Origin of the sequence: Palaeococcus ferrophilus DSM 13482 (assembly GCF_000966265.1) — an archaeon.
GTDB lineage: Archaea > Methanobacteriota_B > Thermococci > Thermococcales > Thermococcaceae > Palaeococcus > Palaeococcus ferrophilus.
Map to the genome: position 1 here is coordinate 1 of NZ_LANF01000015.1, position 49,866 is coordinate 49,866.

Genomic DNA, 49,866 nt, shown 5'->3' on the forward strand with positions numbered 1-49,866 from the left:
GTCTTGAGCCATAAAAGAAATGAATATTAAAATCACACATACCCTTCGATTTGCAACACAGGGTGGTGATACTCCTGAGGGTGATGGCGTGATGTTTTCGGTCTGAAATTATCACTGGTGGATTCCGGTTAGCTATCCCGCGAATTTGGAATGTGCTTAGAATGCTGAAAACATAATGCTTAGGCCCGCGCCGGGTTAACCTTTAAAAAGCCTTGCTCCAAGTTTAGGCCATGAAGGGAGAAGTCCTGGTGCTAACTGGGATGGTGCTCATATTCACGGGCTTCCTGCTGGTGTTCCTCGGGACACTCATGAGCGCCTCCACCGCCGAGGTCGAGGGAGGAGGCGTGATAATGATAGGCCCAATCCCCATAGTCTTCGGCACGGGGAGGGGCGTGATAATCGCGATGGTACTTGCGGTTCTCCTCATGGTTCTGTGGATAATCGGAGCTCTGCTGGGTAGGGGTGGCTCATGAGCTACATACTCGACCTTTCGCTGCTCCTCGTTTTTGCCAAGAGCCTCGAGTGGCTGTTCGAGAAGAGGGAGATTCACCCGATTATTGCGCACGTTCTCACGGGGGTTATCCTGGGCCCCTTCGTCCTCGGAATAGTGGTTCCGGGCGAGGAGCTCAAGGTTCTCTCGGAGTTCGGGCTAATAATGATGATGCTCTACACGGGATTAACAAGTAATTTCTCCGCCATCTCGATCAACAAGTTCAAGGCCACGGTTGTAGCTTTCCTGGGGGTAGCTTTCTCCTTCATGTTCGGCTACGGTACGGTCACTTTCTTCGGCTACGGCACCGCGACGGCCATCTTCGTGGGAGCTGTCCTTGGGAACACGGCCATAGAGGTTACCAGCGGCGTCATAATGAGGGAGCGCGTTGACAGGAACGTCTCGTCAATACTCATGGGAGCGGCATTCGCCGACGACATCATGGCGGTTTACCTCATAGGCGTGATCACGGCCCTCTCGAGGGGAGCGTTCTCCCCGTTGGACATGCTCTTCCTGACCGTCAGGATAGTGGTTTTCATCGTAGCGGTTCTCGTCTTCTCGGAGCTTGTCTTCAAGCGCTCCAGAAGGATAAACTTCCTCATCAGGGACCTCAACACGTTCTTCACGTTCACGCTCGTGCTCACCTTCCTGCTCGCCCTCCTCGCGGAGGAAGCGGGGCTAAACCGCATAATCGGGGCCTATCTCGCGGGCCTGACCATAAGCCGGCTCCGCGAGAGGAAGGACCCCCTTATAATAAGCCGCATAAAGCTGAACGAACTCATAGGGGAACTCCAGGTGGTTCTCACGGAGTTCTTCATTCCCCTGTTCTTCATCTACGTCGGCCTCGTGTTCAACCCGCCGGTCTCTGAGATAAGCCTCGCCCTCATAGCGGCCCTTTACATGGCGGCGGTCCTTGGAAAGCTCCTCGGCTGCTCGCTGGGAATGAGGCTCTTCCGCTTTGACTGGAATCGTTCGTTGATGGTGGGAATCGGCATGGGCGGAAGGGGAAGCCTCGAGCTGGCCATCCTCAAGTTCGGCCTGGACACCGGTCTAATCAACCAGCTCATATTCGCCTCCATAGTCATAGTCTCCATGTTAACGGCCCTCACGACTCCCCAGTTCTTCAAGCTCTACGTGAGGATGGTCAAACGCAAAGCTTAAACACCCCCCCGCTTAAGGGTTGGCAGGTGAGAAAATGATTCCGGCAGAGGGAATGGACGAGAAGGAAGTTCTGGCGGAGCTTGAGGAACGCCTTAAGGATGACCTCTCATTCGATTCGGGAAAGATTCTCGGTTCTATGTGCACCTATCCCCATCCTTTGGCCCTTAAAATCGTGATGCGCTACATAGACAGGAACCTCGGCGACCCGGGGCTCCACGCGGGGAGCAGAAAAATAGAGGAAGAGGCCGTTAACATGCTCGCCAACCTGCTCTCCCTTGAGAGGGGCTACGGGAACATAGTGAGCGGCGGAACGGAGGCGAACATTCTCGCAGTCAGGGCCTTTAGGAACCTCGCCGGTGTTGAGAATCCCGAGCTCATCCTCCCCGAGAGCGCCCACTTCTCCTTCCTCAAGGCGAGCGATTTGCTGGGAGTCAAACTCGTCTGGGCGGAGCTGAACGATGACTACACCGTCAACGTGAGGGACGTTGAGGCGAAAATCACCGACAACACTATAGGCATCGTTGGAATAGCCGGGACGACGGGCCTCGGTGTGGTGGACGACATCCCTGCCCTGAGCGACCTGGCCATTGACTACGGCCTTCCGCTCCACGTTGATGCCGCCTTTGGCGGTTTCGTCATACCCTTTGCCAGGGCCCTCGGTTATGAGGTTCCGGACTTTGACTTCCGGCTCAGGGGGGTGAAGAGCATCACCATAGACCCCCACAAGATGGGGATGGCCCCGATTCCAGCCGGAGGGATAATCTTCAGGGAGAAGCGCTTCGTTGAGGCCATAAACGTTCTCGCGCCCTACTTAGCCGGCGGTCAGGTGTGGCAGGCCACCATAACTGGCACAAGGCCCGGAGCAAATGCTCTAGCCGTCTGGGCCCTTCTCAAGCACCTCGGCTTCGAGGGCTATAAGGAAATCGTGAGGGAGAAGATGGAGCTGGCGAGGTGGTTTGCTGGGGAGCTAAAGAAGATACCGGGGATTTACCTAATAAGAGAGCCCGTGCTGAACATCGTCTCCTTCGGCTCTGAAAAGCTGGAAGAACTTGAGGAGGCCCTCAAAGCACGGGGCTGGGGAATAAGCGCCCACCGCGGCTACATCAGGATCGTGGTCATGCCGCACGTGAAGAGGGAGCATCTGGAGGAGTTTTTGAGGGATTTGGGGGAGATTGCAAAAAGGCTTTAAAGTTGTCCGACAAATTGACCCATAGGTGAGACAGTGACAACGGGTGTGAAGGTTTCTGTAAGACTGCCCCCGAAGCTTGCCGAGGAGATAGACTCGCTCGTTAAAGAGGGCCTCTTCAGCAACAGGAGCGACCTGATAAAGGAGGCGATAAGGTACTACATCAGGGAGCTCAGGAAGGAGCTCACGGACGAGGAAAGGTGGAGGCTGAAGGCCGTCGAGGACGTCCTCAAGGAGGACTGGGAGAGTGAGGAAGACAGCTTCTGGGACTCCTACTGAGGAGGGCCCTTCAAAAGGGGAGAGGTAATCCTCCTGCCGTTTCCCTTCAACGACCTTTAGAAAGTGAAGACTAGGCCGGCCCTTGTCCTTTCAAGCGAGAGCTTCAACAGGAAGAGCAACTCACTTATAGTTGCCCAGATAACCTCCAACCTGAAAAGCGGTTTTAAAGAACTCAACGTCCTTGTAGTGGACGAAGACCTTGACAGGTATCCCGGAACAAGGCCCATAATACCTAGCATCGTCAAGCCCTACGTGATCTTCTCGGTCAACAAAAGGATGGTCATCAAGAGAATTGGCCTCCTGCGGGAGGGAAAGCTCGCCGAGGTCTATGAAAACCTTATGAATGTGCTCGACCTCACTCAGTAACGCCCTTTATGTCCACGTGGACGAAGGCGGTCTCGACCTCTTCCATCCCTTCAATCCTTCTCTTTACCTCCTCGCTGACGTCGTGGGCCTCTTTAAGCGTCATCTCCGGCGGTATTTCGATGTGCAGCTCCACGTGGAGCCTTGGACCGACGTAGTGCGCTCTCAAATCGTGGACGCCCTGAACTCCTTCAACACCCAGGGCAACCTCCTTTATCCTCTCGCAGACCTCAAAGGGGGGAGAGGTTCCCGTGAGGTAGTTCACGTTGGTGAGGGTTATCTCCACGGCCGCCTTCGCCACCAATAGCGCCACAACCAAACCGGCCAGAGCATCTCCGTAATTGAAGCCCGCCCTCTGGAGAATAAGTCCTACGAGCACCGCCACTGAAGATAAAGCGTCGCTCCGGTGGTGGTGGGCGTCCGCAACCAGTATCTGGTTTCCAAGCCTCTTCCCCACGGAGAGCGAATAACGCGCCATGGCCTCCTTTGAGAGGATTGAAAGGAGCGTCACGGAGAGCATCACCGCGTTTACCTCTATCGAGAGGCCCCTCCCTATGCGCCCTATAGCGTCCCGCGCTATCTCGTAGGCGACGAGAAGGAGGGCGAGGCCTATGAAAAAGGCGAAGAGCGATTCGAAGCGTGAGTGGCCGAAGGGATGCCCCTTATCTGCAGGTTTGGAGGAGATTTTCAGGCCGACGTAGCCTATGACGCTCGTTATCGTATCCGAGAGGGAGTGGACACCGTCAGAAATCAGGGCTATGCTCGAGTAGAGGAGGCCCACCCCTACCTTAACTCCTGCCAGGAGAACGTTTCCAAATATGCTAAGGATGATGGGCCTGTAAACCCCTTCCATGGCAAACCCTCAGTCCGTCACTCCCTCATCACAACTCAGGTAAGGCTGAACTCTTCATCGGGCAGAATGGAGTTGGCGGGGAAGCTTTTAAGGTTATCTTCCGGTTAACACAAAAGTCTTTTATTTGGTCCGTTCCATTTAATCTGAGGTGGTATTATGGCGAACAAGCCGAGGTATTCGATAAGGATTTACATGGGCTCAAAGGACAAGTACATCTCCCTGAGCCTCTGGGACGCTTACGTGAACAACAGGGGGCAGTTCAGACCCGCCAACGTTAGCATGGTTATACACAACGAGGACGTTGAGGCGAAGGCATCAATGAGGACGGAAACGGCGGCGAGGCTCGCGGCGGTGCTCCTCAACATGGTAGCAGAGGCCGAGAAGATAACCATGAAGGAGCGCATGAAGATAAGCATGGAGGAGAGGCTTGAGGAGCAGTTCCTCCTCGATGAGGAAGAGGAGAGCGTCGCGGAGGAAGTTGAGGAGATAGAAGCCAGCGTGGAGAAGTGATTTTCATGCGCTTCATCCCCCTCATCGTTTCGAGGCCGGAGATACAGATGGCCATAGATGAGGCCATAATGCGCGCCCGGATGGAGGGTAAGGTTGAGGACACTGTGAGGCTCTACGTCTTCAAGCCAAGTTCCATAACCATTGGAAGGTTCCAGAGTGTCGAGCACGACGTTGACCTCGAGAGGGCGGAGGAGCTGGGAATTCCAGTGGTGAGGCGCATAACCGGTGGCGGGAGCGTCTTCCACGACGAGTACGGGGAGGTAACGTATTCGGTGGTCGTCGGCGAGGAGCTTCATCCTGAACTTAAGGATATCCATAAGAGCTACCGCCTCCTGGCTTCACCGCTCGTGGAGGCCCTTAGGGAGCTCGGGCTCAAGGCGGAGTTCTCCGGCCTGAACGACATCGTTGCCAACGGCCGGAAGATAAGCGGCTCGGCACAGACGAGGAGGAAGGGTGTAATCCTCCAGCACGGGACGTTCATGTACCGCACGAGGCTTGACATATTATCCTCCGTCCTCAAGGTGTCGAAGGAGAAGCTGAAGGACAAGGGAATCGGGAGCATCTGGGAGAGGGTAACAACGCTCGAGCGCGAGGGGGTAACGATTACGATGATGGAGGCCTACGACCTCCTCAGGAGGAAGTTCTTCGAGGAGTTTCCGCTGGAGGAGGGGGAGCTCACGGACTACGAGCTCTCACTGGTGGAGAAGATACTCGAGGAGAGGTACGCGAGGGACGAGTGGAACCGCATGAAGTGAGCGCTCCCTTTCCCTTTCTCCAACTAGAGGGCCCCCTACGACCCCCAAAGTAACAGGTGATTCAAATGTCTAAAGAAAAGAGAAAGCTCAAAATCTACATTCCGGGCATCAAATTCCCCTCAATCTCGCTCACCGGGAACGCCTGCGCGCTGAACTGCGCCCACTGCGGGAGGCACTACCTCGAGGGCATGAGGAAACCAAGCGGAAGGGAGCTTCTGGACTACTGCCTCAACCTTGAGAGGGAAGGTTACACCGGCTGTCTTTTGAGCGGCGGTATGGATGGGCGATTAAAGGTTCCCCTCGACTTCTACGCGGACGAGATAAGGGAGATAAAGCGGAGGACGGGCTTGAGGCTCAACGCCCACGTCGGTTTCATTGACGAGAACGATTTGGAGTGGGTGAAGTGGGTTGATGCAGTTTCCCTCGACTTCGTTGGCGATGACGACGTGATAAGGCGCGTTTATAAGATAGACAAGACCGTTGATGACTACCTCAGAATCCTCGACCTTCTGACGGAGGCAGGGGTGAGGATTGCACCCCACATCACGATAGGCCTCGACTTTGGGAGGGTTCACTGGGAGTACAGGGCCATAGATGCCCTCGTTCAGTACCCCATAGACGTTCTGGTTCTTGACGTCCTCATACCGACGAAGGGGACGGAGATGGAGGGGATTTCAGCTCCTTCCGTTGAGGAGAGCCTTAAAGTTGTGCGCTACGCGAGGGAGCGCTTCGAAGGGGAGCTCAGCATAGGCTGCATGCGGCCCCTTGGTAGATGGAGGCTTGAATTCGACAGGGGGGCGATTTTAGCCGGTGTTGACAGGATAACCAACCCGCCGAGAAAGGTCATCGAGTGGGCGAAAACCGTCAGGGACGTTGAGATACTCTACGAGTGCTGCGTGATGTGAGCTACTCCCCCCTCAGCTCCTTCAGGCGCTCTATTTTGTACTCCTCCACGACCTTCATGAACTTCTCGAGCTCCCTCTGCCTGTCCTCCTCTTCCCACTCCTTTATCTTCTCCTCTATCGCCCTCTCGAGCTCCTCCCTGTCGGCTATGGCGAAGTCATCAACCCTCTTGACCTCAACATCCACCACGGGAATCTTCGCCTCCCTGAGCGTTTCGTACACGAGGTTGGGGAGTTCCTTGTCGCACACCACCGCTCTTATCCTTCTCTCCACGAGGTGCTCCGCTATGCTCCGTCCGGCGCCGGCGGGGTTGACGACGTACACCACGTCGCCCTTCTTGAGGCCAGCTCCCCTCTCCAGCTCCTCCAGGTCGCGCCACGTGAGGTTTTCGAGAACCTTAAGCGGGACCGCGCTTCCGCGGAGCTCCATGAGGTGCATCCTCTTCGCGAGCACGAGGTCTTTTCCAAGGCGCTCTATTACGGCCTTCGCCTCCCTGAGTTCCCTCTCCAGCTCCGCTATCCTCTTCAGCTTTGCTTCGAGTTCTCTCTCCCTCAGCACGCGCGCCCTTATCTCGTCGTCGTAGTCCACGAGCCGGCGCTCCAGCCTTCCGATTGTCTTTCTCTGTTCGGCTATTATCTTCTTCAGCTCCCTGTTCTCCTGCTCGAGGAGCTCAAGGCTTCTCTCAAGCTCGCGGATGCGTTTGATGAAGGGTTCAACGTCCACCTTTTCCTCGCCGCCGCTCTCGGGCTCTTCGCGGGGCCTCTCCTTTACGGTGACCTTCGTGATGGCCTCACCGAGGTTGTAGCCCTGGAGCACGAGCGCCTTCACCTCGTTCTCCTTCCTCTGCAGCCCGAGTTCCCTGAGTCGGGCATCCACGTGGTCGAGCTTTGGCTTGAAGCGGAGGTATGCTTTGTAGGCGGCCGCCAGTGCGTCCCTTTGGTGGTCGTCGTCAACCTCAACCCCAAGGGATTTTATTATCTCGTTCTTCTCCTCCACGCGCAGGCTCTCCCTTGGAACGAAGAGTATTGCCTTGAATGAGCTCGCTATCTTCTCGACGAGCCCCGGTGCCGGGGAGACGTCCGTGGCCACCACCACGGGGTGCCCAACGTCGCTTATGAACCTGAAGATGTCCCCAACACCCATGTTCCTCTCGCTGTGAACCGCCACAACTTTCCCCCTGAGGTCTATTGCCCCGATCCCCACGGTTATGCCGGGGTCAATGCCCACGATAACGTTCTTCCTCCTCTCCGCGATGACCTCCCCGCTCAGGGGCGCGAAGTCGAACTTCTCCCTCTCAACCGGGAGAACCCTCACCTCAACGTCCCCCCCGCTCATGGGCTTGACTATCCCAGCGAGCTCTTCCCTCCCGGCGTACACCCTGAACTCCCCGCGCTGCAGGCCATAGTCCTTCTCCTCCACCTCGAGGTCGAAGGGAACCCCTGAGCGCCTGAGGGCCTCCTCAATGTTCCTCACCTTCGCCTGCACGAGGTTGTGAACTCTCCTTCTGTAGCGGTCCTGGCTCCATCCGCCCTTTCCCTGGCTCCTTCCGCGCGCAACAACAACCCTCGTTTCCTCTTCAAAGGCTATGACCTCGTGACCAACACCTTTAGAGGCAAGGAGGGCGCATGCCTTTGCCTCTTCGTAGGGGTCGAACCTGTCGGCCACTCTTATGCCGTGCTCCTTCGCCAGGCTAAGCAGGGGGCGCTGTTCGCCGGGTCTCCCGGTAACCTGGACGAGCTTCGTCCCCTCCGGGAGCGAGCGTATGAACCTCCTCACCTCCGCCTCGCTCCCGAGCTCGTATATGTTGTCAAAGGCCACAATATCTGGCCTCTTGGCGCGGATGAAGCGGATTAACCTGTAGGCCGTGAACTCACCTTTTTTCTCCACCCTGCCGTTGAACCACGCCACCACCGCGAAGCGCTTTGGGTTCTCGCTGATTACATCCACGCCAAGGATGAGAATAGGCACCACCTCTCCTGTGGATAGCTTCTCCCGTCCCTTTTAAAAGGTTGTCTTTTGCCGTTTTTGAGGTAATCTATTCCATACCATACCCAAAATTTGAACATTTCAATGTTAATTTTTTGGCCGTTTTCCACAAAATTTATATACTTCCCATCGAAGACTTTAGTAAGGGAAATCGTGAACGCGTTCTACAACGAGAAGGCATACGACGTTGTGATTATAGGAGCCGGCCCGGCTGGTCTTTTCGCGGCCTACGAGCTGGCAGAAAAAGGCGATTTTAGGGTTCTCGTGGTTGACGAGGGGGGCGAGGTAGACAAGCGCGTCTGCCCTATGGAGGAGCTTGGCTACTGCGTCGGCTGCAAGCCGTGCCATATAATGAGCGGCGTTGGAGGAGCAGGCGGCCTAAGCGACGGTACAGTAAACCTTCGTCCGGACATTGGTGGTGATTTGAGCGAACTGACAGGAGATGAGAACTACGCATGGCAGCTCATATGGGAGGTTGATCAGATACTTCTCCGCCACGGTGCTCCAAGGAACGTCTTCAAAGGAAACCCTGACCAGCTCAGGGAGTGGGAACGCAGGGCGGCCCAGGCAGGGGTTAAGTTCATCCCCATCATCCAGCGTCACATAGGGAGTGACCACACGCCGGAAGTTATTGGGAGCATAAAACGCTATCTTGAGGAGAAAGGCGTCGAGTTCCTCCTCTGGACGAGGGTGGAGGAATTCAGGAAGGGGGAGATCATAGCAAGGCGCGGCAATGACACCTTTAAGATAAACGCCCGATACATAATCGTCGCCCCCGGGCGTGGCGGTGCATCATGGTTCCACGATGTGGCGGAAAAGATAGGCCTCAGGGCCAGACACGGCCCCATTGACGTTGGCGTCCGCGTTGAAGTCCCTGCTATAATAATGGAGGAGATAACGAACATAAACCATGATCCCAAGTTCCACATCTACACGGACACCTACGACGACTTCGTGAGGACTTTCTGCACCAACCCGAACGGCTTCGTCGTTGAGGAGAAGTACGAGTCCTACGTTGGGGTTAATGGCCACTCCATGCGCGATAGAAAGAGCAACAACACCAACTTCGCCTTTCTCTCGCGTATAGAGCTGACGGAGCCCGTTGAGGACACCACCGCCTACGGGAGGAGCATAGCACAGCTTGCAACGACCATAGGGGGAGGTAAGCCCATCCTCCAGCGCCTCGGCGATCTCAGGAGGGGGAGGAGGAGCACGTGGAGCAGGATAAAGAAGAGCGATGTGGATCCTACACTCAAGCACGTCACACCTGGGGATATAGCGATGGCTCTCCCGCACCGCGTAGTTACTAACATCATAGAAGGCCTCGAAAAGCTCGACCGTGTTATACCGGGCGTTGCGAGCGATTACACCCTCCTCTACGCGCCGGAGATTAAGTACTACGCCATGAGGGCGGAGGTGGATGAAAACCTCGAAACGAGCATCGAGGGTATTTTCGCGGCTGGAGACGGCGCTGGCTTGAGCAGGGACATAACCAATGCCGCGGCCACTGGAATACTCGCGGCTAGGGGGATACTCATCAAGGAGGGCATCTACTCGGGCTCGGAGTTCCGGAAGAGGGGCAACTGGAGGGCTGAGATAGAGTCGCTGGAGTGACTCGCACATTTGCATTTTTTCCATATCCCTGGGAGTTTCATTACTTAATCTTCAGCCTCTGCCCAATTATGTGGGATACACGGTTCATTTTTGGGGGAATATTGTAAATTTTTTTAATAGTGGATATCACCACGAAACCATAAAATTTATATATGTTTTTTTGGTCTCTTTTATGAGCATCCATATACATGGGTGCTCTCTTTAATGAGGTGATGGATAATGAAAGGCAGGACTGGTGTAATACTCGCACTGCTGCTGGTTGGTTTGATGTTTGGAACGACCCTCGCAGGACCTGAAATGGCCAAGAATAGGGTTGTGACGTACAATACCCTAGAGAAAACCTACGGGAAGGCCAAGCCTCAGCTCTACGCGAAGCTGCAGAGCCTTCCAGACGACGCTGAAATAAGCACCATAGTCGTTCTGAAAGACTACTCATACATGCCGAAGGCGAGAAAAGTTCTCGAAAAGCTCGGTGAAATCAAGTACGAGTACAGGATCATCCCGGGCTTTGCCGTCAAACTCAAGGTCAAGGACGTCAAGAAGCTCGCCGCCCCCGGAAAGCTCGACATGCTCCTCCAGAGCCTTGGATTAGCTCCCAAGATCGAGGGGTTAGCGTACATGGAGGACGACTTTAAGGTTAGGATCGCCCTCGACTACTCCACCGGTCAGGTGAGCGCCACCACAATGTGGAGCCTCGGCTACGACGGAACGGGAATAACTGTCGCCGTTATTGACACGGGAATAGACGGGAACCACCCCGACCTCAAGGGCAAGATTGTGGGGTGGTACGATGTCGTTAACGGGAAAACCTACGCTTACGACGACCAGGGGCACGGAACCCACGTGGCTGGAATAATAGCGGGAACCGGTGCCGCGAGCAACGGCAAGTACAAGGGCGTTGCTCCGGGTGCCAAGCTCGTTGGTGTGAAGGTTCTTGGCGCCGATGGTAGCGGAAGCGTTAGTGACATCATAGCCGGCGTTGACTGGGTCGTCCAGAACAAGGACAAGTACGGAATAAGGGTTATAAACATGAGCCTCGGTGGTGCCGGAAGCTCCGACGGAACGGACTCCCTCAGCCAGGCCGTCAACAACGCCTGGGACGCGGGGATAGTTGTTTGTGTCGCCGCTGGAAACGAGGGGCCCAACACGAAGACCATAGGCTCGCCCGCGGCCGCCTCGAAGGTCATCACCGTTGGTGCCGTTGACGACAGCGACACCATAGCGAGCTTCTCCTCGAGGGGGCCCACAGCCGACGGAAGACTCAAGCCCGAGGTCGTTGCCCCCGGTGTTAACATAGTGGCCGCCCGCGCCAGCGGAACGAGCATGGGAAGTCCCGTAAACGACTACTACACCTCCGCCTCGGGAACGTCAATGGCCACCCCGCACGTCGCCGGTATCGCCGCCCTCCTCCTCCAGGCCCACCCGAGCTGGACGCCCGATACTGTGAAGACGGCCCTCATAGAGACCGCAGATGTCGTCAAGCCGAGCGAGATAGCGGACATAGCCTACGGTGCCGGTAGGGTCAACGCCTACGAGGCCTACAAATACGATTCCCTCCAGAAGCTCACCTTCTCAGGCTACGTTGCCGACAAGGGCTCCCAGGAACACACCTTCACCATAGACAGCGCCTCCTACGTCACGGCCACCCTCTACTGGGACAACAGCGGAAGTGACATAGACCTCTACCTCTACGACCCCAACGGCAACCAGGTGGACTACTCCTACACTGCCTACTACGGCTTTGAAAAGGTGGGCTACTACAACCCGGCCCCCGGAACCTGGAAGGTTAAGGTGGTCAGCTACTCCGGAAGCGCTAACTACAACGTTGACGTCGTAATAGACGGAACCGGCTCAAGCGGCGGCGGAGGAACCCAGCCCACGGTTGATGAGAAGACCTTCACCGGCTACGTCCACGACTACTACGATACCAGTGACAGCTTCACCATGACCGTCAACAGCGGCGCCACCAAGATAACGGGAGACCTTACCTTCGACACGAGCTCACATGACCTCGACCTCTACCTCTACGACCCCAACGGCAACATCGTTGACCGCTCAGAGAGCTACAACAGCAACGAGCACGTTGAATATGCAAACCCTGCCCCAGGAGACTGGACGTTCCTCGTCTACGCCTACAACACCTACGGCTGGGCCAGTTACCAGCTCGATGCGAAGGTCTACTACGGATGAAAAAGCTTTTCTTCTTCCCTCCCTTTTTCCTTTGGGGTGGTTGAAGTGAAGAGGATTGTTATAATCATCCTGCTCATATCCTCTCTTTTCACTCCTGTCCTCTCCGAGGAGGTGCCCTACGTCTTCACGCCCTCCGTGCCGTACACCGCTTTTTCCGCCATATCTCTCTACGAGAGCGGCCACTACGCTGACGCTTTGGGCGCCTGCGAGTGGCTTGACCTGCTGAGGAAGGACGACGGTTCATGGGGCGAAACTGCCTTCTCGGCCCCCTCCGCGAAGTTCACGGCCCTCTCGCTGATGGCGCTGATGAGGTGTGAAAACCTTGCCCGCGGCCTCTATGAGGGGGACATCAACGCGGCCGCGTACTGGCTCCTCTACACCCAGGGCGACGATGGCTCCTTTGGGGACGTAACCGACACGGCCCTTTCCCTCCTGGCCCTGAGGGAGTACGCTGAATCGGGTGAGATAAATGTGGAGCCCGCGCTTGAGAGGGGCGAGAAATGGCTCAGGGGAAAGAGGGGCGAGAACGACGTGGAGGAGCTCTTCCGCCTTCTGGTCCTGGGGGGATAGGGACGGCATAAGGACTCTTAAGCTTGAAGGTGAGGATGAAGCCTACAGATACTTCGCCCTCGCCTACCTCGGAGAGGAGGTGGACGTTAACGGAACCTTCAAAACGCCGGTAGGAAACGCGCTGGCACTCTTCGCCTCCCGTTCGGAGAGATACTACAACGCTCTGAAGTCCAGGGGGGCCTTTGGCTTCTGGGGGGTTAAGAGATACAACACCGTTGAGCTCCTCGATGTGGCCAGCGTGAGGGGGTTTGAGGAGATGAGGCCAATAGCCTGCAGGTACGTGGACAGGATTTCCCCGCGCACGGACGTGGAGAAGGTTGTGTTCGCCCGCTACCTAATGGAGTGCGGTGTCAAACCGGATTTGAACGTCAACGAGAGCACCCTCCTTCCCTGGATGGTGGCGGAGGTTGCGAGGGTTAAGGCCAGCCTCGGGCAGGACTACTCCCATGAGGTTTCACTCCTCAGGGAAAGCGACTGGGGCGACTTTTACAACACGGCCTACGTGGCGTGGGTTTTTCACTCCCTCAACGAGAGCGTCCCGGAGGGGGCTTTGGACTACCTGGCCCGGAACCTCACGGAGGGATACCCCACGTACTACTACGCCTACGCCCTCATGGTCTTCCACGATTTTAATATGGCGGAGTTTAACGAAACGCTGGCGATACTTGAGGATTACCAGCGGCCCAACGGCGGTTTTGGCTACAACAGAGACTCCTCCCCCGGGTTGAGGAGCACCTCCCTCGTTCTCCAGGCGCTCGAATACGCGGGAGTTGAAAACGAAATCTATGAGAAGGGACGTAACTTTTTGAGGAAGACCCTCTACGCGGAGGTTCCCGAAGTTGAGCGTGATGGGGACACGTTGAGGCTCCAGAACGCGACCTTCCTGCTGATAAGGGACTCCAGCTTCGTGGGCAAAGTTGAGAACGCCACTTCCACGGAGGGCTTCGATGGTGTCCTGCTGGTTTACCCCTCGGAGAATCCGTTGATGGTGGAGGCAATACCGATGAAGGGCTTTTCACCGGCGGAGGGAGCTCTCAATGTGGAACACGTCGCGCTCCCGGTCCTACTCGCCCTCGCACTCATCCTCCTCGTGGTTGGAAGGCGCCGATAGAAAGGGTTTTATGCCTTTATTCCCATAATTCCGGCGGTGGGTGCATGAAGGGTCGTACGTTTACAATCACCCTAGCGGTTTTGCTCTTCTCCGCGGCCTATCTCCTGAACTCCGGGATGGCCCTACCCGACCCTTCCACCCTCCCCGTGGATTCCGAACACTTCTTAAGCTACGCTCTTCTTTTTACGGCCACTCTCCTCCTATTCCTAGGCCTCATCGGCGATAGCTCATACGCGCGGGCCCTTTATATCCTCACGACGCTCCTTCTGGTCATGTGGTTCCTCAACGGGTGGGATGCCCTCTCGGTTTCTCCCTCCTTCGTGAATGGCCCCGTCTCCGAGGCCCTCCGCATTCAATCGGGCGTTTACCCACGCGAGCCCCTCGCCTACATCCTTTACCCGTGGGTCGCTTTCTTCGGGTTTGATGACGTTTCCCTGCTCTTCCTGCACTCCTATATCATATTCCTCGTCGCTTCCCTGATGTTCTTTCTCGTCCCGAAACCTTCCAGGGAGATGGGTTTTGTCCTCTTCGGCATGTTCTTCTCTGTGCCCTACGTAAGGGCCTCCATTTCAACGCTTTCCAGCTCGCTCTTCCTCCTCCTTCTCTTCAAACTCCTCCTGGCCGTTGGATTGAACTTCACCTTCGTGAAGAACAGGGGCGTGGCGGTTTTTGAGGTGGTTGTTTTCGCGGCACTTACCGCGGCCACAGCTCTCCTATCCCCCGCGGCCCTTCTAGTTCCGGTGGCGTTCATAATAACCTATCCCAAGGGCTACAGGCGCAACTACCTCTATCTGCTCCTCACTACCGCATTCCTCCTTATTGAAAACCACTTCTTCGGCCTGCCCCTTCCGATGTGGAGAACCGCCGTCCCGGAAGTTCCGCTAAAAGAGTGTGCCGTTCCCCTCTCCCTCCTCATCTATGGATTGGGGGAGGCCCATAGGATGGGCATAGGAAGAAGGGGAGGAGTTGGCCAGACATGGTTCCTTGGATGGGCCACGCTCCTATTCGGCCTATTATACCTCATCCTCGAGCTTCCGTTCCTCCCTCTGGCCCTTGTGCTCTCTACCTTCGCCCTGAGGCTCGTGCTCCTCCCTAGTCGAACTTCACGGCCCCAATGACCGCTGGCTTCAGGTAGGGGCCTATGGCCTTGATGATGCCCGGTGCCTGCGTGTCCTTCTTGAGTATGAGGAGAGTCTCCATGAGGCCGAGCTCCTCCATCCTTACCACGTCCCTTGAGTGGCCCGTTTTGAGCAGGGCTTCCTCCACGCGCTCGCTGATGGTTCCCGCGATGAAGAGCTTGTCGTGGCCGTCGGTTATCCAGCGCCTTATCCTCTTGAGCTGCCTGTCGGAGAAGTGAACCTCAACTTCCCTCGCCCCGAACTCTACCTTCTCGACCCTCACTTCCACGGGGAGGTTGTCCACCCACCCGAAGTCCCTTATCATCTTCCTGACCGCTTTGTCCCCAAAGGTCTCTTTCAGGTAGTAGAGGGGCATGAGGGCGTCCTTCGGGCGCGGGGAGAAAATTCCAATATCAACGTAAACGCCGTAGCCGACCTTTCCAAGGTCCGTGAAGCGTCCCCGGTAGGTCTCTCCTTCCTCAATCGCCCTGAGCCTGTAGGGAACCTCTCCAAACTCCTGCCTCACGAGGTTCGCGCTCACCTCCTCGTCCTCGCCGCTGAGTGAGACCTTCACCCACTGCTTCTCCGTGATGGAGAGCTTCCAATCAACCTCAAGGTCGCCGATAAGGGCGCTGAGCTTTTTGTCAAGCTTCCTAAAACCGCTCCTGTCTCCGTAAACCTTCTCAAGAATAACAACTTCCATGGTCGCACACCCCTTCCATTCGATGGGTTGGGGTGGAGAAGAGGCCTTATAAAGCTGTTGGTTTAAGATTCCAGAAGAGTTTCAAAGCCCGAGCTCTTTCTCAAGCTCGGCTATTCTTCTCTTGAGCTCTTCCACGATCTCTCGATTGTCGTATTCCGTGAGCATGGCCCCGCATATCGGGCACTGGAACTCGTACTCCATGGCCTCGTCGAAGGTCAGCTTCGGGTGCCCCGGTGTCCCGCAGGTGTAGTATATCTCCCCTGTCTCCTCCTCGAGCATGCGCTTGAGGGTTTTGAGCTCCTCCATCTTCTTGGCCCTGAGGACTTCGGGGAGACGCTTCATCTCGAGACGCCAGTAGTAGTAATACCATCCGGTCTCCTTGTCCCTCAGCCTCTTGAAGTCGGCGAGCTTCTGGTCGTAGAGCATGTAGAGGACTTTCCTCACGGTGTTTACCCGAATCCCGGTGGCCTCCGCAAGCTCCTCATCGGTGGCCTCCTTTTTCTTTTCGAGAGCCTTGACTACCTCAACTGCCTCATCGCCACCCATGCCCTGCACGAGCTCAATGAACGCCTTTCGCATTTTCCTTTTTGCCATGGTGAAACCTCCACACTCCCTATTGTACCCTTAGAAGATTATTATCGCGCGACTCTGCCAGTAGAGTGCGTTTCAATTAGTATCTATGACCAACCAGATATATATAGGTTTTTGTTGCAAAAAGTGGTGTAATGTACAAAAAAGAACATCAATCGGTGAAGTACTCCTCGACGAGCTCCTTGGCGGAGGGCTTGTAGAGCTCAAGAATCTCGAGCTTCTCTATAACGTTGCCCTCCTTAACGCTGAGCTTAACTTTTCCACCGTAAACCTGAAGATCCAGAAGGCCGTATATGGCATCCTCCGCCTCGAGAGGGGTTTTAAACTTCATTATGAACTCTCCCTCATTCTCATCAATGAGCTTGACCCAGAACTCGTTCTTTCTCTTGAATGGACGCGTGACCTTTGGCTTGAACTTGTCAATGATGATTTCCAAGTGCTCCACCTCCAAGGGTATGCTGCTCCGGTTGTTTATCCATATGGGATTAAAAACTTTTAAGCCTTTTCTTTTTAATTTTACCCTGTGATGTTAACATGCTGACGCTGGCACTCTACAACTCGTACGATCCCAAAAGGCTTCACGAGGCCCACCTGAGGGCGATCGCGCGGGCGGCTCCCGTGGCATACGCCTTCGGCTTTCATCTGGCGCTGATTGGCTTTCCACTCTCCGGGAAGCCCCTCGACGTGGCGGAGGAAACCGCGAAGAACACTACCATAGGCGAAGGCGGGAGGTACCTCGTTGAGCTGGCAAGGAACAACCGCTTCCATCTCCTCGAGTTTCCAAAAAAAGGCTTTCCACCCCAGTTTGGACGGATAATAGCCACCACGAGGAAACCGGGGGCATCTAAGAGCATTGACTCACTTGAGCTCGCCCGCAGGGCCCTGAGGGGAGAGAGCTTCATGCTGGTGGTTGGGCTTGGACGCCACGGCCTACCGAAAGAGATATTTAAGATGGCTGACTATCACCTCGACATAACCGACGGCAGGGGCGTGAGCTTTGAGACGTGCACCGCCATCGGCGCCATCCCCACGAAGATTAAAACCCTGATGGAGGCGTTGAAATGGACGAAAAAATGAAGAAGGAGCTTAAGGAAACGGTCGCTTTCTTTGTGGTGGCCCTCGTGGTTGTTTTCGCGTTCCACACCGGGCTTAAGTTCGCGCTCCACACGGATTCCCCCCTCGTGATAGTCGTGAGTGGTTCCATGGAACCCGTTTTCTACAGGGGTGACGTGGTTCTCCTGAAGGGCGTGAAGCCTGAAGAGGTTGAAATCGGCGACGTTGTCGTTTACAACCGCCCCTACACGAAGTACCCCATAATCCACCGCGTCAGGGGTATAGAGGAGTACAACGGGGAGAGGTGCTTCGTAATACAGGGCGACAACAACTTCATCCACGACTTCTACCCAACGCCCGCGGGGGAGATAGACTGCGTGCCCGCCAGCGCGGTGGAGGCCAAGGCCCTCATGGTGTTCCCCAAAATCGGCTACATTCCGATGGAGATAAAGGAGAAGCTGGGCATGGGTTGAGTTTTTGATTTTTCCCTATTGTATCGGCCCTTCCCCTAAATGAGGGTGAAAGAAACTTTGCCCAGCAGGCTTTTTAGAAAAAGCTTGACCAATGAAACTTTGCTCTGCAAGCTTTTTAGAAAAGCTTGACCAAAAAACTCTCCCTTCTTTTTTTAACTAGCTTGTTGGAGGGGCGTATGCTCGCTCTGGAGGCAACTCCATGCGGGTTTACTCTCTAAACTCATTCGCAAATTGTGATTTCGAACTTTCTTTTTAGTGCCCTTGGGCACTATACTGTGAGGAAATCCTGCCAAATCAGCAGGTTAGGGAGTAAACCCGCTTAAAAACTTGCTTGTTAGAATCTCATACTCCTCTTCCGCCAGCGCTTTCGTAAGAAAGGGCTGTACTGGTGGGCCCGCGGGGATTCGAACCCCGGACCTCCGCCGTGTCAAGGCGACGTCATAACCAGTCTAGACCACGGGCCCAGCCCAAAGTGTGGTGGACCGGCCGGGATTTGAACCCGGGGCCTCCGCCTTGCCAAGGCGGCGCTCATACCAGGCTGAGCTACCGGCCCACCCGATTTCCTCACCACATCCTCTATAGGCCTTGAATCAATGTCCAAAGCCACACGAAGGAGGCTTTCGACCACACGGCTCACATTCGGCCATCTTTCCTTAGCAAGTGTCCACACGTGTGCGTCCAGAGTGAGGTTCACCCTCCTCCGGATCCGCCGAGGCCGTTTGCGAGCCTCCCCCACAGCACTTCCCCGTGTACGTACACCACCGGCTTCCTCCGCCGACGACAATAACACCACCTCAAATGACTTTATAAATTTTACGGTTAAAAACCCATCGCCAGAACAACCCTCAATCCTTAGCCTCCTCCCTCATGAGAAACAACTTTATTTGAGAATACAACTTTATTAATAATGTTCATCTTAAACAACCTTGGTGAATCTAATGAACCTTGAGTACTGGGTCGGGTACATAGTAGCAGGCGTAACAGTCGGAGTCACAATACACTTCCTCCAACTCCTAATGAACATATACAGCAGAATCGGAGTGGCAGAAGACAAAATAAACACCGACTTCGAAAAACGCTTCGACAGAATCGAAAAACGCTTTGACTCCATAGACCAACACCTCAAAGACATAGACCAAGACATAAGAGACCTAAAAGAAAGAACCGCCAAAGTAGAACAAAACCTCCAAGACCTACCCCAACAACTTATGACCCTAATCCAAAAAGAACTCGCAGACTTTGAGAAAAGACAAATTCAAGGAGGCCGAGAACAATGACTAAACTAACACCCGAAGAAGTCCAAAGAAGAAGAGAACTCACCGAAAAACTCCAAAAAGGAACACTCACCCCCGAAGAAGCTCAAGAACTCATAGAAATCCTTGAAAAAGAAAAGAAAATCGCCGAAGAAGAACGCGACTTCGCGGCACTCGTCGCAATATTCCTCCTCCTCGCACTCATCTCAATGTACCTAAACAAAAAACAATAAAACCTCAACCCTCCACCAGAACAACCCCCAACCGACAAACTTTTTAGGAACAACGCTAAAATCCAACGTAGGGGAAGAACCATGAGCACCAGGAAAAAAGAAGACGAAATCTTCGCAGGAATGATCGGCGGAGGAATACTCGGCGGAATCCTCGCCGGAGCACCCGGAGCCATAATAGGCGCCATCCTCGGAATCCTCATAACATCAACCGACAACGAAGACAAAAAGAACACCCCCACCCCAAGGTGAACCCCCTTGCAATTCGACTGGATCAGCACATCCGGCCTAATCGCAATCCTCCTTCTCGCACTCCACAAAACCCACCAAAAAACCACCCTCCGCCAAATCCCCCTAAAAACCGTAGCCACCTACTTCCTAACCTCCAACACCCTAATGGCCTCACTCCTCCTCATAAGCTACGGAATCTTCGGATGGCCACAAAACGTCATCAACGACCTCGGCCGATGGCCACTCCTATTCTCCGGAGCCGCACTCTTCAAAATCAGCTACGACACAATAAAAGACGAAATGCAAACCTAAAGAAAAAACCCGAAAAAAACCAAACTAACGCCTCCTACTTCTTACTCAGAGCATAAAGCAAACCCAGAAAAAATATTATCGCGAGTAGAGCATTAAAATCCTTCTGCTCTTCAGCAATCTTCTTCTCTTTCTCCAAAATCCTCGCAAGCTCAACAGCCTCCTCCCTGGTAATAGTACCCGCCTGAAGCTTTGTAGTCAACTCCCTACGCCGATAAATCTCCTCAGGAGTCAACTCAGTCAACGGGACTCACCCCCAATCATTTGCTTAAGAAGAGCATTCTCAAACTCCACAAGATTCCGATTAAACTCAGTCGGAAGCGAGTCCAAACGACTCTCAACCCTAGTTATTCTCTCAGACACATCACTCATCGTCTTCCTTATATCCTTGATATCACCTCGAATCTCTCGAAGATCACCATAAAGCTGCTGATTCCTAGACTCAACAACCCTCCACAAGAACACTAAAAGCGGAACCAAAACAACCCCAATAGTCGAAACAATAATCCCAATAAGCTGACCCAGCGAAAGCTGAACCACCGTATCCCCAACCATACAACCACCACAATAAAACATAAAGAAAACCACCTAAAAAACCTAACCCTCCACAGGAACAACCTCAAGACTTGTTAGAAGACTTTGCTTTTTTGACTTCAATGATCTCGATGATGAGTGTGTCCCCCTCTTTTGCACCAATCGAACTTCTTATGCTGGCAGGGATAAGTACTCTCCCAAATTTATCTAATTTGACCGGAATTCTTGCAAGACTACGCTCACTCATGTGAACCCCCCAATCATCATTTGTCAGATTTGCATATAAACCTTACCTTTTCCTGCCATATATTGCCATATTTTACCATGTTCTTGAACGGAAGACGGCAGAACTCACCAGAAAGTATATATATCTTGCCAATATTTGGCAAATTTGAGCAATATTTGGCAGGTGATACCAATGGAATGGAAGGACTGGAACACCTTTCCAGATGTGGACTCGACGGTTGTGAAGGCTTTGCGAACTTTAGTTTTTAACGAGGTTATGCGAAAAAAGCAGATTATACGTCCCATAGACGCCAGAGAGTATCCTCGCCGTGTTAAGGATGGCCTCACCCTGATTGGAGCAAGAATCATCTGGTTCTTCGTTCAGAACAGCAACGAATGGACACCTCTAGGAAGAGTTCGGCATTACTTAATCAACAAATACGGCTACGCTCCAACGACGGTAGACGGTTCTGGAATGATGGTCATAAGAACTCTTTGCGAAGAGGACGAGGAACTAATCAGACTCAAACCAGATCTGTATTATCAGGCGATAGAGGTCATAGAGAATGAGGAAACTGCCGAAGAACTCTCCGAGAGATTCCCTATTCTTGACTTAGAGTTCTATGCAAGATGGCTAGATGAGCATGAAAACCATAGAACAGTTCCTTCAACTCACAACCACGATTCTGAGGAAGATGAGGACTCAGAGCCTTCTGTTGAGCTTGTTTTGAGGAATGGGTCTCGTGTTCGGATTGTTCTGGAGGTCGTCGTCAAGAACGTTCGTTTTGAGGTGGTCTGAATGCGCGTCGTCTCGGTGTTTGAGTTGAGGGGACTTCCCCTCGAGGAGGCCATGAAGAAGCTCAGGGAAGCCGAGTGGGTCCTAGACGAGGACTGTCTACTCTACCCCGCCGACCTGTACAGGGAATTCATCCCCGCCAGCAACTGGAGAAATCTCCCGAAACGGGAGAAAACAGCTTCACACCCTAAGAATTCTCCCATCAAACACCATGTGGTGAGAGCATGACCTTATCCCATGAATCCACCCTAACAAGACCCCCAGTAAAACCAAACCGCCGAAAATTCCTCACCAGGGAGGAGTTTGAGGCGCTCAGGCGCGTTATTCCAGAACTCCCCGCCCTCAGAGTTCTGGAATGGGATGACAGAATGCTAGTGGAGTGGAAGAAGTACAAGGGCATGCGTCCGGATGGCGGGCTCCTCCGCGTGGTGGGGAAGCGGAGGAAAAAACTCATAGTGTACCTTCCACGGCGCGAGTTCCACGCGGGCTGGAGTTGCAACAACTACGCGTACCACTACATTGCCTTCGGCGGCGAGGAGGGTGGAGTGCTGATTTTCTTTGTTTTATGGATCCTTCACCGTGAGTGTGGCTCGGAAAGGGTTCCTGTGCGGTTTGAGGACCGTGTCTGGCTCTACCGCTATCGAGTTGGTGAAACTGTCGAAGAAACCGAGCTCTAAGGTGGTGGTTTGGAATGGCACTCGTGATTGAATACGTGAACCTACTCGAATTGAGCAAGGTTAAGAACGCACTTGAAACCATTGAAGACCTCAGGAAAATAACCCCCGTCGAGGTCGTAAGCATCGAAACGGAAGAGAACACGGTAAAACTCACGCTTAAAGTGCCAAACAAGCACGTGAACCTCGCGAAAGAGAAATTCCCCAACGCGGTGGTGGTAGCATGACGGAATGGGTGGTTTTTAGGTATCGGTTCAACGAGACTACAAAGTGCTGGGAGTATGACGGAGTGACGATCTTCGGTTCCGATGAGCTACTTCTAAACTATCTCCGCTCGCAGGCACACGTTGGCAGCGTTCTACCTTACCGGTACGAAATCACGACCATGCTCCGTCCAGAAAGGAGGGATACCGAATGACCAGCGACGGCGACAGGCGGAACCTAATCACAACCAACAGGGATCTACGGAGAATGAGGAGAAGGACCATAAGCGCCATCTTCAACCATCTCCACGGTTTTGCCGCACACGAAGAGTTCTCAGACCTCGTTCAAGAAGCAAAAGAAAAGTACGGCATCACAAGGATCGGCGTTTTTGATGTGGACATGCTCATCTGGGACTTCAAGAACGGCCTTCCGATAGCGCTCCTCGAAGTCAAAAACCGCCACCAGCTCCAAGAAGACAACGAGTACGCTATCTTTGATGAACCACAGTACACCTTCCTCGAGGACCTCGGCAACTACCTCGGCGTTCCCGTCTTCTACGTGGTCAAGACGCGGGTGAAGTGGCTCGTCTGGAAGGTCGAGAGAGGCCTCGCCGTGAGGAGAAAACTCGCCGACGGGAGGAAGATAGTTCTCTTACCGCTCGACAAGGCCGCACGATACAACCACGGCGAGATGGTCCACAGGTTCTTGAAGAGGTTAATGGAGAGGTGAAGAGAATGGACGGCTACTTCTTTTCCGACTTTTCAGGCTTCAACAGGCCGTTTATCACCATCGTCAGCGTGCTAAACAAGTATCCAACTATCGTGCCCAAGAGGAAGGAAACCCCTTCACTGCTCAGCACTTGCTTCAGGGACAAAAGGGATATTATGAAGAGGACGCCACCAATCAAAACAGTTACTCCGAGCGCAACATTTATCCAGTCCCGGTGTTTCCTCAGCTCAAGGTCCCTCTCCAGTGGAAACATACTCTTCTTATATTCCAGATACTTATCAACGACGCGCTCAATGCCATTGATAACAACCTCAAGCTGTTTAATCGCTATATCAGAATTTTCATTGGAAGCCTTCTCCACCTCTTTGTCCGCCATATTCAGGATCTCCTCAACATCCTTCTCGAGATCACTTTCGGCCATTCTACCACCTGACGCTCTTTCGGTTTTTGCGGACTTAACCCTTTCGGAGGTGATGAGTTATGGACTGGGTGTTCTTCCTCTTCGGCTTTATGCTCGGGAGCATGATGGGGATCTCCTTTGGGATCCTGCTCAGGGACGAGATGCGGAGGTCCTGACCATGCTTTCTTTTCTTTGCAAAAATCTTTCAAAATCATGCGGGGGGTGAGAGAATGAGTGAGAGAGAGGGTGAGGTTTCAACAAATGTTGAACCTGTTGAAAAGGTGGAAATGTCTAATGAAGAAATCTCAGGCGTTGAAAATGAAATTCAACGGAATTCAACTAATTCAACCGAAATTCAACAATTTTCAACGATCATCCAGAAAGCGTTTAATCTTCGTGGACCATCTGAGTCATTACCTTATTTTGTCCTATGGAGGCATGGGAGACTAAGCTTAGCAAAGCTGAAAGAACTAATGGAAGAATACAACAACCGCCTACCAAGACCTTACTCTTCTAACTCCCTCAAAGCGGCTCTATCGGTTCTCCGCCGGGACAAGACTAATGTCCTCGAAGTCAAAGATAAGGAGCTTGGCATTACATATTATGAGCTGAAGCCTGAGGCCATAGAGGAAATCCTGAACGTTCTTCAGATAGAGGCGAAGCTTAAGGAGCTGGAGGAGGCGAAGGCTAAGGACCACGAGGACTTGGTGGATCTTGCCCGTAAGTTCTTTAGAGAGTTCTACAGAGAGAGGGTTGCGGAGGTGTTGGTTAATTCGAGGGATCGGTTTATTGTTGTTGACTGGGTGGAGCTTGATTCTCTCGTGCCTCGGCTGGCTGAGGCCGTTGTTGAGCGTCCTGTTGTTGCTATTAAGGCCTTCAACGATGCCTTGAGGCGGTTCATTGAGGAGGATTTAATGGTTGAGTTTGGGGGTGAGTCTGTTCATTTTGTGAATCTTTTGGATGCGTTGCGGCCTGGGGATATTAGGGCAGAGCATGTTGGCAAGTTGGTGGAAGTTAAGGGCCTTGTTGCTGGGGTGAGTAATGTCCGGTCGTTTTACAGGAAGGCGGTGTTCGTGTGTTTGGAGTGTGGTACGAGGATGGCGAGGTTGCAGCAGCCTTTGAAGCCTCTGGTGAGGCCGAAGAGGTGTGAGGCCTGTGGCTCTAGAAACGTTGAACTGCTCGAGGAGGAGAGTGATAAGCTGGATTTCCAGTTTTTCAAGGTGCAGGATTCGCCTGAGGACTCTGAGGGTGGGGAGCCGTCGGAGAGGCTGGCTTATGTGATTGGTCCTCAGGCTGGGATTTTGAAGGGGGGTATGAGGGTCAGGTTGAGCGCCATCGTTAGGGAGCGTGTTTACAAGAAGGATGACCTTCCGGTCTATGAGCGGGTTTTGGAGGTGAATCATGTGGAGGTCCTGGACAAGGCCATGTCGGTTGAGGAGCTGAGCGAGGAGGATTTGAGGAGGGTCAAGGAGCTGGCGAGGATGCATGGGGATAAGTTGCCTTACGTGGTGGCTTCTTCGATTGCTCCGAATCTTTACGGTCTGGAGAGGGAGAAGCTTGGTGCGGCCGTGTCTATTGTTGGTGGTGTTCCGACTCAGGCGAAGCCGAGGGGTCATATTCACCTCTTGCTCGTTGGCGATCCTGGGTGTGGTAAGACTGAGCTGTTGAGGGCCGTGGAGAGGGTTGCGCCTAAGGCGATCTTTGCTTCTGGTCCTGGGTCGAGTGGTGTTGGCCTTACGGCAACGGTTAGGAGGAATGAGGTCTCTAAGGGGGATTGGATGATTGTTGGCGGTGCGTTGGTCCTGGCGAGTGGGGGAGTGTGCCTTATTGATGAGCTGGAGAAGATGAAGGAGGATGAGAGAAAGGCGTTGCATACGGCCATGGAGCAACAGCTTATCCCGATCAATAAGGCCGGGATCAATGTGGTCCTCAAGATTGACACGACGATCATGGCGACTGCTAACCCGAAGGGTGGGAAGTTTGACAGGAATAAGACTGTCATCGAGCAGATTGACTTTCCGCCGACGCTCCTTAATCGTTTTGACTTGGCTTTTGTGGTCCTGGACGATTACCAGGAGGGGGATGATGTCCTGGACTATGTGATGGAGGTGAACGATGCGGGAGCATCAGGTCCTGTACCTGAGGACCTGCTGAGGAAGTTCTTTGTTTACGCGAGGAGTCTGAGGCCGAGGTTTTCAGCGGAGGCTAAGGAGGCCATTAAGACCGGCTTCAAGGAGCTGAGGGGGAAGTATAGGAGCGGAAAAATCGCGCTGAACCTGCGTTATTTCAACGGTCTTATGAGGATTGCGGAGGCCTTTGCTAAGCTTCGTTTGAGTGAGACGGTGGAGCCGGTTGATGTTGAGAGGGCCGTTAATCTCTTTGAGTCTTCGATCAGGATGATTGCCTATGATCCTGAGACGGAGGAGTATGATTTGGCTATCCTCGAGGTTGGCGTGCCGAGTGATGTGCTGGACCTTCGGGAGAAGGTGGTTGATTTTCTGAGGGAAGCCTCTTCTTGGTTCCCGAATGGGATTCCTTGGGGGACTGTGGTGGAGGCTATGGTCGAGAAGGGCTATCCGAAGGAGAAGGTTGTGCAGGTCCTCCTGGACCTTATGACTCATGGGAGAGTTGCGGAGGTTGAGGCTAATAGATTGAAGTTGGCGGGGTGATCTCCCGTTTCGGGAGATTTCTCCATTTTTCGGGTTCAGTGCTTAAATCACCCGGGTGAAAATGGGTGATTGAGGGGGATTCACCCGGTGAAATTTGGGGATTTTGGGTGAAAGCGGTGATTCACCCAGACTCCCTGGGTGAAAAAGGGTGAACCCCAAAAATCCCCCGGTGAAATTGGGGGATTTTGGTGGTGAGACCGGTGGGTGATGGCGAGAAGAAGTACTACATCTGTTTGAGGTGCGGCCATAGGTTCTGGAGCAAGGCCAAGAAGCCTCAGTGTAGCGTCTGCAGGTCTAAGAGGGTCATGCTTTACGAGGACTTCCTTAAGCTTCCTGAAGAGGAGAAGCAGAAGCTTCTTGGAGGTTTTAAGGTTCAGCAGGTACCTGGGGATGAGAAGGGTGAAGGGGTGAAATTGGGTGATTCACCCGGTGAAAGTGGGGGATTGGAGGGTGATTCCAAGGTGATTTCGGGTGAAGTTGAGGTGAATCCCCCTAAATCCCCGGGTGAAACTGGGGGAAATGGGGTGAAAAAGGGGGATTCCCCTAAAATCACCCAAAGTCCCCCGGTGAAAAAGGGTGATTCACCCAGAGTCCCCCGGGTGAAATCGGGGGATAAGAAGGGGGAGAGGGTGAAGGGTGAAAGGGTGAAGCGGTTGTCTCTGCCGAGGCCTAAGCTGTCGTGGAAGGTTTACGCTATCGGCATTGGCTTGGCTTTTGCGTACTATCTCTATAAGGTTGGCTGGTTTGATGAGCTGTTCAGGCACTTGAAGAGTCTTGGAGCGTTGAAGGACGCCAAGAAGGGTGAGAAGGATAAGCCGGTCGTCCGGTCGAGTCCTGTTCTGGGTAAGATTGAGCAGAACCTGAGGAGGGGTTGAAGATGTTTGATAAGGCGAAGCTGGCCATGGCCATGATGAGTCCTGGAATGCAGGCCAAGGTGGGGAAGCTTTCGGGCTGGGTTGATTCTCTTCTCGAGGCCTTGGATGAGACGGATGTTAAGCCTCCAGTCGAGAAGGTTGAAAGCCAGGAGGACCTTGGCCTCGTCCTGGTCGAGCTGCTGAAGAAGGCCAAGGTGGAGCGGGTTGAGAACGGGAACATGCTGGTGATCGAGCTGGGGAAGAAGAGGAAGCTTGGGTTGGTTGCGGCCTTCAAGGTGGTCGAGGATGAGTGAGGAAGTGGTTCAGAATCAGGTGGGTGAGGACCTCCTTGAGAAGGACATAACCTCTCTCGTGGAGGACGTTGATCGTGTGCTTGAGGCTGGTCCTGAGGAGGCCGAGAGCGAGGAGCTTGAGGAGGTCGTTGAGTCGGGTGGCCTGATGACGGAAGAGGAGTTCAACGCGAGGATTGATGAGTTCCAGGAGAAGGACCACAGTCTCACGATCTTTGCCAATTTTTACGTGAAGAACCTTGAGAGGAAGGCGAGGGAGCAGGGGTTGGACGTGGACTTCTCCCTGTGGTGGGATGTTGGCCGGCCTTCGTTCAACGCCGGCCTTTGGTACATGGAGAAGGTTGAGGGTCAGAGCCTCCAGGTGAGTGGGAAGTTCGGCCTTCTGGTCGGCGCTGGGAGTTTGCTTCTCCTTACGTGGATGTACAGGAGTGCTTTGAAGAGGAAGGGTAAGGAGAAGGTTGAGAAGGGTCCGGCTGCCGGGGGTGATAATGGGACGGGTGAGTCTGAGAAGCCGGTTAAGACTGAGACGGAGGCCTTGAGGGAGAAGGCTAAGCCGAAGGAGCCTGAGCCTCCCAAGAGTGAACTTTTAGCGAAGATTAACAAGAACCTTGGTTCTTGATTTCTCTTTTTGGAGGTGGGATCGTGGCGATCCTGGACGTTGAACTTCCACCATGGTCAATTGACCTGATCTACGGGAACACGGGGAGCGGGAAGAGCTTTTTCGCAGGGTGGCTTATTGAGCAGGCTTATGAGAGGGGTCGAAGGTTCATCGTGCTGGACACGAAGGTTAAGAATCACCTCGGCCTTGTTACCCTTCCTGGGGTTAAGCTACTCAAGGTGAAGGTGGGTGCGAGGTACAACTGGAGGAAGCTGCTTGATTTTGATCAGGTCCTCGTGGTCCCGACGAGGGGGACGATCAGCAGGATCGGCGTGGATGGCCTTGTGGAGCAGTACTATAAGCCTCTTCTTGACGAGCTGTTTCGGCGGGATCGGGATAGGATTATTGTGGTGGAGGAGGCTCATAGGTATAATCCGTCCTCGAGGAGGCCGGGGAAGGAGTTGGAGCAGTTGTTTAGGGAGGGTCGTGATGGGAGGCTCTACACGGTGGCGATCACTCAGAGCATAGCCGACTTCCCGAAGCTTCTTTTCCGTCAGGCGCAGAGGCATTTTATCTTCCAGCACTACGTTCCGAACGACATCATCTACCTTAATAGAATGATTCCGGGGTTTTCGGAGCTGAACGATCAGTTGAGGAAGCATGATCTGGTGGAGTTTGTTCCGCCAGAGCGGGTGAGGGTGATCAAGCGCGAATTGGTCATCAGGAGGACGAGGCACTACGGGTGATTCTATGGCGAGGCTTTACTTGTTTGATGATAAGAGAAGCATCTTCCATGCTATGCTGGGATTTCTCACGGCCTTCCTGCTCCAGTTTTCTCTCATAGTCATCTTGGCTTACGTGTTTTATCAGGTGCGGGAGAGAGAAAACCCGGTTGCGACTGTGGGGGACGTGGTGGAGTTCCTTATTGGCTACGTTTACGGCTTGGTTTTCCTGGTCTGGCTGGCGTTAGGGTTTTATATTTGAAGGAGAGAATGGGTTCTGGTGAGATCTGTGGGAGCTACTAAGGGAGAGATTGTGGTTGAGGTTCCCGATGGTATGAGCCTCGACGAGGTTAGGAAGCTGGTTAGGGAGGCAGTTCTTCGCTACCTCAGGAAGAAAGGCCTTAGCGAGGAGGAGTTGAAGAAAATCCGCGTGAGGGTTGAGGTGGAAGGATGAGGGTCAGAATCAGGGTTTACGGTGCTTCTGTCTCTGAGGGAGAGCTTAAGCGTGAGTTAAGGAGGATGCTGAAGGTTAGGGGAACCGCTGAAAAGTTGTATAAACTTCTTTCGGAGGAGGAGCTGAATGAAATCGAGAGGGAGGTCAAAAAGAGGAGGTTCTCGCTCAGGGACTTCGGGGATATTGATTGACACCAGTGTCCTCATTGAGATTTACAGGGAAAGGAAGCTTGAGGAGCATGCTGGTTCTGTTATTTCAGTGATAACTCTCTTTGAGTTTATACGAGGGATAAGAAGCGAGAGAAAGCGCGTGGCCGTCTTAAGGGGATTGGAGAGCATTTTCAGGGTTGAGCATCTGGATGATCTCACTCTTCTGATGGCATCAAAAATTTACAGGGAGCTTAAAAGGAGGGGTACTCCAATAGAAGATGCTGACCTCTTAATAGGTGCAACTGCCATAGCTAAAGGGTACAAGGTTTGGACGAAAAATAAAAGGCATTTTAAGCGTCTTGAGGAGTTTGGGTTGAAGTTTTGGAGGTGAGGCTAGTGGGAGTGTATATTGATAGGGAGGCGCGGGAGATCGTGTCGAGGGTTCGTGAGAGGCTGGCGAGAGAGCTTGGTGTTTCTCCGCGGGATGTGTCAGTGAGCATGGTGATTAAGCATCTCTACCACAGGAGCTACAAGGTGGAGAAAGCGGTTTAACCTGCCTGTTTTTCCTGTTTCTGGAGTTTTCTTCATTTTTCTGGTTCAGTGCTTAAAAGTCGTGGAGTCATATTCTCTGTCGAGGCCGTTAGGCCTCAAAAAAAGTGCGAGAGGTGGTAGGCATGGATTGGAAGAGGATATTCACGGAAGACTTCCTGATGGATATGATTGCCTTGTGGGTTGGTCTCTTCATCTGGGAGAAGTGGATTAAGAAGATGCTGAAGGTCTGAAAGCGTGGAAGTACAATCAGGAGGTGAGAAACTTGTATAAGGTGAAAGAAACCCTTGATGACGTTCTTAATCTCACGGTTAAGAGCGTGGACATACCCCGCAACGGGGTTATTGACTCAATAGCGCTTCTCGCCAACCTCACGCTTAGCAATGCTGGAGCTTCAGCCGCCAACCTCACTTATGATGATGTTCTAAAGGCTATAAACGAGATTAGGGTCGTTTCTAACGGTAACGTGGTTCACTATGCGCTGAAGGGACAGGATATCGCTTACATGAACATTTACGACACTCACGGGAAGGCGCTTGACCTGTCCGGAACTGTGAGCGTTCCGGCTGGGGGTTCTACGAGCGTTAGCTTCCTCATAATCCTCGACGCTGGGAAGATTCACGCACTCATAAAAGACCAGTTGCAGGCTAAGGTTGAATGGAACACTTCAATAGCCACCGATGTAACCCTTAGCGACGCTGAGGTTAAGATAACTCTCGATAAGGAGGTTTACGAGAGCGGAGAAGAGTATGTTATGACCTACGCCGGCGCTGAGTGGGGTGAGATATTCATCGAGGAGCCGAAGGTTTACGCTATCGAGAAGAGCTTTAACGCACTTGGAGAGCTTACGGAAGTCTTTGAGCTTCCGGTGGGTTCAGTCCTTAAGAGAGCGCTTCTTGTCTTCTACGACGACACCGGAGCGAGAGCTGACATTGTGGATAAGTATGCGCTTGTTAGGACGAGGCCGGCACGCATACAGCTTTACAAGATTGACTACAACACTTCGAGAGAGCTTGACAAGGTGCAGTATAAGCTTAGTTCCGTTCCCACCGGAATGACCATGTTTGACTACGACATGGAGATTTGGCCGGGTGGCCTTGACATGAGGGACATGCCGAGTGGAACTTTCAAGATTGCGCTTAAGACCACCGCAAGCGGTAAGGTTCGCTACATAAGCCATGAGGTTGTTCCTCAGCTGATAAGCCTTTGAAGGCTTTTCATCTCTTTTACTTTGCTTAAATCAGCCGGTTAAAATCAGTTTTGCTTAAATAAGGTCGTGAGGTGGGTTAAATGGCGTGGAGTTGGAAAGAGTATTATGAGAAGAAGAAAGCGCTTGAAGCTAAGCTAAAATCACTCAATCCTGGACAGTCGGGGTATTGGCAAACGATGCGGGAACTTCAGGAGCTGGAGAGGCAGGCGAACGCACAGCGTTATTCTGAAGGGATGAAGAGGAACGAAACACAGCTTAAGAGGTATGGGGACGCTTATAAGGTGGTTTACGAGCGTAATAAGGCGCTTTATGAGAAACAGTGGGGGAAAGCAGTTACGGTGGCGAAGCCACGGGAGATTGAGAAGAACACGGGGATTAAGACGGTTCCAAAACCGGCACCTAAGCCGATTCCTAAGCCTATCGGAATGCCTAACCCGAACATACCTAAGCCGATTCTAAAACCACAGCCGGATGTGGTAGTTAAGCCGAAGCCTATGCCAAAGCCGGAGGTCGAGAAGAAGCCGGTTCCTAAGACGGTTCAGGCTACGAGCACGAAGCAGGAGATTGACGTTAAAAAGCTGATTCTCTACGGTGCGGGGTTGTATCTTCTCATAAGGGTTCTAAGAGGGTGAGGAGAATGGCGGTTCCAGCTTTTGCTATGGCTTACAAGGAGAAGGATGACATTATAAGGCTTATAGCTTACGCTTTCGTTGGCATTGCGGTTCTCTACATGCTGTATAAGCTGTTCGGAGCGTTCCGGAGCCTTGGGGAGAAGATAGAGAAGACGCTTCAGGGAGTGAAAGAGGGACTTAATGAGGTTGCAGAATACGGGGTAACTAAGCCTGTTACTCCGGAGGACACGAAGGCTATTATCGAGAAGAGAGCTTCAAAGGAGCCGGAGAAGCCTTATCTTGTCGAGAAGAGCATTTATGAGGGTCTTAAGGAGCAGGGGAAGGAACTTCCGAAGAACGTTAAGCCGTATAGCTTGAAGGGGAGCATTGAGAAGGCGCCGATTAAGACGGAGAGGAAAACAACGCCTGCAATCGGTTCTAAGTTGGGTTTGTGGACTACAAAGAAGGAGGAGCCGGTTAAAATTGAAAAGCCGGTTAAGAGCGAGAGCGAGAAGCTTAGGGAGGAGATAATGAAGTTTAAGCATGCGAGGGGTGAGAAACTGAAAGATTACCACCATACTCTCCCCTTATCCCCACCAGCTTACATGAGGTGATAACATGAAGTTGGACAGGGAGACAGTCTTTCAGGCTTTTATCCTCTTCATTTTGTGGGTGGCTTTTCAGGTCGAGTTTAAGAAGTTCCTCGACAGGGTGAGGTGAAAGTCATGATAGAATACGAACTCCTCAGTGCTGGAGCCACGGCGGTAATCACCGCTCTCCTAACGGCGGTGGCAACTTCGAAGGCTAACGAGCGGGTGTTAAAGAACATCATGGAGAGGATGGAGGACATGGAGGAGAGGATTTACAATCATGAGAACCGGCTTTCCCGGCTTGAAGGCCGGATTGTTGGGAGTGTGATAAAATGAGTAGGAAACCCCGGTATAAATACCTTGGAAAGCGGGTTAAAGACCGGGGAAAGAATGGGTTAGATTCAGCGAGTGAGTTTTACGACATGATTAAAGCGATTATGAGGGATTACAAGGCTGGACGGATTACGGGGAGGATGGCGAGGGGTAGGCTTCTCTTACTTTATCGCCTCAGCTTCAAAAAGAACAACTCGAAGATTCAGCACTTGCAGAATTCAACGCTCCAGAGGATTAGGAGAGCGATAAAGAAGGCCATGAGCGAGGTTAAGGGGTGAGGCGCATGGTAGGGGTTAATCTAATTGACTTCCGGAGGACTGAAGCGGGGACGAAGCCGAAGGGGATACGGCTTGAGAAGCCGGTTAAGCGGGAAGATGGAGTTAAAACACTCGAAGAGGGGGTTAAAGTGCAATCGGTTGATGTTTCGGGACTTTTGAACCTCTTAAAGCTTTTTGCACTCGTAGTGTTCGCCATAGTTCTCGCTGGACTCTTCATTGAAGGGGTGAGGAAGAGATGACGGAAGAGATAGTTAATGCTTATTTTGAGCCGGCAGATAATGCTGTAATCGAGCTAACGGACACGGAGCGGTCAGTAACTTATGATTTTGGCACTCCGGTAAGGCTAACGGCGGTTTCAATATCTCATGGGAACGATGATTACATTACCGTGAGCCTTTACAAGTTCGGGGATACTAAGCCGTTCTGGTCGGCAAAGTTCTACAAAGGCCTAAACGGTCAGGTTTTCATCCAGCCAATCCCTAAAACTGCCGTTAGAAAAATTGTGGTAAAAGCGGAGCCGGGAGGAACCTTAACCTCAATAGATGACCCTGTTATTGTGAACATTAGTTACATCTAAAGGTGAGAAGCATGCCAATAACGTTAATCTTCGTAGGTGGGAAACTGAGCGAGGAGAAGACCATCGAGGCCGAAATCCTTGAAGGATTGTTCGAGACACAAAGCACAGCGCACAGGTCACTAAATGTTGGGGGAATACTAATAGAAAGTGGTGTAAATTGGGGACTAGGACTCCCCGAAATGGATGAATTGAGAGAACCCAGTATAACTCTCTCTACCGTTTATGGTGGAGGAGTCGCTATTTTGGGAGGAGCAACACAAATTAGTTGAGGGGGGGTGAGGTAAATGGCGTTAGATGTGGCCTTTGTTAAGTATATGAATGAGGCAATAAGCAACGCCTATTTGACTTTTCCACAGAGAATAACGAACCTGTTTCCGATAGACCTCTATGTGAAGTTGAAGATAGCGAACCAAGGAAACCAGTTATGGCATTTCAAGGATGACGGAAGCGGACGGTATGTTTCGGATACTGAATTCAACTTAGGATTGCTTTCGGCGAACTCTTCATTAGACGCTACGGTTCCAATTGAGGGAACGCTACCGTCCGAAACCTCAAAAGACCAAATCCAGATGACAGTAGAACTATACACCGACAGCGCTTATACTAAACTATACGCCAGCCAGAGTATTTTTGTGAATGTGCACATGTATATCCAGCAGAGCGACGGATTATGGGGGAGTGCAACACTTGCCGAAAATCAGGTCGTGTATAAAAAGTGGACTCAAACTTTCGGGAGCGTTACAAAGTCGTTCACAAATAAAGGACAAATTGGGAGCGTTTCATACGTTAATACAGTAGATGGGTTATACCTCTATTTCTGGGGAGCGTCTAACACGCTCAATGATTATTACCTCGGAGTAAGGGATGCCGATAGCGTGCTGGGAGTATATCCTGGGATTGAAGGGGGATATATTTCCGGAGACTCTCCGAACTGGAGGGGTTACATCCAGCTGAAGGATTACGACGGGAGTAATCCGGTGAACTTCCAGAATAAGTTTGTGGCGTTCACGTCAAAGAATGAGTTTGGGGACAATAATGTTACTGCGGGACTGTTCGCAAACACTATTACAATGTCGGCTGGGTCGTCGTTTAAGTTCGTGATAAATGCGCTGGACGCTTGGGTTGGCACGGAGAGGACGAGTTACACCGGCGCAACTACTCAGCATCTCAATATTGGGGATATAGTTATATTTCATCCTCTCCCGTGAAACTTCTCTTTTTTCTTAAAATCAGCGGAGGGGTTTAAATGGCGTCGAGAGTTAATCTTAAGAGCAAAAAGACGAAGGTAAATACGGTGAGAAAAATGGCCACAAATATCAAGTTTAGGTTCCTCTCGGGTGAGGAAGTGGCAACCGATCTTATCACTGCAATAGCCAATAAAATCCATGAAAAGCCGGAGGACGTAGCGTGGTTTATCGAAGTCAAAACCATAATGGATAAACTTGGAACCGGCGAGTTCTCCAGGAATTCAAAGCCTGAGCCTCTAAAAACTTCAAAGAGCGTTCAGGCGATAATGAGTGAGGTTAAGAAGTCATACAAGAAGTTTAAGCGGATTGAGGCTAAAATGAAGAAGGCCGGACTGGTGTGATCCATGCCGAGGGGTAAAATCAGGACGGTATTTGACACGTCTATTTTAGTGAGTGCTCTTAAATCCCGCTCACCCTCAAGGAGTCCGGCATGGTTCTGCCTCACGTGCCTTAAGGAGAAGTTCCTTGAGAACTACGTTTCCAGCGAGATTATTGAAGAAATGAAGTTTACTCTGGCTGTAATTGCTGTGGAAGTGGCTTCAAAAAATAATCGGAAGGGTGTTTTGGCTCTCGCGGATGAACTCATTAGGGTCATACACCTAAATTCAACGAAGATCAAGCCTAAGGTGGACTTCTCAAAGGATTCCTCGGTGATTCGGATTATTAAGGATGAGTCCGATGTTAAGTTTCTTAACGTTCTCTACTCTGCAAAGGCGAAGTTTCTCCTTACTCAGAATACCAGCCACTTTGGGAATTTTGTAATATCTGAGGGTAAAACTGGAAAGGCAAAGATACGGCAACATTACTTCAATATCATGACTGCGAGAGAATTCCAAAGTTACCTAAGTTTGGCACATCCAAAGATCGCAGAAAAGTGTAAGAAAAAGAGGAAAAAGGCTTAGCTGAGGAAGGCAAACATGCCTTTCTCCATCAGCTTCTTATATTCTTTTACCGCACCCTCTAATGCTTGCTTAATGTTCACGTAGTTTTGCCATGCTCCCTTCTCGTCATTCCTCGACTGGATGAAGTTTATCATTGTCCTATTCCCTTTAAGCTCGTAGAATGCCTTGTTAAAGAACCAGTCCCTAATGTTGCTCGCTCCCGCTTTCTCTTTTGATGCATTCTTTAAGAACCGCATGTTGGAAGTCCGGAGAGGCATATCCTTGAACAAGTCCTTGTTTTTGAGTAGCTCATCCCCCAGCCATTTAGGCATGATGGCGAAAAACCCTTTCTTCTTCCCTTTCCCATACTTCGTAATATCAAAGGCTACAACGTCCCCAAAGTCCTCATACTTCTTAACCGTCCCTGCTCCAATGTCCCGGAGTAGGTTTAGGATTTGTGAGGCTCTTCCCCCTGTATAAATCAGCGTGAGGTAGAGGTAATAACGGTAGTCCTTTTCCTTTTCGAGGTTCTCTATTATCGCTTTCATGGTTTTCTCGTCGGCGGGTTTTCCCTCCATTTTGGGGGAACTCTTAACCTTTACCTGTCGGTTCATGGCCTGAATCTCTGCCATGTCAATCTCTTTATACTTGAAGTCGAGGAGGAACTTAAAGAACTTCTTTAAGCCTTTCACTTGGCTGTCTGGGATGTGGTCAATGCTGAGAAAGTCAATGGCTTCGTTGATTTTGTGGTTTTTGAAGAAGCGGTTTAGGCCGTTCCAATAATCCTTAAATCTCGCTTTGCTTAGCTTCCCTTCTTTTACTTGTTTGTCCATGTAGACTTTGAATTCTTCTTTATATTTTCTCCAGAGCTCGTTAAGGTAGGCCGAACGTTCACTTTTGTGCTTTTTAGTTGTCAAAGCCTCTTCTGTAAAAACGTTATGGGGTGGCTCGTTTTCGAGAACTGCTGTTTGTGAGGTGTCCACTTCTCCATTGCAATGGTTACGCCTTGCCAAGGCGGCGCTCATACCAGGCTGAGCTACCGGCCCACCCGATGCGTGCCGTATTCACCTTCTTCGGTTGCTTTATAAATTTTTCGGTTGGGTGAGGAGGTGGGAGCCTTTCCCCAGAAACCCTTATTAGCCCCGGGAACGTAGGAAAAATCATGAAAAGCGTGAGGGTTAAGGTGCTGTCATTCAGATGTCCCCTTCGCGCTCTCCCCCGCTGGAGGGAGGCCAGAGCGTGCGTGGAGCACGGTCACCTGGTCGTGAGGTTCCTTCTGAGGGGAGCACCCGTGGGGGAGCTTTGCCTCCCGCTGAGGACACTTTCGGACGTCTCCAATCTTCCTTTCCTGCCGCCCGGCTCCGCCGCCCTGCGCTTCTCGCTTCCGGCTGGCGAGCACGTTTTGGCCTTGAGGGTTGGCAAAAATCCTTTGATATACAGCGTGGAAGAGTACGAGTACCTCCTTCACTTGATATTCTCCGCGGCCCTTGGCGGCGTTTCCCTTGGTCTATCGCGGGAGGGAAAGGTCTACGAGCGGGCCTCTATTAAGCTCATGCCCGGGGAGCTCATCCTCATTGGGAGCGAGCCGGTTTACGTGAGGCACCTGGATAACAGCAAGGTCATAGCGGACGACGACAGGAAGTTCTTTTTAAACGCCTCCGAGAGGGCACTGCGCCTCATGAGGCGCTACCTCGAGAGATATAAACCAAAAATAGAGGGGGATTAGGCCTTCTTCCGGCCAACCTTCCCGACGATCCCGGCCAGAACCACGAGGATGATGCCCACGCCGATGTAAACGTATGCCCTCTCCCGATCTTTCGCGTCAAGGTTTATTAAGTAGACCCTGCCGCGCCCCGTGCCCACGAGAACCTCATCGCCCAGCGCGTCGAGGCTCCTCACGTAGCCGGTGTCGAGCTCCATCAGCACCTTGCCGTTGGTGGGGTCAACCACGTAGAAGAGCCCCATGTCGTATGTGGTGCCGTTTTCCTGCTTGAACGCCCCCGTCCCCACGAGGAGCTTCCCTTCGTGGAACTTCACCACCTTAACGCGGTACGGGAAGTTCGCCTCCCAGAGAACCTCCTTGGAGTTCAGGTCAAGGGCTTCAAGCTTGCCGGTGTCACCCTCTACGCCTCCTATGTAGGCAGTATCGCCGTTGATTTCGATGTCTTCGACGTAGAAGCTGTCTCCCTCCCATTCAACGTTGCCCTCGCTGTTTATGAGGAAGAGCTTTCCAGCCACGTTCTCAAACCCTGTCCCCACGAGCGCCCTGTTCCTCCAGAGCTCGAGGTCGCGCACCCACCACTTCGTGTCAACGCTCCAGAGAAGCTTCCCATCTTCGCTTACCCCGTAGACGTTTCCGAAGTAGTACTTCATGCGGTAGCCGGAGGGGGCTCCACTTCCCACGTATACTATTCTATCCCCCTTCCGAACCCTTCCGAGCGTGCCGTTTAGCTCGAGGAACCAGTCCTCTTTAATACCCTCCCCTGTTATCTCCCACCTGTAGAGCCGTCCCCATGTCTCGTTTGCCCTTCCCTCGCCAATCCACCACCCGTCAACGACGTAAAGGCTATCCTTTAGGTCGAAGTCGAAGAACGAGCCGTAGGTGATGTTACCGGACATAATAGAGCCGTTCTCCTTGAGAAGCCATACCTTTCCAAGGGCCCCAAACCAGTCCTCCGGGCCCCGGCTTATGTCCGTTCCGACGATAAGCCTGCCGTCGAGGGGCTCCAGCTTCCTCACGAAGCCGACTTCCTGTGTCCACTCCTCGCTCCCGTTGAGCGTATAGAAGCTAACGTTTCCCCTGTACCATATCACGCCTTTGATATTGTCAATGTGCCCGAACCCCACGTACGCTCCCTCGGGCGTGAGCCTAACGCTCTCCACGGTTCCGGGAACTTTGACCTCCCATATTATGGGGCTCTGACTTCCACTCGCGAGGAGCGAGGCCATGAGAAGGAAAGTTATTATCACAACGGTTTTCTTCATTCTCATCCCCCTTCACCCACTTGGGCCATAATGTTTTATACTTTTCTCACCATATCAGATTCCAGGTGGTGTCATGGAGGAAGAGGAGTTCGACATGAGGGAGGCCCTTGCCACGGGCGAGGACCTCGATAAAGTCCTTGCCTATGCGCTCATCCATGAGGAGTACCTTAGGGAGCTGATATCTTACCTTGATGACGACCTCTGGACGGTCGCGAAGAACGCGCTCTCGATTCTCCTCCAGATCGCGAAGGACCAGCCGGAGCTTTACGAACCGATGCTCTCCAAGATGATGGTCATGGTTCGCAAGAGCGAGTCGGTGCCTTTAACACAGGAGATAGCGAGGGCCTTCGGTCAGGTCGCCAAAGCCAGACCCGAGCTCGTAAAGCGTGTTATGCCCGTTCTGTTCGCGAGCTACCGCATAGGTGACATCAAGGTGCGGGTCAACATGGTCTACGTCATTGAGGAGATAGCCAGGTCAAACCCCTACCTCCTGAGGGATTTGATGACGGACATAAAGCTCCTCATAACGTCCAAGGACGCGGAGGACAGGCTAACCGCGCTCAACCTCGTGACAGCCCTCGGGGAGAACAACTTTGCATACGTCCGTCCGTTTCTCCACTACCTTCTTGGGCTCCTCAACGACGAGAACGAGGTTGTCAGGGCGAGTGCCGTTGAGAGCCTCGTTATACTCGCCGAGAAGAATGAGAAGTTCAGAAAACTCGTCCTGTCAAAGCTCGAGGACATAAACGACACGAGCGAGCTCGTTAACAGGGCCGTTAAGGACGGGATGGTGAGGCTCGCGATAAAGGAGGGCGTTTAACCCGCCTCCTCCGTTTCTTCCTCCATTCTCTCCAGGAGGTCCTTCAGCGCTGCCTTCAGCTTCTCGTTCTCGGCCTTGAGCTTTTTGTTCTCCTGGGTTAGGGACTCTATCTCGGCCAGTTTCGCCTTGAGCTCCCTGGCTAGAACCTCGAACCTGGCCTTGGGCACGAATTCCTCGAGGGTGGCGAGGGCCTCGTTCACGTCGTACTTGCCCGTTATCTTTGCCAGCCTTTCCTTTATTGTGGTCAGCTCCCGAAGTGAAGCTTCGTAGGCACTGACCCTTCTGCTAAGCTCATCCACCTTCTTGAGGCTCTCCTGGAGTTTGGCTATTCTCGCGTTGAGCTCCTTAACTTCGTTCTGCCTGGCTTTGAGCTCCTCCTTTAAGGTTACGTTCTCCCTCACGAGGTTTTCATAACGTCCCTGTATCCCCTCAAGGGTCTTCGCAAGCTCAACGCTCACCCCGAATATGCCCCTCTTGAGCCTCTCCTCGAGCTCCTCCATGCGCGCCTCCACTATGCTCTCCACTTTCTCGTCCACCTTACCCTCCAGCCTGCCCTCCATCTTGCTGAGGATTTCCACCTCAAAGCGGTTTATTCTCTCGTCTATCTCGTTTATCTTGGGCACCATCTGCTCGATGTTCCTCAGGAAGAGTGTTCTCTTCTGAATGTCATCGAGTTCGCTCTTCAGGCTCTCCAATTCCTTTGAAAGGGATTTAATGGCGTTGTCGTGGTCGGTTCTCAGCCCCTCAAGCTTAGAGCGGAGCACCTCTATCCTCTCGCTCAACATCTCGATGTCTATGCGCTCCTGCCTGGTGATGGCCGCAACGCCGTGGAGGGCCACCAGTGAGTAGTCCCCCTTTCTCTCGGCCTCGACTATGGAGGCTCTAACGTCCTCCCAGTCCTTGAGGCTCTTCAGTTCCTCAACCACATCGGGATAACGGCGCTTTATGTATTCCCACGTTAGAGCATTATCCTTTCTCTTCTTTCTACCGAACATGCCCTCCCCCCATACGCATATGCGCTCCGTTTACATAACCTTTTTGCTTCCGGGGGTTTGCCAGAATCTGTGGTAAGGTTTTTAAATGGCCCCTCCCAAAAAAAGGTAGCTCGAATATTGCGGTTATTCTGGATAGGAGGGAGGTGAGGAGTGTGAAAGCACCGATCTGTGAGGTTTGCCTTAAAACAGACGACATTCTCTGTCCGGCAGACGAGAAAAAACTTCAGGATGGGGTTATTTCTGAGCTCGATGTTAAGGTTGCGAGACTCCTGTACAGGATGATAGGGGACGCTGAAGTGGAGTTTAAGAAGGCCGTGGAGGCGGGAGACCTTGTTGTTCTCATCGTCGGCATCGGTCAGGCCGCCCTCGTCATTGGGAAGGGTGGGAAGAACGTTAAGACCCTCATGAGGGAGCTCGGAAAGAGGGTCAGGGTGATAGAGGACACGGAAGACGTTAAAAAACTCGCCACGGACCTCCTCCTCCCCGCGAGGGTCTTTGGCGTTAACGTGGTCTTCCGCCCCGGAGGGGGACAGTACTACAAGGTGCTCGTGCCCAGGATGGACAGGGGCAAGCTTCCGGCGCCGCCGGAGGTTCTGGAGGATATAATCACGAAGATAACGGGTAAGGAATCTAAAATTGTGTTTGCGTGATGGCCATGTACAGGACGCACTACTCAAGCCAGATTAGGGAGGAGCTCAACGGCCAGCGCGTTAAAATAGCGGGCTGGGTTTGGGAAATCAAGGATTTGGGCGGAATAAAGTTCCTCTGGATACGGGACAGGGAAGGGATAGTTCAGATAACCGCTCCCAAGAAGAAGGTCTCGCCAGAGCTCTTCAAGCTCATTCCGAAGCTCAACAGCGAGGACGTCGTTGCCGTTGAGGGCGTCGTCAACTTCACGCCCAAGGCGAAGCTCGGCTTCGAGATTCTGCCCGAGAAGCTCGAAGTCCTCAGCAGGGCCGAAAGTCCATTACCGCTCGATCCCACCGGTAAAGTGAAGGCTGAGCTCGACACTCGCCTTGACAACCGCTTCATGGACCTTAGAAGGCCGGAGGTAATGGCAATATTCAAGATACGCTCCAGTGTCTTCAAAGCCGTCAGGGACTTCTTCCACGGCGAGGGCTTCATCGAGATTCACACGCCCAAGATAATCGCAACAGCGACCGAGGGCGGAACCGAGCTCTTCCCCATGAAGTACTTCGAGAAGGACGCCTTTCTGGCGCAGAGCCCTCAGCTCTACAAACAGATAATGATGGCGAGCGGCCTTGACAGGGTCTACGAGATAGCCCCGATTTTCAGGGCCGAGGAGCACAACACCACGCGCCATTTAAACGAGGCATGGAGCATTGATGCGGAGATGGCCTTCATCGAGAACGAGGAGGAGGTTATGAACCTCCTTGAGCGCCTGGTGGCCCACGCGATAAACTACGTCCGCGAGCACAACGCGAAGGAGCTGGAAATCCTCAACTTCGAGCTGGAGGAGGCTAAGGTACCCTTCCCGCGCGTGAGCTACGATAAAGCCCTCGAGATACTCGCCGACCTCGGCAAGGAGATTCCCTGGGGCGAGGACATCGACACGGAGGGAGAGAAACTCCTCGGGAAGTACATGATGGAGAACGAGAACGCTCCGCTTTACTTCCTCTACCAGTATCCCAGTGAGGCCAAGCCATTCTATATCATGAAGTACGACGACAAGCCGGAGATAAGCCGCGCCTTCGACCTCGAGTACCGTGGGGTGGAGATAACCTCCGGCGGCCAGAGGGAACACCGCGTCGAGGTGCTCGAGCAGCAGATAAGGGAGAAGGGACTAAACCCGGAGAGCTTCGAGTTCTACCTGAGAACATTCCGCTACGGCATGCCCCCGCACGGCGGTTTCGGCCTCGGTGCGGAGCGTTTAATAAAGCAGATGCTCGACCTCAACAACATCCGTGAGGTCATCCTGTTCCCAAGGGACAGGCGGAGGCTCACACCATAAGGCCTTTATACTTTTTCGTCCTTTTACAATTTAGCTTATTAATGAACTCAGGGGGAGACAAGAATGAAGAAAGTGTCCGTGTTACTAATCGGAATGATTTTAATGGCGGTCCCGTTTTTCCACGGTGTTTCGGGAGCTGCCCCTCAAACGGCCACGCTCACACTTGTTGAGCTCGGCCTTAAGGATTCCCTCGTTTTTGGAAACTACGAGATAAAATTCACCGATGTTGACCAGTCATGGAGCAGGGTCAACCTCGAGATATACGAGTCCGGCTCAAGACGCGCCACGGCCATTCTCGGCTACAACCAGGTTTACTACTACCCCTCTCAGGACAATCCTCTCCTTCAGGTTACCGTCAAGTACATCCAGTCCTACAAGAAGAGCATACTCATCGAGGTCGGCTCCCCCCTCAAGAAGGTGGAGACCGGAAAGCAGCTTAACGAGGGCCAGACCTACACACCAACCTACCTCAACGGGAAGGTCTCCATAAAGCTCGTTGACGTTACCTCCTCAAGCGCCAAGTTCCTCGTCACGGTAAACGGCAAGAGCTACGAGAAGGTCATAAACGTCGGTGAGGGTTCGGGCTTCACCTACATAATCTCAAGCGACATATCCTACTACCCCTACGTTTACATAGACGTCACCACGGTCTCCAACAACAACTACGCCAAGTTCGACATATACATCCCTAATTACCCCGCCACGACGGCCTCGATAAAGAAGGCGAACTCCCAGACCCCCCAGGAGGAGACCCAGACAACGCAGGCCACCCCCGAGATAGTAGTTTACAACGACATAATGTACGCGGGGGAGATCCTCAAAGTCCACGTTAACAACACCCTTTACAAGCTCCGCCTCAACAGCGTCGGCCTCTACTCGAGCTTCTCGGTTTTTGATGCTAACAACACGCCCCTCGAGACCTTCCAGGTCAAATCCGGCAACTACTACGAGAGCAAGAAGGCGCCCCTTGGCGTTGAGGTCGTTAAGGACTCCTACGACACTGACTACAACAGGCTGACCCTCCGCCTCTGGGCCCCGAAGGACAGCTACGCGGAGCCCATAAAGCGCGAGGCAAACGTTAAGCTTCTCGTGGACACGAGTGGGAAGGTTCTCAGACTGGGTGACCGCTTCGTAATAACGCTCCGCATAGCCAACGAGGGTAAGGGAAGGGCCCTTGGGATCAAGCTCATACCGCCCGAAATGAGCGGCTTCAAGGTTGAGGCATATCCAAAGGAGGTAAGCGTGAAGCAGCTCGATGCCTTCTCTGAGTACCCGCTCATAACCTACGTCCTCACCCCCGAAGGTGTGGGTCCATACTCAATAGGCGCCTTCAAGGTGGAGTACTACGACGAGTTCGGCAACAAGAAGACGGTTAGCACCGGGGCAGTTGGAGGGGTAGCCGTTTACAACGTCCCCGATGTGAAGATGAGCGTTGACGCGAACTACATCAAACTCAACATCAGCGAAACCAAAGAGGCCACCGTCCCCGTGACTGTAAGCGTCGCGAAGGGCAACCCGAGCTTCGAGTTCATAAAGAACGCCACCATACACATAGAGCTTCCGGATGGCCTTTCAACCTACAGCACGGACGTGAGCCTCGGCGACCTAAGCGCGGGTGAGAGCATCACGAAGAACCTAACCTTCACCGTAAGCGACGAAGGAGCGTTCCCCGTTGGCTTCAAGCTTACCTACACGGACGTCTTCGGTGGAAGTCACGAGGTCGAGCTCCCCTCAGCGGTACTCATAGACTCAATCCAGCCGGTGGTCATAGTCAAGGAGCGCGTTGAGACCGTTAAAGTTTATCCGGAGCCGGAGGAGCTTCCGTCCTACGTTAACCAGACGCTGATGGGGCTCGATAACGAGAGCAGGCTCACCCTCGCGGAGGAACTCCTCAACGTCTCCAAGGCCTACATCCCGCCCGAACCGCCGAAGACCAACTGGTGGGCTGTCTTCGCCATAATCTTCCTTATAGCGGCCCTCGGCTTTGGAGCGGCGTACTACGACCTCAAGGGCAAGTACGCCAAGGCATTGGCCAAGCTGGAGAAGAGGAAGCCCAAGCCGGGAGGACTCCCGAAAAAGGAAGAAGAGGAAGAAGAGGCGCAGGAGTCTCTGAGCTAACTTTTTAAATTCTCCTCTCTTTTCTCCCTTTGGTGATGCTCATGTTCAAGTACAAGCAGGTCATCATTTCAAGGAGGGACCTCAAGCTCAGCAAGGGCAAGTTTGCCGTCCAGGTTGCTCACGGCGCCGTTACTGCCGCCCTCAAGGCCCAGAAGGAAAAGCCGGAGTGGTTCAAAGCGTGGTTTCATGAGGGGCAGAAAAAGGTTGTGGTTAGGGCGGAGAACGAGGGGGAGCTCTTTGAACTCAAGGCCGTTGCGGAGGGGTTAGGTCTTCCAACCGCGCTGATAAAGGATGCCGGGCTAACGGAGATTCCACCCGGAACGATAACGGTTCTCGCGATAGGACCGGGTCCGGATGAGCTCGTGGACAAAGTCACAGGCCACCTCAAGCTAGTGTGAGGCGGAATTCTTTAATATTTTTAAGTTGTGTTTATCCTGGTGGGAAAGATGCAGTTAAAGAAACTCATCGTTAAGAACTTCAAAAGCATTAGAGATTGTGAGATTGAGCTTGGTAAGCTCAACGTCCTAATCGGCGCCAACGCCTCTGGAAAAACTAATTTAATCGAGGTTTTCAAGCTTCTCAGGAAGATCTACGTTGAGAAAGATACCAACCCGTTCCTTGAGTGGTGGGGCTACAACAACGTCGTTTGGGGCGGAAAGGAGGAGCTTCCGATAACCATCGGGATGCTCTTTGATGTGAATGGCTATGAGGTGTATTTTGAGACGACCTTTACTGGAACGGGCGGGAGCTTTAGGATTCTGAAAGAACAGTTGGAGATAAAGGATTATGTAAAAATCGAAAAGGAAGGCACGCGTCTTCGCATTTTTCACGATCCCGGTTTTGTTAGCTTAGCACTTTCAAAACTCAACGGGACTCCTGAAAAGGAGTTTTTTGTATATAAGCAGTTTGTTAACATGCTCCCCCAAAGGTTGTATAGCATTATGAAAGACCTACCAATCCCATTCCAAGAGAAGAGCCTCCTCTCTTGGCCGTGGAGAGCTTCTGCGATTTATGATTCCAATTTTGAGATAGCATATACTGTTATCGAGCTAGCCGAAAAACATCAAGATACAGAAAACTCCATTCCCGTGTTATCCCCTATAATCAGGAAAAACGAATATCGCAATCCGCTCGTTTGGGAGATCGGTTATATATTACATCGAGTACTTCTCAACACTCTCATCTTATCCCCGCCATGTGTGAGGTCTGTTAAAAAAGAATTAAAATTTCCGAGGAAAGAATCAGCCTTAGCAGAAGATGCCTCCAACCTTGTCCCAGTTCTCTACAACATCTGGCTCCGTGAGGGAAAGCTACCCGCTGAGATTTCCGAACCGCTCTCAATTGCGTTCCCGAACACTAGGATCTTCTTCCAGCTCACGGAAGACGGAAGGGTGATGATGAAGGTCTTTGAGGGTGAACTCGAACTTGCACCTCCGGGAATATCCGACGGGTTTTACAAGACTCTCGCAATTCTCACGGCTGCATACCTCAAGCCCTCCCTTCTTGTCATCGACGAAGTGGAGAACTCACTGCATCCTGAGACCCTTGAGTTGCTCTTCGACACACTGCGGGAAAGTGAGAGCCAGGTGATAATAACTACCCACTCGCCGGTTGTCGTCGATATGACCGATCCAGCGGATGTAATCTTTGTTGAAAAAGTCGGTGGGGAAACTAGATTTAAGAGGATACCGGACCCAGAGGAGATTAAAAGGCTACTGCGCGAAAAAGGGCTGGCTTTTAGTGAAGGATGGCTCTACGGCGAGATATTCAATGAGAACAACCGGTGAAGGCAATGTCATCGAATCCAAAGGAGATTGCTCTAATCGTGGAAGACGCATACGGGGGAGAGTTCTTCAGAAGGGTTCTAAAGAGACTCAACGAATTGGGAGTGCTAAGTCGTGACGTTCGCCTTAAACGGCTTACAGGCAGAAAGAACCCGGTTCACACCCCCTACCTGTGCAATCCGAAGCTAGACAAGATTATACGAGCGGTCAGTATTTCGTCCCCAGACACCATTATAGTGGCCTACGATGGTGACGGCCCAAATAACTATCACAAACGGCTTAATGAAGTCAAAAGCCACATCCCAAAGGGCATTAAAACACCTATCAAGGTGTTTCTCTTCGAATACGAGATTGAAGAGTGGATATGTAAAAGTCTAGGCATAACGTGGAGCACCAAACCCTCCGACGAACTTAAAAGAAAAAGAGGTTACAGGAAATCGTTGCTCCCCATGTATGCAGATAAGCTGGATTTCACCAAGCTTAAGCGGAACTGTAAGTCTTTTAGGGAATTCATGAGGGCTCTGGAGGAATGAGTATGGACTACCGCGAGTTCTTTTCAAGGTTCAGGCACCTGAGCCAAGGCAGGGGTATAGGGGGAAGGCTCAAATCAAAACCTGAGGATTTCATAGTTTTTGAGGTTCTCTCAAAGAGCGCCTTTAACGGGCCATGCCTTCTCTACCTTCTCAAGAAGCGTGAATGGGACACGATGGCGGCGGTAAAGGAGATAGCAAAGCGGGTTGGGATACACTACGGGGAGATAGGCTTTGCGGGCACCAAAGACAGGCACGCCGTTACGTACCAGTTCATAAGCATCTGCCGGCCCGAACTTAAGAAGAGGCTCGACTCGCTCGAGATAAAGGACATAGAACTCACCTTTGCAGGCTATGGAAAATCTCTAAAGCTCGGCTCCCTCCTTGGGAACAGGTTCAGAATAGCGGTCAGGGACGTTGGAGAAAACGCACTGGAGAGGACGCGCGAGATACTGGATGAGTTGAGGTCGAAAGGAGGCTTCCCCAACTACTTCGGCTACCAGCGCTTCGGCGAGAGAAGGGTGATAAACCATGAGGTGGGAAAGCTCCTGATAAGGGGCCGTTTTGAGGAGGCCGCGCTGCTTTTCCTGGGCGAGCATGATGGCAGCATGATGGGCGACGAGGCCAGGGCGAGTTTTAAAGAAACGGGTGACGTTGAAAGGGCTATTGAGGAATTTCCAAAGTTCTTGCGTTACGAGAGGGCGATGCTCTACCGCTACCGCGAGACCGGTAGCTGGAAGAAGGCCTTTGCCGTGCTCCCGAGACCCATAGTTAGACTTTTCATCCACTCATACCAGTCATACCTCTTCAATCTCGCCCTTTCGCGCCGCATTGAGGAGGGATTACCCCTCAACGAGCCTCTGGTGGGTGATATCGTGTGCCAGATAAAGCACGGTATACCCCAGAGGACGAGGACGTACCGGGTTACGGATTCGAACCTTGAGTTCGTGAGGCGAAAGGTTAAGGTGGGGGAGGCGATGGTTACCGGCCCCGTTTTCGGATTCCACATGCGCCGCGCTGGAGGTCCGATGGGAAGAATAGAGGATGAACTCCTTGATAATGAGGGAATAAAACCTGAGGATTTCCGTATGAAAAAGTTGAAGATTCTGGCCGAGCCCGGCGGGAGAAGGGAACTCCTGATACGGCCGCGCGGATTCAAATATCGTTACTCCTCCCACGAGGATGCTATGCTGTTCAAGTTCTTTCTCCCGAGGGGAACTTATGCCACCAGCGTCCTGAGGGAAATAATGAAGGACCACTGATTTATTCGAGCTTTTTTTAATCCTTCTTGTTATCTGTTGTGTGATATGTATCTCATATAAGTATGCCTTATATATTTTCCATATCCCAACCAAAAAAGTTATATATTGTCCAATCATTACCTGTGATGGGGAGAGCCCATAAAGACATGGGGGGCGGGGGATGCCAGTGATCGATCCACACATTCTCAGGTCAATACACCGCAGCGACCTTCGGAAGCGCATACTAATGTACCTCTACGATATATATCCTTCTGCCACGTATCTTTCGGAGATTGCACGAGTTGTGGGTTCTGATCCATCGAATGTGCGGGGCGCCCTCGTTGGACTCGGTAACCGTTACAATGGGGAGAGCTCCCTCGTGTATCTGGGTCTCGTGGAAGAAGTCATGAGCAATGGCTTTAGGTATTATCGGCTGACGGACTATGGCAAAAAAGTCGTGGAATATTTAAAAGATTATTACTCATATTACCGCAAGTTTATGTGAGGTGTCACCCATGGAAGGCAACAAACTCATAAGGGTTGTGGACGCGAACATTGAGCACATGGTCAACATGAGCCTCCTCTATATCGTCCAGCTGGGTACGAAGCATGACGTTTTCAAGCTGGTTTCTGAGAGACCCAGCTATCCTGAGCTCCTGGCCAGAATGGGCGCCCAGAATAAGGCACTCCTCAAGAAGTTCCTGGATAAACTCATCAAGCTTAAAATAGTGGAGGAAACCCCCATAGACCTGACACTCAACGGATTCTCCTACGAGATACGGGTCCCCTCCGAGGACTACAAGCTACTTCTCTCCGACTGGATGCCAGAATTTGAAGAGATATACCGTATGGTGGATTTTGCGCTTATAACACCCGAGCATCCCCACGTTCTGATGGATTTTGACAAGGACGCCGACTTCTGGGACATGAGGATGCGGACTGCCTTTGCTTCTGCATACAGGAAGCTCATAGTGGCACTCGGGGAAATAAAGAACGGCACCGAAGTGCTCGATATAGGCTGCGGCTCCGTTTCCCCCGTGGAGATAGGGAGGTACGCAAGTCCTGACGGTTACTACCTCGGCATTGACTACTCGCCCGCGTTGCTCGAAATCGCCCGCTCCCGCGTTGAGTCGCTTAACCTTGAGAACGTCAAGCTGAAGGAGATTGACGCCCACATCATAAAGCCTCACAACAGCTACGATGTGGCCATAATGAGCTTTGTTCTCGAGTACCTCAAGAACCCCAGGACGGTCCTCAAGAGAACGCTGGAGAGCCTCGGTAGCGGGGGAAGGCTTATAGTGGTAGAACCCTTCCGCGACCAGTTTGCCAATATAAGTGCATTGGAATTTTTCGAAGGTCTGAACAAGGACTTTGTTGAATTTCCAAGCAGGGAAGAGGTCAAGAGTTTCGTGCTTGAAGAGGGCTTCGATGTGAATTTTGAGGATGTTGGAAAGAGCACTCTGGTTATTAAAAAGCTGTGATCCCCCCTTTCTCTCTTTTCTGCATTTTTGTTCTTGTTTAGGTTCACTGATTCTGGTTCTTATTTCGGTATACATAGGTACCTACATAAGCACCTACATAATCATAAACACAGCCACAAACAAAAAATCCATTTATAATGCAACTTTTCATAGAGTTTATTGAAAACCTTCCAAGGAGGTGCCTAGGCAATGAAGGCCAGGACAAGAAGAGGTGCGATTGGTATTGGGACACTAATAGTGTTTATTGCCATGGTGCTGGTGGCTGCCGTGGCTGCCGCCGTGCTTATTAACACGAGCGGCTTCCTCCAGCAGAAGGCCTCCAGCACCGGCAGGCAGACCACCCAGGAGGTCGCGAGCGGTATACAGGTTGAGAGGGTTGTTGGCCACTACGACGGAACCTCTGGAATAGACAA

General features: G+C 52.4%; 70 protein-coding genes and 2 tRNA genes. 58 read left to right on the forward strand and 14 right to left on the reverse strand.

Features of this window, described 5'->3' with window-relative positions; all coding sequences use genetic code 11:
• Positions 1-230 precede the first annotated feature (230 nt).
• The 5 genes from PFER_RS08465 to PFER_RS08485 all read left to right on the forward strand — a co-directional run bounded on the left by PFER_RS08465 (position 231) and on the right by PFER_RS08485 (position 3,482).
• Positions 231-473 carry a TIGR00304 family membrane protein gene (locus PFER_RS08465; RefSeq protein ID WP_048151178.1) on the forward strand — a complete coding sequence of 81 codons (243 nt, stop codon included), beginning with the start codon at positions 231-233 and terminating at the stop codon, positions 471-473.
• Positions 470-1,651, forward strand: a complete 1,182-nt coding sequence (locus PFER_RS08470; RefSeq protein WP_048151179.1) for a cation:proton antiporter — start codon at positions 470-472, stop codon at positions 1,649-1,651. The genes PFER_RS08465 and PFER_RS08470 overlap by 4 nt, the downstream gene beginning before the upstream one ends.
• Positions 1,652-1,685: 34 nt before the next feature.
• Positions 1,686-2,840 carry a tyrosine decarboxylase MfnA gene (gene mfnA / locus PFER_RS08475; RefSeq protein ID WP_048151180.1) on the forward strand — a complete coding sequence of 385 codons (1,155 nt, stop codon included), beginning with the start codon at positions 1,686-1,688 and terminating at the stop codon, positions 2,838-2,840.
• A gap of 33 nt (positions 2,841-2,873) precedes the next feature.
• Entirely contained in the window at positions 2,874-3,116 is a 243-nt protein-coding gene (locus PFER_RS08480) for a ribbon-helix-helix domain-containing protein (protein ID WP_048151182.1), read from the forward strand.
• A 63-nt stretch (positions 3,117-3,179) separates the two neighbouring features.
• Positions 3,180-3,482, forward strand: a complete 303-nt coding sequence (locus tag PFER_RS08485) for a type II toxin-antitoxin system PemK/MazF family toxin (RefSeq protein WP_211255084.1) — start codon at positions 3,180-3,182, stop codon at positions 3,480-3,482.
• Here the strand turns inward: PFER_RS08485 and PFER_RS08490 are convergent.
• A complete protein-coding gene (locus PFER_RS08490) occupies positions 3,472-4,332 on the reverse strand; it encodes a cation diffusion facilitator family transporter (RefSeq protein WP_048151185.1) in 861 nt (286 codons plus the stop codon). The genes PFER_RS08485 and PFER_RS08490 overlap by 11 nt on opposite strands.
• Positions 4,333-4,488: 156 nt before the next feature.
• On the opposite strand from PFER_RS08490, the gene PFER_RS08495 reads away from it, so the two are divergent.
• The 3 genes from PFER_RS08495 (at position 4,489) to PFER_RS08505 (ending at position 6,502) form a co-directional block, all read left to right on the forward strand.
• Positions 4,489-4,842, forward strand: coding sequence for a hypothetical protein (locus PFER_RS08495; RefSeq protein ID WP_048151187.1), 354 nt, complete (start codon positions 4,489-4,491; stop codon positions 4,840-4,842).
• Between the two features lie 5 nt (positions 4,843-4,847).
• Entirely contained in the window at positions 4,848-5,597 is a 750-nt protein-coding gene (locus PFER_RS08500; protein ID WP_048151189.1) for a lipoate--protein ligase family protein, read from the forward strand.
• A gap of 65 nt (positions 5,598-5,662) precedes the next feature.
• Positions 5,663-6,502, forward strand: a complete 840-nt coding sequence (locus PFER_RS08505) for a radical SAM protein (RefSeq protein WP_048151191.1) — start codon at positions 5,663-5,665, stop codon at positions 6,500-6,502.
• Between the two features lies 1 nt (position 6,503).
• On the opposite strand, the gene PFER_RS08510 is transcribed toward PFER_RS08505, so the two are convergent.
• Positions 6,504-8,468, reverse strand: coding sequence for a DUF460 domain-containing protein (locus PFER_RS08510; RefSeq protein WP_048151193.1), 1,965 nt, complete (start codon positions 8,466-8,468; stop codon positions 6,504-6,506).
• Between the two features lie 102 nt (positions 8,469-8,570).
• Between PFER_RS08510 and PFER_RS08515 the strand changes: the two genes are divergently transcribed.
• From PFER_RS08515 to PFER_RS08530, 5 genes are all read left to right on the forward strand, one after another.
• A complete protein-coding gene (locus PFER_RS08515) occupies positions 8,571-10,100 on the forward strand; it encodes an NAD(P)/FAD-dependent oxidoreductase (RefSeq protein ID WP_084593945.1) in 1,530 nt (509 codons plus the stop codon).
• Positions 10,101-10,319: 219 nt separating this feature from the next.
• A complete protein-coding gene (locus PFER_RS08520; RefSeq protein WP_048151195.1) occupies positions 10,320-12,290 on the forward strand; it encodes a S8 family serine peptidase in 1,971 nt (656 codons plus the stop codon).
• 45 nt (positions 12,291-12,335) lie between these two features.
• Entirely contained in the window at positions 12,336-12,860 is a 525-nt protein-coding gene (locus PFER_RS12045; protein WP_084593942.1) for a hypothetical protein, read from the forward strand.
• Positions 12,760-13,971 carry a hypothetical protein gene (locus PFER_RS08525; protein ID WP_084593943.1) on the forward strand — a complete coding sequence of 404 codons (1,212 nt, stop codon included), beginning with the start codon at positions 12,760-12,762 and terminating at the stop codon, positions 13,969-13,971. The genes PFER_RS12045 and PFER_RS08525 overlap by 101 nt, the downstream gene beginning before the upstream one ends.
• Positions 13,972-14,015: 44 nt before the next feature.
• A complete protein-coding gene (locus PFER_RS08530) occupies positions 14,016-15,089 on the forward strand; it encodes a hypothetical protein (RefSeq protein WP_048151197.1) in 1,074 nt (357 codons plus the stop codon).
• On the opposite strand, the gene PFER_RS08535 is transcribed toward PFER_RS08530, so the two are convergent.
• The 3 genes from PFER_RS08535 to PFER_RS08545 all read right to left on the reverse strand — a co-directional run bounded on the left by PFER_RS08535 (position 15,064) and on the right by PFER_RS08545 (position 16,819).
• Positions 15,064-15,792, reverse strand: a complete 729-nt coding sequence (locus PFER_RS08535; RefSeq protein WP_048151198.1) for a DUF2110 family protein — start codon at positions 15,790-15,792, stop codon at positions 15,064-15,066. The genes PFER_RS08530 and PFER_RS08535 overlap by 26 nt on opposite strands.
• A gap of 81 nt (positions 15,793-15,873) precedes the next feature.
• A complete protein-coding gene (gene tfe, locus PFER_RS08540) occupies positions 15,874-16,386 on the reverse strand; it encodes a transcription factor E (RefSeq protein ID WP_048151200.1) in 513 nt (170 codons plus the stop codon).
• A 148-nt stretch (positions 16,387-16,534) separates the two neighbouring features.
• Positions 16,535-16,819: a hypothetical protein gene (locus PFER_RS08545; protein WP_048151203.1), complete on the reverse strand. Its 285-nt coding sequence runs from the start codon at positions 16,817-16,819 to the stop codon at positions 16,535-16,537.
• A 98-nt stretch (positions 16,820-16,917) separates the two neighbouring features.
• Here PFER_RS08545 and PFER_RS08550 point away from each other — a divergent pair, with 98 nt between their 5' ends.
• The gene (locus tag PFER_RS08550) at positions 16,918-17,460 is read left to right on the forward strand and encodes a DUF531 domain-containing protein (RefSeq protein WP_048151205.1); all 543 of its coding nucleotides are present in this window, start codon (positions 16,918-16,920) and stop codon (positions 17,458-17,460) included.
• On the forward strand, positions 17,445-17,909 hold the full coding sequence (locus PFER_RS08555) for a signal peptidase I (protein ID WP_048151207.1): 465 nt from the start codon (positions 17,445-17,447) through the stop codon (positions 17,907-17,909). The genes PFER_RS08550 and PFER_RS08555 overlap by 16 nt, the downstream gene beginning before the upstream one ends.
• Before the next feature lie 386 nt (positions 17,910-18,295).
• On the opposite strand, the gene PFER_RS08560 is transcribed toward PFER_RS08555, so the two are convergent.
• Positions 18,296-18,373: transfer RNA gene (locus PFER_RS08560), tRNA-Val, on the reverse strand.
• A gap of 11 nt (positions 18,374-18,384) precedes the next feature.
• A tRNA-Ala gene (locus tag PFER_RS08565) sits at positions 18,385-18,462 on the reverse strand.
• A gap of 385 nt (positions 18,463-18,847) precedes the next feature.
• Here PFER_RS08565 and PFER_RS08570 point away from each other — a divergent pair.
• From PFER_RS08570 to PFER_RS08580, 4 genes are all read left to right on the forward strand, one after another.
• On the forward strand, positions 18,848-19,186 hold the full coding sequence (locus PFER_RS08570) for a hypothetical protein (protein ID WP_048151209.1): 339 nt from the start codon (positions 18,848-18,850) through the stop codon (positions 19,184-19,186).
• The gene (locus PFER_RS08575) at positions 19,183-19,395 is read left to right on the forward strand and encodes a hypothetical protein (protein WP_048151211.1); all 213 of its coding nucleotides are present in this window, start codon (positions 19,183-19,185) and stop codon (positions 19,393-19,395) included. The genes PFER_RS08570 and PFER_RS08575 overlap by 4 nt, the downstream gene beginning before the upstream one ends.
• Positions 19,396-19,476: 81 nt before the next feature.
• The gene (locus PFER_RS12200) at positions 19,477-19,644 is read left to right on the forward strand and encodes a hypothetical protein (protein WP_157255170.1); all 168 of its coding nucleotides are present in this window, start codon (positions 19,477-19,479) and stop codon (positions 19,642-19,644) included.
• A gap of 6 nt (positions 19,645-19,650) precedes the next feature.
• Positions 19,651-19,935, forward strand: a complete 285-nt coding sequence (locus PFER_RS08580) for a hypothetical protein (protein ID WP_048151213.1) — start codon at positions 19,651-19,653, stop codon at positions 19,933-19,935.
• Between the two features lie 34 nt (positions 19,936-19,969).
• Here PFER_RS08580 and PFER_RS08585 read toward each other — a convergent pair whose 3' ends face one another.
• From PFER_RS08585 to PFER_RS12050, 3 genes are all read right to left on the reverse strand, one after another.
• The gene (locus PFER_RS08585) at positions 19,970-20,176 is read right to left on the reverse strand and encodes a hypothetical protein (protein ID WP_048151215.1); all 207 of its coding nucleotides are present in this window, start codon (positions 20,174-20,176) and stop codon (positions 19,970-19,972) included.
• Positions 20,173-20,487 (reverse strand): hypothetical protein, encoded by a 315-nt coding sequence (locus PFER_RS08590; protein ID WP_048151217.1) that lies wholly within the window; start codon positions 20,485-20,487, stop codon positions 20,173-20,175. The genes PFER_RS08585 and PFER_RS08590 overlap by 4 nt, the downstream gene beginning before the upstream one ends.
• Before the next feature lie 64 nt (positions 20,488-20,551).
• Positions 20,552-20,713, reverse strand: a complete 162-nt coding sequence (locus tag PFER_RS12050; protein ID WP_084593944.1) for an AbrB/MazE/SpoVT family DNA-binding domain-containing protein — start codon at positions 20,711-20,713, stop codon at positions 20,552-20,554.
• Positions 20,714-20,884: 171 nt separating this feature from the next.
• Between PFER_RS12050 and PFER_RS08595 the strand changes: the two genes are divergently transcribed.
• From PFER_RS08595 to PFER_RS08620, 6 genes are read left to right on the forward strand one after another with little or no spacing between them, the layout of a single operon-like run.
• Positions 20,885-21,490, forward strand: coding sequence for a hypothetical protein (locus tag PFER_RS08595; protein ID WP_048151219.1), 606 nt, complete (start codon positions 20,885-20,887; stop codon positions 21,488-21,490).
• Entirely contained in the window at positions 21,491-21,715 is a 225-nt protein-coding gene (locus tag PFER_RS08600; protein WP_048151222.1) for a hypothetical protein, read from the forward strand.
• Positions 21,712-22,164 (forward strand): hypothetical protein, encoded by a 453-nt coding sequence (locus PFER_RS08605; RefSeq protein WP_048151224.1) that lies wholly within the window; start codon positions 21,712-21,714, stop codon positions 22,162-22,164. Before PFER_RS08600 ends, PFER_RS08605 begins: the two co-directional genes overlap by 4 nt.
• A 14-nt stretch (positions 22,165-22,178) precedes the next feature.
• A complete protein-coding gene (locus PFER_RS08610) occupies positions 22,179-22,388 on the forward strand; it encodes a hypothetical protein (RefSeq protein WP_048151226.1) in 210 nt (69 codons plus the stop codon).
• Positions 22,385-22,579, forward strand: a complete 195-nt coding sequence (locus tag PFER_RS08615; protein ID WP_048151228.1) for a hypothetical protein — start codon at positions 22,385-22,387, stop codon at positions 22,577-22,579. Before PFER_RS08610 ends, PFER_RS08615 begins: the two co-directional genes overlap by 4 nt.
• Entirely contained in the window at positions 22,576-23,094 is a 519-nt protein-coding gene (locus PFER_RS08620) for a hypothetical protein (RefSeq protein ID WP_048151229.1), read from the forward strand. The genes PFER_RS08615 and PFER_RS08620 overlap by 4 nt, the downstream gene beginning before the upstream one ends.
• Before the next feature lie 13 nt (positions 23,095-23,107).
• Here the strand turns inward: PFER_RS08620 and PFER_RS08625 are convergent, their stop codons facing one another.
• Positions 23,108-23,515: a hypothetical protein gene (locus PFER_RS08625; protein WP_048151233.1), complete on the reverse strand. Its 408-nt coding sequence runs from the start codon at positions 23,513-23,515 to the stop codon at positions 23,108-23,110.
• Positions 23,516-23,724: 209 nt separating this feature from the next.
• Here PFER_RS08625 and PFER_RS08630 point away from each other — a divergent pair, with 209 nt between their 5' ends.
• From PFER_RS08630 to PFER_RS08720, 21 genes are all read left to right on the forward strand, one after another.
• Positions 23,725-26,163: an AAA family ATPase gene (locus PFER_RS08630; protein WP_048151234.1), complete on the forward strand. Its 2,439-nt coding sequence runs from the start codon at positions 23,725-23,727 to the stop codon at positions 26,161-26,163.
• Between the two features lie 200 nt (positions 26,164-26,363).
• Positions 26,364-27,038, forward strand: coding sequence for a hypothetical protein (locus PFER_RS08635; RefSeq protein WP_245612522.1), 675 nt, complete (start codon positions 26,364-26,366; stop codon positions 27,036-27,038).
• Between the two features lie 2 nt (positions 27,039-27,040).
• Positions 27,041-27,331 (forward strand): hypothetical protein, encoded by a 291-nt coding sequence (locus PFER_RS08640; protein ID WP_048151236.1) that lies wholly within the window; start codon positions 27,041-27,043, stop codon positions 27,329-27,331.
• Positions 27,324-27,947, forward strand: a complete 624-nt coding sequence (locus PFER_RS08645) for a hypothetical protein (RefSeq protein ID WP_048151241.1) — start codon at positions 27,324-27,326, stop codon at positions 27,945-27,947. The genes PFER_RS08640 and PFER_RS08645 overlap by 8 nt, the downstream gene beginning before the upstream one ends.
• Positions 27,948-27,970: 23 nt before the next feature.
• Entirely contained in the window at positions 27,971-28,672 is a 702-nt protein-coding gene (locus PFER_RS08650) for a helicase HerA domain-containing protein (RefSeq protein WP_048151242.1), read from the forward strand.
• A gap of 4 nt (positions 28,673-28,676) precedes the next feature.
• On the forward strand, positions 28,677-28,910 hold the full coding sequence (locus PFER_RS08655; RefSeq protein WP_048151243.1) for a hypothetical protein: 234 nt from the start codon (positions 28,677-28,679) through the stop codon (positions 28,908-28,910).
• A gap of 27 nt (positions 28,911-28,937) precedes the next feature.
• Positions 28,938-29,102 (forward strand): hypothetical protein, encoded by a 165-nt coding sequence (locus PFER_RS12205; protein ID WP_170218362.1) that lies wholly within the window; start codon positions 28,938-28,940, stop codon positions 29,100-29,102.
• Complete coding sequence (locus PFER_RS08660; RefSeq protein WP_048151244.1) at positions 29,099-29,293, forward strand: hypothetical protein; 195 nt, start codon at positions 29,099-29,101, stop codon at positions 29,291-29,293. The genes PFER_RS12205 and PFER_RS08660 overlap by 4 nt, the downstream gene beginning before the upstream one ends.
• The gene (locus PFER_RS08665; protein WP_048151246.1) at positions 29,286-29,642 is read left to right on the forward strand and encodes a type II toxin-antitoxin system VapC family toxin; all 357 of its coding nucleotides are present in this window, start codon (positions 29,286-29,288) and stop codon (positions 29,640-29,642) included. Before PFER_RS08660 ends, PFER_RS08665 begins: the two co-directional genes overlap by 8 nt.
• Positions 29,643-29,647: 5 nt before the next feature.
• Positions 29,648-29,803, forward strand: a complete 156-nt coding sequence (locus tag PFER_RS12295; protein WP_170218361.1) for a hypothetical protein — start codon at positions 29,648-29,650, stop codon at positions 29,801-29,803.
• Positions 29,804-30,074: 271 nt separating this feature from the next.
• Positions 30,075-31,010, forward strand: coding sequence for a hypothetical protein (locus PFER_RS08670; protein WP_245612524.1), 936 nt, complete (start codon positions 30,075-30,077; stop codon positions 31,008-31,010).
• Between the two features lie 80 nt (positions 31,011-31,090).
• Positions 31,091-31,642 (forward strand): hypothetical protein, encoded by a 552-nt coding sequence (locus PFER_RS12210; RefSeq protein ID WP_048151250.1) that lies wholly within the window; start codon positions 31,091-31,093, stop codon positions 31,640-31,642.
• 5 nt (positions 31,643-31,647) lie between these two features.
• The gene (locus PFER_RS08680; protein WP_048151251.1) at positions 31,648-32,235 is read left to right on the forward strand and encodes a hypothetical protein; all 588 of its coding nucleotides are present in this window, start codon (positions 31,648-31,650) and stop codon (positions 32,233-32,235) included.
• A 111-nt stretch (positions 32,236-32,346) separates the two neighbouring features.
• On the forward strand, positions 32,347-32,547 hold the full coding sequence (locus PFER_RS08685; protein ID WP_048151252.1) for a hypothetical protein: 201 nt from the start codon (positions 32,347-32,349) through the stop codon (positions 32,545-32,547).
• Positions 32,544-32,822, forward strand: a complete 279-nt coding sequence (locus tag PFER_RS08690) for a hypothetical protein (protein WP_048151253.1) — start codon at positions 32,544-32,546, stop codon at positions 32,820-32,822. The genes PFER_RS08685 and PFER_RS08690 overlap by 4 nt, the downstream gene beginning before the upstream one ends.
• Positions 32,823-32,827: 5 nt before the next feature.
• Positions 32,828-33,061 carry a hypothetical protein gene (locus tag PFER_RS08695; RefSeq protein ID WP_048151254.1) on the forward strand — a complete coding sequence of 78 codons (234 nt, stop codon included), beginning with the start codon at positions 32,828-32,830 and terminating at the stop codon, positions 33,059-33,061.
• Positions 33,058-33,399, forward strand: coding sequence for a hypothetical protein (locus PFER_RS08700; protein ID WP_048151255.1), 342 nt, complete (start codon positions 33,058-33,060; stop codon positions 33,397-33,399). The genes PFER_RS08695 and PFER_RS08700 overlap by 4 nt, the downstream gene beginning before the upstream one ends.
• An 11-nt stretch (positions 33,400-33,410) precedes the next feature.
• Positions 33,411-33,668: a hypothetical protein gene (locus PFER_RS08705; protein WP_048151257.1), complete on the forward strand. Its 258-nt coding sequence runs from the start codon at positions 33,411-33,413 to the stop codon at positions 33,666-33,668.
• A gap of 15 nt (positions 33,669-33,683) precedes the next feature.
• Positions 33,684-34,607: a hypothetical protein gene (locus PFER_RS08710; RefSeq protein WP_048151258.1), complete on the forward strand. Its 924-nt coding sequence runs from the start codon at positions 33,684-33,686 to the stop codon at positions 34,605-34,607.
• Positions 34,608-34,645: 38 nt separating this feature from the next.
• Positions 34,646-34,987, forward strand: a complete 342-nt coding sequence (locus PFER_RS08715; protein WP_048151259.1) for a hypothetical protein — start codon at positions 34,646-34,648, stop codon at positions 34,985-34,987.
• 3 nt (positions 34,988-34,990) lie between these two features.
• Complete coding sequence (locus PFER_RS08720; RefSeq protein ID WP_048151260.1) at positions 34,991-35,548, forward strand: putative toxin-antitoxin system toxin component, PIN family; 558 nt, start codon at positions 34,991-34,993, stop codon at positions 35,546-35,548.
• Here the strand turns inward: PFER_RS08720 and PFER_RS08725 are convergent.
• Complete coding sequence (locus tag PFER_RS08725) at positions 35,545-36,540, reverse strand: integrase (RefSeq protein ID WP_170218363.1); 996 nt, start codon at positions 36,538-36,540, stop codon at positions 35,545-35,547. The two genes, PFER_RS08720 and PFER_RS08725, sit on opposite strands and share 4 nt — an antisense overlap.
• A 149-nt stretch (positions 36,541-36,689) precedes the next feature.
• Between PFER_RS08725 and PFER_RS08730 the strand changes: the two genes are divergently transcribed.
• The gene (locus PFER_RS08730; RefSeq protein ID WP_048151262.1) at positions 36,690-37,253 is read left to right on the forward strand and encodes a hypothetical protein; all 564 of its coding nucleotides are present in this window, start codon (positions 36,690-36,692) and stop codon (positions 37,251-37,253) included.
• Here the strand turns inward: PFER_RS08730 and PFER_RS08735 are convergent.
• Complete coding sequence (locus PFER_RS08735; protein WP_052696217.1) at positions 37,250-38,518, reverse strand: PQQ-binding-like beta-propeller repeat protein; 1,269 nt, start codon at positions 38,516-38,518, stop codon at positions 37,250-37,252. The genes PFER_RS08730 and PFER_RS08735 overlap by 4 nt on opposite strands.
• Before the next feature lie 67 nt (positions 38,519-38,585).
• On the opposite strand from PFER_RS08735, the gene PFER_RS08740 reads away from it, so the two are divergent.
• Complete coding sequence (locus PFER_RS08740; protein ID WP_048151263.1) at positions 38,586-39,332, forward strand: PH0542 domain-containing protein; 747 nt, start codon at positions 38,586-38,588, stop codon at positions 39,330-39,332.
• On the opposite strand, the gene PFER_RS08745 is transcribed toward PFER_RS08740, so the two are convergent.
• On the reverse strand, positions 39,329-40,327 hold the full coding sequence (locus tag PFER_RS08745) for a hypothetical protein (protein WP_048151264.1): 999 nt from the start codon (positions 40,325-40,327) through the stop codon (positions 39,329-39,331). The two genes, PFER_RS08740 and PFER_RS08745, sit on opposite strands and share 4 nt — an antisense overlap.
• A 152-nt stretch (positions 40,328-40,479) precedes the next feature.
• On the opposite strand from PFER_RS08745, the gene PFER_RS08750 reads away from it, so the two are divergent.
• The 10 genes from PFER_RS08750 to PFER_RS08795 form a co-directional block, all read left to right on the forward strand.
• Positions 40,480-40,977 carry a KH domain-containing protein gene (locus PFER_RS08750; protein ID WP_048151265.1) on the forward strand — a complete coding sequence of 166 codons (498 nt, stop codon included), beginning with the start codon at positions 40,480-40,482 and terminating at the stop codon, positions 40,975-40,977.
• Between the two features lie 5 nt (positions 40,978-40,982).
• On the forward strand, positions 40,983-42,299 hold the full coding sequence (gene aspS, locus PFER_RS08755; RefSeq protein ID WP_048151266.1) for an aspartate--tRNA(Asn) ligase: 1,317 nt from the start codon (positions 40,983-40,985) through the stop codon (positions 42,297-42,299).
• Between the two features lie 63 nt (positions 42,300-42,362).
• A complete protein-coding gene (locus PFER_RS08760; RefSeq protein WP_048151268.1) occupies positions 42,363-44,417 on the forward strand; it encodes a BatD family protein in 2,055 nt (684 codons plus the stop codon).
• A 41-nt stretch (positions 44,418-44,458) separates the two neighbouring features.
• The gene (gene pth2 / locus PFER_RS08765; RefSeq protein ID WP_048151269.1) at positions 44,459-44,815 is read left to right on the forward strand and encodes a peptidyl-tRNA hydrolase Pth2; all 357 of its coding nucleotides are present in this window, start codon (positions 44,459-44,461) and stop codon (positions 44,813-44,815) included.
• 48 nt (positions 44,816-44,863) lie between these two features.
• Positions 44,864-46,204, forward strand: a complete 1,341-nt coding sequence (locus PFER_RS08770; protein ID WP_048151270.1) for an AAA family ATPase — start codon at positions 44,864-44,866, stop codon at positions 46,202-46,204.
• Positions 46,201-46,734 carry a hypothetical protein gene (locus PFER_RS08775; RefSeq protein ID WP_157255175.1) on the forward strand — a complete coding sequence of 178 codons (534 nt, stop codon included), beginning with the start codon at positions 46,201-46,203 and terminating at the stop codon, positions 46,732-46,734. Before PFER_RS08770 ends, PFER_RS08775 begins: the two co-directional genes overlap by 4 nt.
• A gap of 2 nt (positions 46,735-46,736) precedes the next feature.
• A complete protein-coding gene (truD, locus tag PFER_RS08780) occupies positions 46,737-47,993 on the forward strand; it encodes a tRNA pseudouridine(13) synthase TruD (protein ID WP_048151272.1) in 1,257 nt (418 codons plus the stop codon).
• Between the two features lie 160 nt (positions 47,994-48,153).
• Positions 48,154-48,477: a helix-turn-helix domain-containing protein gene (locus PFER_RS08785; protein WP_048151273.1), complete on the forward strand. Its 324-nt coding sequence runs from the start codon at positions 48,154-48,156 to the stop codon at positions 48,475-48,477.
• A gap of 10 nt (positions 48,478-48,487) precedes the next feature.
• Positions 48,488-49,453 carry a class I SAM-dependent methyltransferase gene (locus PFER_RS08790; RefSeq protein ID WP_048151274.1) on the forward strand — a complete coding sequence of 322 codons (966 nt, stop codon included), beginning with the start codon at positions 48,488-48,490 and terminating at the stop codon, positions 49,451-49,453.
• 189 nt (positions 49,454-49,642) lie between these two features.
• Positions 49,643-49,866, forward strand: a 224-nt coding sequence (locus tag PFER_RS08795; protein ID WP_048151275.1) for an archaellin/type IV pilin N-terminal domain-containing protein, incomplete at its 3' end; no start/stop codon positions are given.

Bases quoted from the DNA above. Each gene is read 5' to 3' on its own strand.
- PFER_RS12050 (WP_084593944.1), bottom strand. From the start codon at position 20,713: ATGAGTGAGCGTAGTCTTGCAAGAATTCCGGTCAAATTAGATAAATTT.
- PFER_RS08590 (WP_048151217.1), bottom strand. From the start codon at position 20,487: ATGGTTGGGGATACGGTGGTTCAGCTTTCGCTGGGTCAGCTTATTGGG.
- PFER_RS08605 (WP_048151224.1), top strand. From the start codon at position 21,712: ATGACCTTATCCCATGAATCCACCCTAACAAGACCCCCAGTAAAACCA.
- aspS (WP_048151266.1), top strand. From the start codon at position 40,983: ATGTACAGGACGCACTACTCAAGCCAGATTAGGGAGGAGCTCAACGGC.
- PFER_RS08680 (WP_048151251.1), top strand. From the start codon at position 31,648: ATGGCGGTTCCAGCTTTTGCTATGGCTTACAAGGAGAAGGATGACATT.
- PFER_RS08695 (WP_048151254.1), top strand. From the start codon at position 32,828: ATGGTAGGGGTTAATCTAATTGACTTCCGGAGGACTGAAGCGGGGACG.
- PFER_RS12210 (WP_048151250.1), top strand. From the start codon at position 31,091: ATGGCGTGGAGTTGGAAAGAGTATTATGAGAAGAAGAAAGCGCTTGAA.
- PFER_RS08745 (WP_048151264.1), bottom strand. From the start codon at position 40,327: ATGTTCGGTAGAAAGAAGAGAAAGGATAATGCTCTAACGTGGGAATAC.
- PFER_RS08615 (WP_048151228.1), top strand. From the start codon at position 22,385: ATGACGGAATGGGTGGTTTTTAGGTATCGGTTCAACGAGACTACAAAG.
- PFER_RS08710 (WP_048151258.1), top strand. From the start codon at position 33,684: ATGGCGTTAGATGTGGCCTTTGTTAAGTATATGAATGAGGCAATAAGC.
- PFER_RS08600 (WP_048151222.1), top strand. From the start codon at position 21,491: ATGCGCGTCGTCTCGGTGTTTGAGTTGAGGGGACTTCCCCTCGAGGAG.
- PFER_RS08660 (WP_048151244.1), top strand. From the start codon at position 29,099: ATGAGGGTCAGAATCAGGGTTTACGGTGCTTCTGTCTCTGAGGGAGAG.
- PFER_RS08620 (WP_048151229.1), top strand. From the start codon at position 22,576: ATGACCAGCGACGGCGACAGGCGGAACCTAATCACAACCAACAGGGAT.
- mfnA (WP_048151180.1), top strand. From the start codon at position 1,686: ATGATTCCGGCAGAGGGAATGGACGAGAAGGAAGTTCTGGCGGAGCTT.
- PFER_RS08655 (WP_048151243.1), top strand. From the start codon at position 28,677: ATGGCGAGGCTTTACTTGTTTGATGATAAGAGAAGCATCTTCCATGCT.
- PFER_RS08730 (WP_048151262.1), top strand. From the start codon at position 36,690: ATGAAAAGCGTGAGGGTTAAGGTGCTGTCATTCAGATGTCCCCTTCGC.
- PFER_RS08705 (WP_048151257.1), top strand. From the start codon at position 33,411: ATGCCAATAACGTTAATCTTCGTAGGTGGGAAACTGAGCGAGGAGAAG.
- PFER_RS08465 (WP_048151178.1), top strand. From the start codon at position 231: ATGAAGGGAGAAGTCCTGGTGCTAACTGGGATGGTGCTCATATTCACG.
- PFER_RS08790 (WP_048151274.1), top strand. From the start codon at position 48,488: ATGGAAGGCAACAAACTCATAAGGGTTGTGGACGCGAACATTGAGCAC.
- PFER_RS08490 (WP_048151185.1), bottom strand. From the start codon at position 4,332: ATGGAAGGGGTTTACAGGCCCATCATCCTTAGCATATTTGGAAACGTT.
- PFER_RS08625 (WP_048151233.1), bottom strand. From the start codon at position 23,515: ATGGCCGAAAGTGATCTCGAGAAGGATGTTGAGGAGATCCTGAATATG.
- PFER_RS08770 (WP_048151270.1), top strand. From the start codon at position 44,864: ATGCAGTTAAAGAAACTCATCGTTAAGAACTTCAAAAGCATTAGAGAT.
- PFER_RS08515 (WP_084593945.1), top strand. From the start codon at position 8,571: ATGTTAATTTTTTGGCCGTTTTCCACAAAATTTATATACTTCCCATCG.
- PFER_RS08520 (WP_048151195.1), top strand. From the start codon at position 10,320: ATGAAAGGCAGGACTGGTGTAATACTCGCACTGCTGCTGGTTGGTTTG.
- PFER_RS08535 (WP_048151198.1), bottom strand. From the start codon at position 15,792: ATGGAAGTTGTTATTCTTGAGAAGGTTTACGGAGACAGGAGCGGTTTT.
- PFER_RS08525 (WP_084593943.1), top strand. From the start codon at position 12,760: ATGTGGAGCCCGCGCTTGAGAGGGGCGAGAAATGGCTCAGGGGAAAGA.
- PFER_RS08495 (WP_048151187.1), top strand. From the start codon at position 4,489: ATGGCGAACAAGCCGAGGTATTCGATAAGGATTTACATGGGCTCAAAG.
- pth2 (WP_048151269.1), top strand. From the start codon at position 44,459: ATGTTCAAGTACAAGCAGGTCATCATTTCAAGGAGGGACCTCAAGCTC.
- PFER_RS08570 (WP_048151209.1), top strand. From the start codon at position 18,848: ATGAACCTTGAGTACTGGGTCGGGTACATAGTAGCAGGCGTAACAGTC.
- PFER_RS08715 (WP_048151259.1), top strand. From the start codon at position 34,646: ATGGCGTCGAGAGTTAATCTTAAGAGCAAAAAGACGAAGGTAAATACG.
- PFER_RS08685 (WP_048151252.1), top strand. From the start codon at position 32,347: ATGATAGAATACGAACTCCTCAGTGCTGGAGCCACGGCGGTAATCACC.
- PFER_RS08735 (WP_052696217.1), bottom strand. From the start codon at position 38,518: ATGAGAATGAAGAAAACCGTTGTGATAATAACTTTCCTTCTCATGGCC.
- truD (WP_048151272.1), top strand. From the start codon at position 46,737: ATGGACTACCGCGAGTTCTTTTCAAGGTTCAGGCACCTGAGCCAAGGC.
- PFER_RS08690 (WP_048151253.1), top strand. From the start codon at position 32,544: ATGAGTAGGAAACCCCGGTATAAATACCTTGGAAAGCGGGTTAAAGAC.
- PFER_RS08575 (WP_048151211.1), top strand. From the start codon at position 19,183: ATGACTAAACTAACACCCGAAGAAGTCCAAAGAAGAAGAGAACTCACC.
- PFER_RS08640 (WP_048151236.1), top strand. From the start codon at position 27,041: ATGTTTGATAAGGCGAAGCTGGCCATGGCCATGATGAGTCCTGGAATG.
- PFER_RS08500 (WP_048151189.1), top strand. From the start codon at position 4,848: ATGCGCTTCATCCCCCTCATCGTTTCGAGGCCGGAGATACAGATGGCC.
- PFER_RS08630 (WP_048151234.1), top strand. From the start codon at position 23,725: ATGAGTGAGAGAGAGGGTGAGGTTTCAACAAATGTTGAACCTGTTGAA.
- PFER_RS08555 (WP_048151207.1), top strand. From the start codon at position 17,445: ATGGACGAAAAAATGAAGAAGGAGCTTAAGGAAACGGTCGCTTTCTTT.
- PFER_RS08760 (WP_048151268.1), top strand. From the start codon at position 42,363: ATGAAGAAAGTGTCCGTGTTACTAATCGGAATGATTTTAATGGCGGTC.
- PFER_RS08505 (WP_048151191.1), top strand. From the start codon at position 5,663: ATGTCTAAAGAAAAGAGAAAGCTCAAAATCTACATTCCGGGCATCAAA.
- PFER_RS08595 (WP_048151219.1), top strand. From the start codon at position 20,885: ATGGAATGGAAGGACTGGAACACCTTTCCAGATGTGGACTCGACGGTT.
- PFER_RS08610 (WP_048151226.1), top strand. From the start codon at position 22,179: ATGGCACTCGTGATTGAATACGTGAACCTACTCGAATTGAGCAAGGTT.
- PFER_RS08645 (WP_048151241.1), top strand. From the start codon at position 27,324: ATGAGTGAGGAAGTGGTTCAGAATCAGGTGGGTGAGGACCTCCTTGAG.
- PFER_RS08470 (WP_048151179.1), top strand. From the start codon at position 470: ATGAGCTACATACTCGACCTTTCGCTGCTCCTCGTTTTTGCCAAGAGC.
- PFER_RS08550 (WP_048151205.1), top strand. From the start codon at position 16,918: ATGCTGACGCTGGCACTCTACAACTCGTACGATCCCAAAAGGCTTCAC.
- PFER_RS08700 (WP_048151255.1), top strand. From the start codon at position 33,058: ATGACGGAAGAGATAGTTAATGCTTATTTTGAGCCGGCAGATAATGCT.
- PFER_RS08740 (WP_048151263.1), top strand. From the start codon at position 38,586: ATGGAGGAAGAGGAGTTCGACATGAGGGAGGCCCTTGCCACGGGCGAG.
- PFER_RS12200 (WP_157255170.1), top strand. From the start codon at position 19,477: ATGAGCACCAGGAAAAAAGAAGACGAAATCTTCGCAGGAATGATCGGC.
- PFER_RS08530 (WP_048151197.1), top strand. From the start codon at position 14,016: ATGAAGGGTCGTACGTTTACAATCACCCTAGCGGTTTTGCTCTTCTCC.
- PFER_RS08785 (WP_048151273.1), top strand. From the start codon at position 48,154: ATGCCAGTGATCGATCCACACATTCTCAGGTCAATACACCGCAGCGAC.
- tfe (WP_048151200.1), bottom strand. From the start codon at position 16,386: ATGGCAAAAAGGAAAATGCGAAAGGCGTTCATTGAGCTCGTGCAGGGC.
- PFER_RS08720 (WP_048151260.1), top strand. From the start codon at position 34,991: ATGCCGAGGGGTAAAATCAGGACGGTATTTGACACGTCTATTTTAGTG.